The organism is Cryptosporangium aurantiacum (genome assembly GCF_900143005.1).
Taxonomy (GTDB): domain Bacteria; phylum Actinomycetota; class Actinomycetes; order Mycobacteriales; family Cryptosporangiaceae; genus Cryptosporangium; species Cryptosporangium aurantiacum.
This window is the reverse complement of sequence record NZ_FRCS01000027.1, coordinates 1-55,425: the sequence shown is the minus strand read 5'-3', so window position 1 is coordinate 55,425 and position 55,425 is coordinate 1. Positions and strand designations below refer to the sequence as shown.

Annotated in this window: 55 protein-coding genes and 1 pseudogene; 31 read left to right on the top strand and 25 right to left on the bottom strand. The window is 72.5% G+C overall.

The window, feature by feature from the left end; all coding sequences use genetic code 11:
* Window position 1 precedes the first annotated feature (1 nt).
* The 4 genes from BUB75_RS41465 to BUB75_RS47455 form a co-directional block, all read right to left on the bottom strand.
* Window positions 2-478 (bottom strand): hypothetical protein, encoded by a 477-nt coding sequence (locus BUB75_RS41465; RefSeq protein WP_084742424.1) that lies wholly within the window; start codon window positions 476-478, stop codon window positions 2-4.
* Between the two features lie 111 nt (window positions 479-589).
* The gene (locus BUB75_RS46855; RefSeq protein ID WP_073265908.1) at window positions 590-1,063 is read right to left on the bottom strand and encodes a hypothetical protein; all 474 of its coding nucleotides are present in this window, start codon (window positions 1,061-1,063) and stop codon (window positions 590-592) included.
* A gap of 296 nt (window positions 1,064-1,359) precedes the next feature.
* Window positions 1,360-1,719 carry a hypothetical protein gene (locus BUB75_RS41455; RefSeq protein WP_073265906.1) on the bottom strand — a complete coding sequence of 120 codons (360 nt, stop codon included), beginning with the start codon at window positions 1,717-1,719 and terminating at the stop codon, window positions 1,360-1,362.
* Window positions 1,716-2,390: a hypothetical protein gene (locus tag BUB75_RS47455; RefSeq protein WP_073265903.1), complete on the bottom strand. Its 675-nt coding sequence runs from the start codon at window positions 2,388-2,390 to the stop codon at window positions 1,716-1,718. The genes BUB75_RS41455 and BUB75_RS47455 overlap by 4 nt, the downstream gene beginning before the upstream one ends.
* 80 nt (window positions 2,391-2,470) lie before the next feature.
* On the opposite strand from BUB75_RS47455, the gene BUB75_RS47450 reads away from it, so the two are divergent.
* The 3 genes from BUB75_RS47450 (at window position 2,471) to BUB75_RS41435 (ending at window position 4,905) form a co-directional block, all read left to right on the top strand.
* Window positions 2,471-2,881 (top strand): hypothetical protein, encoded by a 411-nt coding sequence (locus tag BUB75_RS47450; protein WP_073265901.1) that lies wholly within the window; start codon window positions 2,471-2,473, stop codon window positions 2,879-2,881.
* Between the two features lie 834 nt (window positions 2,882-3,715).
* Complete coding sequence (locus BUB75_RS41440; protein ID WP_073265899.1) at window positions 3,716-4,330, top strand: TetR/AcrR family transcriptional regulator; 615 nt, start codon at window positions 3,716-3,718, stop codon at window positions 4,328-4,330.
* Window positions 4,327-4,905: a TIGR03086 family metal-binding protein gene (locus BUB75_RS41435; protein WP_073265897.1), complete on the top strand. Its 579-nt coding sequence runs from the start codon at window positions 4,327-4,329 to the stop codon at window positions 4,903-4,905. The genes BUB75_RS41440 and BUB75_RS41435 overlap by 4 nt, the downstream gene beginning before the upstream one ends.
* A gap of 3 nt (window positions 4,906-4,908) precedes the next feature.
* On the opposite strand, the gene BUB75_RS41430 is transcribed toward BUB75_RS41435, so the two are convergent.
* Window positions 4,909-5,322 carry a PPOX class F420-dependent oxidoreductase gene (locus tag BUB75_RS41430; RefSeq protein WP_073265895.1) on the bottom strand — a complete coding sequence of 138 codons (414 nt, stop codon included), beginning with the start codon at window positions 5,320-5,322 and terminating at the stop codon, window positions 4,909-4,911.
* A gap of 59 nt (window positions 5,323-5,381) precedes the next feature.
* Between BUB75_RS41430 and BUB75_RS41425 the strand changes: the two genes are divergently transcribed.
* Window positions 5,382-5,954 (top strand): DUF4232 domain-containing protein, encoded by a 573-nt coding sequence (locus BUB75_RS41425; RefSeq protein WP_073265893.1) that lies wholly within the window; start codon window positions 5,382-5,384, stop codon window positions 5,952-5,954.
* Between the two features lie 85 nt (window positions 5,955-6,039).
* On the top strand, window positions 6,040-7,422 hold the full coding sequence (locus BUB75_RS41420; RefSeq protein WP_073265891.1) for a GH1 family beta-glucosidase: 1,383 nt from the start codon (window positions 6,040-6,042) through the stop codon (window positions 7,420-7,422).
* Window positions 7,423-7,465: 43 nt separating this feature from the next.
* Here the strand turns inward: BUB75_RS41420 and BUB75_RS41415 are convergent, their stop codons facing one another.
* Window positions 7,466-8,557 carry a substrate-binding domain-containing protein gene (locus BUB75_RS41415; RefSeq protein ID WP_073265953.1) on the bottom strand — a complete coding sequence of 364 codons (1,092 nt, stop codon included), beginning with the start codon at window positions 8,555-8,557 and terminating at the stop codon, window positions 7,466-7,468.
* Window positions 8,558-8,738: 181 nt separating this feature from the next.
* Here BUB75_RS41415 and BUB75_RS41410 point away from each other — a divergent pair, with 181 nt between their 5' ends.
* Window positions 8,739-10,715 (top strand): transglycosylase domain-containing protein, encoded by a 1,977-nt coding sequence (locus BUB75_RS41410; RefSeq protein ID WP_143175751.1) that lies wholly within the window; start codon window positions 8,739-8,741, stop codon window positions 10,713-10,715.
* Window positions 10,716-10,720: 5 nt separating this feature from the next.
* Here the strand turns inward: BUB75_RS41410 and paaK are convergent, their stop codons facing one another.
* On the bottom strand, window positions 10,721-12,028 hold the full coding sequence (gene paaK, locus BUB75_RS41405) for a phenylacetate--CoA ligase PaaK (RefSeq protein WP_073265887.1): 1,308 nt from the start codon (window positions 12,026-12,028) through the stop codon (window positions 10,721-10,723).
* Window positions 12,029-12,144: 116 nt separating this feature from the next.
* On the opposite strand from paaK, the gene BUB75_RS41400 reads away from it, so the two are divergent.
* A complete protein-coding gene (locus BUB75_RS41400; protein ID WP_073265885.1) occupies window positions 12,145-13,107 on the top strand; it encodes an AraC-like ligand-binding domain-containing protein in 963 nt (320 codons plus the stop codon).
* A 42-nt stretch (window positions 13,108-13,149) separates the two neighbouring features.
* Here BUB75_RS41400 and BUB75_RS41395 read toward each other — a convergent pair whose 3' ends face one another.
* Both BUB75_RS41395 and paaZ read right to left on the bottom strand, forming a co-directional pair.
* Window positions 13,150-13,923 (bottom strand): enoyl-CoA hydratase/isomerase family protein, encoded by a 774-nt coding sequence (locus BUB75_RS41395; protein ID WP_073265951.1) that lies wholly within the window; start codon window positions 13,921-13,923, stop codon window positions 13,150-13,152.
* Window positions 13,920-15,953 carry a phenylacetic acid degradation bifunctional protein PaaZ gene (gene paaZ, locus BUB75_RS41390; protein ID WP_073265883.1) on the bottom strand — a complete coding sequence of 678 codons (2,034 nt, stop codon included), beginning with the start codon at window positions 15,951-15,953 and terminating at the stop codon, window positions 13,920-13,922. Before paaZ ends, BUB75_RS41395 begins: the two co-directional genes overlap by 4 nt.
* A gap of 101 nt (window positions 15,954-16,054) precedes the next feature.
* Here paaZ and paaA point away from each other — a divergent pair, with 101 nt between their 5' ends.
* The 6 genes from paaA to paaI are packed head-to-tail and all read left to right on the top strand — an operon-like array spanning window position 16,055 to window position 20,303.
* Window positions 16,055-17,116, top strand: coding sequence for a 1,2-phenylacetyl-CoA epoxidase subunit PaaA (paaA, locus tag BUB75_RS41385; protein ID WP_084742420.1), 1,062 nt, complete (start codon window positions 16,055-16,057; stop codon window positions 17,114-17,116).
* Window positions 17,113-17,406 (top strand): 1,2-phenylacetyl-CoA epoxidase subunit PaaB, encoded by a 294-nt coding sequence (gene paaB, locus BUB75_RS41380; RefSeq protein ID WP_073265881.1) that lies wholly within the window; start codon window positions 17,113-17,115, stop codon window positions 17,404-17,406. Before paaA ends, paaB begins: the two co-directional genes overlap by 4 nt.
* Before the next feature lie 11 nt (window positions 17,407-17,417).
* Window positions 17,418-18,284: a 1,2-phenylacetyl-CoA epoxidase subunit PaaC gene (paaC, locus tag BUB75_RS41375; RefSeq protein ID WP_073265879.1), complete on the top strand. Its 867-nt coding sequence runs from the start codon at window positions 17,418-17,420 to the stop codon at window positions 18,282-18,284.
* 2 nt (window positions 18,285-18,286) lie between these two features.
* A complete protein-coding gene (gene paaD, locus BUB75_RS41370; RefSeq protein ID WP_218618090.1) occupies window positions 18,287-18,784 on the top strand; it encodes a 1,2-phenylacetyl-CoA epoxidase subunit PaaD in 498 nt (165 codons plus the stop codon).
* A gap of 3 nt (window positions 18,785-18,787) precedes the next feature.
* The gene (paaE, locus tag BUB75_RS41365; protein WP_073265875.1) at window positions 18,788-19,867 is read left to right on the top strand and encodes a 1,2-phenylacetyl-CoA epoxidase subunit PaaE; all 1,080 of its coding nucleotides are present in this window, start codon (window positions 18,788-18,790) and stop codon (window positions 19,865-19,867) included.
* Window positions 19,860-20,303 carry a hydroxyphenylacetyl-CoA thioesterase PaaI gene (paaI, locus tag BUB75_RS41360; protein WP_073265873.1) on the top strand — a complete coding sequence of 148 codons (444 nt, stop codon included), beginning with the start codon at window positions 19,860-19,862 and terminating at the stop codon, window positions 20,301-20,303. Before paaE ends, paaI begins: the two co-directional genes overlap by 8 nt.
* Here the strand turns inward: paaI and BUB75_RS41355 are convergent, their stop codons facing one another.
* Window positions 20,304-20,915 (bottom strand): TetR/AcrR family transcriptional regulator, encoded by a 612-nt coding sequence (locus BUB75_RS41355; RefSeq protein ID WP_073265871.1) that lies wholly within the window; start codon window positions 20,913-20,915, stop codon window positions 20,304-20,306.
* A 136-nt stretch (window positions 20,916-21,051) separates the two neighbouring features.
* On the opposite strand from BUB75_RS41355, the gene BUB75_RS41350 reads away from it, so the two are divergent.
* The gene (locus BUB75_RS41350; protein WP_073265869.1) at window positions 21,052-22,173 is read left to right on the top strand and encodes an NDMA-dependent alcohol dehydrogenase; all 1,122 of its coding nucleotides are present in this window, start codon (window positions 21,052-21,054) and stop codon (window positions 22,171-22,173) included.
* A gap of 66 nt (window positions 22,174-22,239) precedes the next feature.
* On the opposite strand, the gene BUB75_RS41345 is transcribed toward BUB75_RS41350, so the two are convergent.
* Genes BUB75_RS41345 through BUB75_RS41335 form a run of 3 tightly spaced genes read right to left on the bottom strand, consistent with a single transcriptional unit; the run spans window position 22,240 to window position 25,927 of the window.
* On the bottom strand, window positions 22,240-23,868 hold the full coding sequence (locus tag BUB75_RS41345) for a dihydrolipoamide acetyltransferase family protein (protein WP_218618089.1): 1,629 nt from the start codon (window positions 23,866-23,868) through the stop codon (window positions 22,240-22,242).
* Entirely contained in the window at window positions 23,865-24,848 is a 984-nt protein-coding gene (locus BUB75_RS41340; protein WP_073265865.1) for an alpha-ketoacid dehydrogenase subunit beta, read from the bottom strand. Before BUB75_RS41340 ends, BUB75_RS41345 begins: the two co-directional genes overlap by 4 nt.
* Window positions 24,848-25,927 (bottom strand): thiamine pyrophosphate-dependent dehydrogenase E1 component subunit alpha, encoded by a 1,080-nt coding sequence (locus tag BUB75_RS41335; protein ID WP_073265863.1) that lies wholly within the window; start codon window positions 25,925-25,927, stop codon window positions 24,848-24,850. Before BUB75_RS41335 ends, BUB75_RS41340 begins: the two co-directional genes overlap by 1 nt.
* Before the next feature lie 131 nt (window positions 25,928-26,058).
* On the opposite strand from BUB75_RS41335, the gene BUB75_RS41330 reads away from it, so the two are divergent.
* The gene (locus BUB75_RS41330; RefSeq protein WP_073265861.1) at window positions 26,059-26,505 is read left to right on the top strand and encodes an Lrp/AsnC family transcriptional regulator; all 447 of its coding nucleotides are present in this window, start codon (window positions 26,059-26,061) and stop codon (window positions 26,503-26,505) included.
* Window positions 26,502-27,281 (top strand): class I SAM-dependent methyltransferase, encoded by a 780-nt coding sequence (locus tag BUB75_RS41325; protein ID WP_073265859.1) that lies wholly within the window; start codon window positions 26,502-26,504, stop codon window positions 27,279-27,281. Before BUB75_RS41330 ends, BUB75_RS41325 begins: the two co-directional genes overlap by 4 nt.
* A 63-nt stretch (window positions 27,282-27,344) precedes the next feature.
* Here the strand turns inward: BUB75_RS41325 and BUB75_RS41320 are convergent, their stop codons facing one another.
* Window positions 27,345-28,823, bottom strand: coding sequence for a hypothetical protein (locus BUB75_RS41320; RefSeq protein ID WP_073265857.1), 1,479 nt, complete (start codon window positions 28,821-28,823; stop codon window positions 27,345-27,347).
* Window positions 28,824-28,966: 143 nt separating this feature from the next.
* Here BUB75_RS41320 and BUB75_RS41315 point away from each other — a divergent pair, with 143 nt between their 5' ends.
* Window positions 28,967-30,220, top strand: coding sequence for a DUF418 domain-containing protein (locus tag BUB75_RS41315; RefSeq protein WP_218618088.1), 1,254 nt, complete (start codon window positions 28,967-28,969; stop codon window positions 30,218-30,220).
* The gene (locus BUB75_RS41310) at window positions 30,184-30,426 is read left to right on the top strand and encodes a hypothetical protein (RefSeq protein WP_073265853.1); all 243 of its coding nucleotides are present in this window, start codon (window positions 30,184-30,186) and stop codon (window positions 30,424-30,426) included. The genes BUB75_RS41315 and BUB75_RS41310 overlap by 37 nt, the downstream gene beginning before the upstream one ends.
* Here BUB75_RS41310 and BUB75_RS41305 read toward each other — a convergent pair.
* A complete protein-coding gene (locus tag BUB75_RS41305; protein ID WP_073265851.1) occupies window positions 30,423-32,576 on the bottom strand; it encodes an alpha-galactosidase in 2,154 nt (717 codons plus the stop codon). The two genes, BUB75_RS41310 and BUB75_RS41305, sit on opposite strands and share 4 nt — an antisense overlap.
* A gap of 182 nt (window positions 32,577-32,758) precedes the next feature.
* On the opposite strand from BUB75_RS41305, the gene BUB75_RS41300 reads away from it, so the two are divergent.
* From BUB75_RS41300 to BUB75_RS41285, 4 genes are read left to right on the top strand one after another with little or no spacing between them, the layout of a single operon-like run.
* On the top strand, window positions 32,759-33,274 hold the full coding sequence (locus BUB75_RS41300; RefSeq protein ID WP_073265849.1) for a SigE family RNA polymerase sigma factor: 516 nt from the start codon (window positions 32,759-32,761) through the stop codon (window positions 33,272-33,274).
* A complete protein-coding gene (locus BUB75_RS41295; protein ID WP_073265847.1) occupies window positions 33,271-34,413 on the top strand; it encodes a hypothetical protein in 1,143 nt (380 codons plus the stop codon). Before BUB75_RS41300 ends, BUB75_RS41295 begins: the two co-directional genes overlap by 4 nt.
* A 23-nt stretch (window positions 34,414-34,436) precedes the next feature.
* Entirely contained in the window at window positions 34,437-34,844 is a 408-nt protein-coding gene (locus BUB75_RS41290; RefSeq protein WP_084742418.1) for a TetR/AcrR family transcriptional regulator, read from the top strand.
* 41 nt (window positions 34,845-34,885) lie between these two features.
* Window positions 34,886-35,464, top strand: coding sequence for a dihydrofolate reductase family protein (locus BUB75_RS41285; protein WP_073265845.1), 579 nt, complete (start codon window positions 34,886-34,888; stop codon window positions 35,462-35,464).
* Between the two features lie 6 nt (window positions 35,465-35,470).
* Here BUB75_RS41285 and BUB75_RS41280 read toward each other — a convergent pair whose 3' ends face one another.
* Window positions 35,471-36,673, bottom strand: a complete 1,203-nt coding sequence (locus BUB75_RS41280; RefSeq protein WP_073265843.1) for an oxygenase MpaB family protein — start codon at window positions 36,671-36,673, stop codon at window positions 35,471-35,473.
* A gap of 71 nt (window positions 36,674-36,744) precedes the next feature.
* Between BUB75_RS41280 and BUB75_RS41275 the strand changes: the two genes are divergently transcribed.
* On the top strand, window positions 36,745-37,347 hold the full coding sequence (locus BUB75_RS41275) for a TetR/AcrR family transcriptional regulator (protein WP_178380113.1): 603 nt from the start codon (window positions 36,745-36,747) through the stop codon (window positions 37,345-37,347).
* A gap of 70 nt (window positions 37,348-37,417) precedes the next feature.
* On the opposite strand, the gene BUB75_RS41270 is transcribed toward BUB75_RS41275, so the two are convergent.
* The gene (locus BUB75_RS41270; RefSeq protein ID WP_073265840.1) at window positions 37,418-38,050 is read right to left on the bottom strand and encodes a TetR/AcrR family transcriptional regulator; all 633 of its coding nucleotides are present in this window, start codon (window positions 38,048-38,050) and stop codon (window positions 37,418-37,420) included.
* 51 nt (window positions 38,051-38,101) lie between these two features.
* Here BUB75_RS41270 and BUB75_RS47445 point away from each other — a divergent pair, with 51 nt between their 5' ends.
* Window positions 38,102-39,556: an NAD-dependent epimerase/dehydratase family protein gene (locus BUB75_RS47445; RefSeq protein ID WP_073265838.1), complete on the top strand. Its 1,455-nt coding sequence runs from the start codon at window positions 38,102-38,104 to the stop codon at window positions 39,554-39,556.
* Window positions 39,557-39,688: 132 nt separating this feature from the next.
* On the opposite strand, the pseudogene BUB75_RS41260 reads toward BUB75_RS47445, so the two are convergent.
* Window positions 39,689-40,371: pseudogene (locus BUB75_RS41260) on the bottom strand (ArsR/SmtB family transcription factor); the annotation flags it as partial.
* A 64-nt stretch (window positions 40,372-40,435) separates the two neighbouring features.
* Here BUB75_RS41260 and BUB75_RS41255 point away from each other — a divergent pair.
* Together BUB75_RS41255 and BUB75_RS41250 are read left to right on the top strand one after the other, a co-directional pair.
* Window positions 40,436-41,092, top strand: coding sequence for a hypothetical protein (locus tag BUB75_RS41255; RefSeq protein WP_073265836.1), 657 nt, complete (start codon window positions 40,436-40,438; stop codon window positions 41,090-41,092).
* A 70-nt stretch (window positions 41,093-41,162) separates the two neighbouring features.
* Complete coding sequence (locus tag BUB75_RS41250; protein ID WP_084742414.1) at window positions 41,163-42,479, top strand: ATP-dependent 6-phosphofructokinase; 1,317 nt, start codon at window positions 41,163-41,165, stop codon at window positions 42,477-42,479.
* A gap of 7 nt (window positions 42,480-42,486) precedes the next feature.
* Here the strand turns inward: BUB75_RS41250 and BUB75_RS46840 are convergent, their stop codons facing one another.
* Complete coding sequence (locus BUB75_RS46840) at window positions 42,487-43,635, bottom strand: aggregation-promoting factor C-terminal-like domain-containing protein (protein WP_178380112.1); 1,149 nt, start codon at window positions 43,633-43,635, stop codon at window positions 42,487-42,489.
* A 104-nt stretch (window positions 43,636-43,739) separates the two neighbouring features.
* Window positions 43,740-45,209: an amidase gene (locus BUB75_RS41240; protein ID WP_073265834.1), complete on the bottom strand. Its 1,470-nt coding sequence runs from the start codon at window positions 45,207-45,209 to the stop codon at window positions 43,740-43,742.
* Between the two features lie 155 nt (window positions 45,210-45,364).
* Between BUB75_RS41240 and BUB75_RS41235 the strand changes: the two genes are divergently transcribed.
* A complete protein-coding gene (locus BUB75_RS41235; RefSeq protein ID WP_143175750.1) occupies window positions 45,365-46,114 on the top strand; it encodes an LPXTG cell wall anchor domain-containing protein in 750 nt (249 codons plus the stop codon).
* A gap of 16 nt (window positions 46,115-46,130) precedes the next feature.
* Here BUB75_RS41235 and BUB75_RS41230 read toward each other — a convergent pair whose 3' ends face one another.
* From BUB75_RS41230 to BUB75_RS41220, 3 genes are all read right to left on the bottom strand, one after another.
* A complete protein-coding gene (locus tag BUB75_RS41230; RefSeq protein WP_073265830.1) occupies window positions 46,131-46,775 on the bottom strand; it encodes an NUDIX hydrolase in 645 nt (214 codons plus the stop codon).
* Between the two features lie 66 nt (window positions 46,776-46,841).
* On the bottom strand, window positions 46,842-48,437 hold the full coding sequence (locus BUB75_RS41225; RefSeq protein WP_218618086.1) for a methyl-accepting chemotaxis protein: 1,596 nt from the start codon (window positions 48,435-48,437) through the stop codon (window positions 46,842-46,844).
* Window positions 48,438-48,528: 91 nt separating this feature from the next.
* On the bottom strand, window positions 48,529-48,936 hold the full coding sequence (locus BUB75_RS41220; RefSeq protein WP_218618085.1) for an acyl-CoA thioesterase: 408 nt from the start codon (window positions 48,934-48,936) through the stop codon (window positions 48,529-48,531).
* Window positions 48,937-48,996: 60 nt separating this feature from the next.
* Here BUB75_RS41220 and BUB75_RS41215 point away from each other — a divergent pair, with 60 nt between their 5' ends.
* Window positions 48,997-49,353 carry an MmcQ/YjbR family DNA-binding protein gene (locus BUB75_RS41215; protein ID WP_073265826.1) on the top strand — a complete coding sequence of 119 codons (357 nt, stop codon included), beginning with the start codon at window positions 48,997-48,999 and terminating at the stop codon, window positions 49,351-49,353.
* Between the two features lie 76 nt (window positions 49,354-49,429).
* Here BUB75_RS41215 and BUB75_RS41210 read toward each other — a convergent pair whose 3' ends face one another.
* Together BUB75_RS41210 and BUB75_RS46835 are read right to left on the bottom strand one after the other, a co-directional pair.
* Window positions 49,430-50,536, bottom strand: coding sequence for a hypothetical protein (locus tag BUB75_RS41210; protein ID WP_143175749.1), 1,107 nt, complete (start codon window positions 50,534-50,536; stop codon window positions 49,430-49,432).
* 32 nt (window positions 50,537-50,568) lie between these two features.
* Window positions 50,569-51,246, bottom strand: coding sequence for a TetR/AcrR family transcriptional regulator C-terminal domain-containing protein (locus tag BUB75_RS46835; protein ID WP_073265822.1), 678 nt, complete (start codon window positions 51,244-51,246; stop codon window positions 50,569-50,571).
* A 150-nt stretch (window positions 51,247-51,396) separates the two neighbouring features.
* Between BUB75_RS46835 and BUB75_RS44695 the strand changes: the two genes are divergently transcribed.
* The 3 genes from BUB75_RS44695 to BUB75_RS41190 all read left to right on the top strand — a co-directional run.
* Window positions 51,397-52,788, top strand: coding sequence for an MFS transporter (locus BUB75_RS44695; protein WP_178380111.1), 1,392 nt, complete (start codon window positions 51,397-51,399; stop codon window positions 52,786-52,788).
* Window positions 52,789-52,799: 11 nt separating this feature from the next.
* On the top strand, window positions 52,800-54,785 hold the full coding sequence (locus tag BUB75_RS41195) for a glycoside hydrolase family 3 protein (RefSeq protein ID WP_073265820.1): 1,986 nt from the start codon (window positions 52,800-52,802) through the stop codon (window positions 54,783-54,785).
* A gap of 139 nt (window positions 54,786-54,924) precedes the next feature.
* On the top strand, window positions 54,925-55,425 hold a 501-nt coding region (locus BUB75_RS41190; protein WP_143175748.1), incomplete at its 3' end, for a DUF222 domain-containing protein.

Here is a 55,425-nt window from a genome sequence, read left to right as displayed (position 1 = left end):
ACTAGACACCGGCCGGCCGCGAATCGGCCGCTGGCGCGCGCAGGACGGCAAGCGCGGTCGCGCGGCATCCGCCGGCCAGCAGCAGGCCGAGTCCGATCCCCAGAACCGGGAGACCCAGACCGAACGGCAGGTTCGCCACCGGGTTCAGCGCGTCCTTCTCCGGCACCATGGCAAAGCTGACCGCCACCACCGCACTCGACATGACCAGCGTCCCGGCCGTCGCGACCAGACCGGTCATCGCCGCGGCCGCGGAACCTCCGGCCCACAGCGCGGCGCCGAGTGCCACCGCGAGCCAGACGAATGTGAAGAGCGTCCACCCGCCGCCGCTGCTCAGACCCGCGTACGACCAGCCGGAGAACCACCATTCGTAGTCATCGCCGAGCTTGAACCAGGGCATCAGGTATCCGGCGAGCGCGAACAGAGCTCCGAGGACCATGGCGATGTCGGGTTTGGGGCGCAGGCTCGCAACGTCGTCCACGCCCGCGACCGTAGCCAACGCCGAGCCCGCCGAGGCTCGATTCCCTCGGGCCGTGAAGCGGATTGCATTTGGGAGGGCCCCGCGTCTTCCAAACGCAATCTGCCTGGGCGGTCAGAAGCGCCGCAGCTCGAGGTAGGAGTTGATGATCCAGCCTTCGTCGCCGCCGTGTCTGACAAAACGCCAGTCCACGATCTCGCCGCTGGGCGCCGGTCCGGGTTGGAGCACCGGGCGGCCGTCCTCCGCTGCGTCATAGATGTCGCAGGTTCCTTGCACCAGGCGCGCGACTTGGGTGTTGCTGGTACCAGGTTCGGTGCGCATGCGGGCGGCCGTGGCGAGGATGCAGTACTCGGTGGGGCTCGGCGCCGCCTCTTCGGTGGGTACGTCGGTGACCGTTGGCTCCTCGGCCGTGTCCGTCGGCGCACTGGTCGGCGGCGGAGGCTCGACCACCGCCTCCGACGTCGGCACCGCCTCCGATGGGGGCACCGCCTCCGATGGGGCGGTGAGCGTCGTCCCGTCGCGGTCGCTCTGCACGACGAACGCGGCGGCAGCGCCGAGACCGGCCACCAGCAGCGCGGCGAGGACCACGACCGCCGCGAAGGGCGGAGGTCGTCGCTGCCTGCTGGGGCCATCGGCGCTGGCCGCTGGTGGCGCGACCAGACCGGACCATCGCCACTCCCCTGCCGGATCAGAAAACGACGACGCCGCCGAATCAGCGGACGACGGCGGCTCGACGGGCGGTGGCGCGTCGACGGGCGGCGGCGCCTCGACGGGCGGCGGCGCCGCGCCGGTGCCACGGTGCCACGGTGAGTCCCCGCGAGGCGGCGCCTCGTCCGACGCCCGTGACCAGGGCGACCGGGGCGGAACGCCCGGCCGATCGGGGCTCATCCCGTGCCGCCGGTAATCGTGGAGGCGACCGTGACGAGGTCGGCCACCGGCGAAGCAACCACCCCGGCTGCCCCGAGCGCCGCACCGATCCGCTGGAGCAGCGTCCGAACCCGTCTGCCGTCCGGCTCCGCGCGGTGCAGTTCCGCGAGCGCGGTCTCGAGATCGGCGAGCAGGTCGTCGGTCTGGTCGAGACGCTCGCGGTTGCGCTGCAGCGCCGCACGAATTTCCACGGCGAGCTCGTCGATCCGAGTGTCCACCGGCCGCACGACGGTGTTGTCGCGCCCCAGAACGGAATTGGTGATCGAGACGTCGCCCGAGCCGCTGCTGGACACGCCGTAGTTGACGGAGTCGTTCATCGCGATCCCTCCCTGGTCACGTTGCCCTGCCCCATCACCGAGTTGCTGACCGTCGTGCTGCCGGATCCGAGGTTCTGGACGCCGTAGTTCGCGTTGGAAATCGACGTGTTGAGCACGTTGACGATTCGTTCGCCGAGTTCGGACACGTCGACTCCGGCGTCGACGAGGTATTCCTTCAGGTCCGCGAGCAGACGGCGTTCGACCAGCTTCAGAAAGCGGAAGGCGTCGCTGCGTTGGAAATAGTTCTCCGGCTTGACCGCGCCGATCTCGCGGATGCTGACGACCGCCCCCCGATCTCCCCACGGCTGGCTGTCGAAAACCAGCGCCGATTCGGCGAGCCGACCCCGGAGCCGCTCGCCGAGCGCGGTTACCACGCGCACCGGCGAGGTCAGGATGACGCCCGGCATCTCCCGGATCCCGCGCCAGCCGGCTCTGCTTCGCGCGGGTTGCCCCACGCCACCGATCTGGTGAACCTGGTGGAAGTGGGCCGGCGTCGGCGGCAACAGCAGCGACGTGAACTCGACGTGGAGCATCCCGGCCTGAAGCGTGACCAGCACGTACGTCGTCGTGACGATTTCGCCGCCCCACCCGCTGGCCTGGGCGACGAGTTCGTAGCGGGCGGGTCCGTCCGGGTCGCGGATGACCTCGTCCCGTTCGGCGCGTGTGGGCACCTCACCGGCGAACGGAGAGCGGTAGCGGCCGGCAGAAACATCTGTTCGCCGGCGACGGCCGTGTCGAGCCTCTGGGTGGGGTGTCGCTCGGTGGCGCGGAGTTCGTCGAACCGGCGGCGCAAATGCTCGATCAGGTCCACGGCGTCGAACGGGGCCGGGTGCTGTTCCACCTCCTCGCCCGTCCACGGACGCTCGCCCGGTTGCACGGCCGGCATCAGGCGGAGAGCGAAAGACCAGTCCCGCAGGACCCAGCCCGCGCCCACGAACGGCTCGAACCCCGCATACCGAACGACCGCCGGATACTGCTGGCGTCCGATCGTGCGCATGCGCTCGGTGAGGTGGGCGCGCCAGTCCTGATCGTGGGTGGCCAGCCCGTCGATCGCGCGCTGCGCCGCGCTCCGGTATCCGACGGTCGCAATGGGAATAAGCAGGGCGACGAGGACCGCGAGCCAGGTTCGCGGTTCGACACCGTCGGCCCCGCCCGGACCTGACGAACCGCCGACCGCGAGGTCGAACAGGTAGGTGATCAGAGATTCGAGGTTCGACAGTCCCAAGGCAGCGCCCACGACGACCACGACCACCCAGAGCGCCGACAACCGCAGAGCCCGGGCGAACAGCTCGCCGACCGTCACGTCGCTTTCTCGCCCGTATTTGATCAGGAGTAGGGCGCGCCGGACGAGCGTGCCGAAGTCCCCGATCACGTAGATCACCAGCGCGATGCCGAGTACCGCGGCCCCGACGGTCCCCGAGAGCAGGAACGTCGTGAACAGCGAGAGCAGAACCACCGCGTCACGGGCGAATTCCCACCGCCACGCCTGCCAGCAATGGAACAGCACGAGCGTGGCGTCAAAGCCATGGGAGGGCGCGACAGCTCGCGCCGGCTGAAAATAGACCTGGTTGATCGCGGCCCGGCGGAAATCCCGGTCGACGTAGGCACCGGTCGCGAGATGTGTCGTGGCGTCCGAACGGGACAGGTCGGCCCGTTTCCGCGACCGGCCGGTTTTGGACGCCGTTCGTTGGTCAACCATCGTGGTCCCCCCCACCATGCACTGCGACGCGCAGCGGGATCTGATGCTGCCGGGCAGCACGCGAGCCCGCTAGACACCATCCGGCGGGCATTCGCCCGGCCCGGCGGAGGCGCCTGCGTCGAAGCATCCACAATGCGGAGTGCGGCCCGGCGGTGATATCAGCCGTACAGCGTCAACAGCGTCGCCGGATCGGCCCGGGGAAGGACAGCCGCTGACCCTGCTCACGGGCGGCCCGCGCGGCCGACTGACCGCATCGCGTAGAGTTCTAGAGGAATCCTCTAGAACGCTCGGGGTGCGATGGCCAGGGACGGACGAACACGACTGCTCACGGCGGCGTTGACGCTGCTGGACGAGCGCGGCGTCGTCGCCGTGTCCGCCGAGGACATCCGGGTGGCCGCCGGGGCCAGCGTCGGAAGCCTCTACCACCACTTCCCGACCGGGAAGCCGGCGCTGGTCAGCGCCGTCCTCGACGAGTGGCTCGGCCGCTACCGCGCCGAATCGCTCGCTGCCCTGACCAGCGCGAGCGGGCACGAAGCCGGGATCCGCGCGGTAGTCGGACATTTCCTGCAGTGGGCCGAGGACCATCCCGCGGCCGCACGCGTCCTGCTGCGTTTCGAAGTCGACCCGCCTCCGGAGCGGCCGCTGCCGGCCACTCCGGAGCCGGATCGAGGTGAGGGGCCGACGTTTCTGGAGTCGGTGACTACCTGGCTCACCACCCACGGCCATCCCGACGCCACGCCTACGCCGATCGCCGTCCTCCTCGCGCTCTGGGTGGGCCCGGCGAAGGAGTACACGCGTGGCTGGCTGGCCGGTCGCAGCCCGCACCCGCCCCACGAGGTTGCGGCGCCCGTCGCCGACGCCGCGTGGCAGAACGTCCACCGTCTCCGACCGGCCGAGGGAGGCCCCCGATGACCACTGGCGCCGATCGCCTGACCCACGCGTTGACCCTGTTCGACCGGGCGGTACGCGACGTCCCGGACGGCCGGTGGGACGCTCCGTCCCCCTGTGCGGACTGGACCGCCGCCGCGGTCGTCGGCCACGTGATCGGTGGCCTCGCGATGATCCGGACGATGGTGGCAACCGGGCGGCGTCCCGAACCGCCGTCCGGTGATCCGGCAGTACTCGCGGGCGACCGGCCCGCCGAGACGTGGGAGACCGCCCGTTCCGACCTGCTCGCGACGCTCGCGGCCGCCGACCCCGACGGCACGATCAGCACCCCCGGCGGCGACTTGCCGATCGACGTCGGGCTGGGACAGGCCAGCCTCGAACTGCTCGTGCACGGCTGGGACCTCGCGACCGCGGTCGGACACCCGTTCGCGATCCCGGACGCGCTCGCCGAGCCGCTGCTCGCCGAACTCGAACCCCTCGACGCGGCGCTGCGCCCGACCGGCATGTACGGCGTCCGCGTTCCGGTGGCCGCCGACGCCACCCCGCAGGAACGGCTCCTCGCGTTCCTCGGCCGCACGCCGACCCTGGAACGCGCCTAGCGCTCAGCCCGCGACGACGTCGCGGATGTTCGCGCCGGGGCCGTCGATGTTCCAGGCCACCACCCGCCGCGGCCGGATCCGCAGCACCTCCGGGCTGAAGCCCGGGAGCAGCGCCTCGGCCCGCGACAGCAGCACCGCGGTGCCGCGGATCTCCAGGCCGCGCCCCCGCTGCCCGCCCGGGCCCACCGGCGTCGCCGACTCGTCGTCGACCACAAAACTCACCCGCGGGTCCGCCTCGACGTTCCGGGACTTCTGCGAGCGGGACAGCTCCGGTCCCCCGATGTCGATCGTCTCCGCGTCGGCGTCCCAGAAGTACGCGACGGGCTTGACCTGTGGCGTTCCGTCCGGGCCGATCGTGCCCAGGTGACCGCGCCGCTGGGCGGCGAGGTACTGACGCTCGTCCGAAGTGAAAGTCATGACCTCACCGTGCGCCCTCAACCCGACTTCAGGTCAAGCCCGATGACATCATCGGGCCGGTGAGAGCGCGCGGACTTCTGCTGGTGGTGCTTCTGCTCGGAGCCTGCGGCTCCGGTCCCGATGAGCCGGACGTCTTACGCCCGGCGATGAACAGCCCGTCACCGAACATCACCGCGACGACGCCCGGCGCGGCACCGAGCGGACCCCAGTGCCTCGCACCGGGCGTCGAGGTGTCGATCGGCGAGACCAACGGCGCGATGGGCCTCCGTATGGTCGGCCTCACTCTCCGTAACTGCGGGACGGACGTCTACCGCGTCGAGGGGTACCCCGTGATCACGGTCCTCGACGAAGAGCGGAACCCCCTCGATGTCGCGGTCCTCCACGGCACCGAGCACGTCCACCGGATGGAGCACTTCGCCGGGCCGCCGGAAGTCCTCGACGTCCCGCCGGGCGGCACGGTCGGCGCGGCGCTGGTCTGGCGCAACCTGACCACCGACGCCGCGACGGTCGCACGCGGCGCCTACCTGCGCGTCGCTCCGGCCACCGGGCAGCCCGCCCACACGCTGGAGTTCCCCGTCGACCCGGGCAACACCGGCCGGCTCGCGGTGAGCCCGTGGACCCGCCTGCGCTGACTCGATTCTGACCCCAGCAGTGCGCGAATCCGACCTGGATGCGAAGCTGTGAAAGCGCTATCACACCAGGAAAGCGAGGACCCGCATGTCCTTCCCCGCTGATTTTGTATTCGGCTCCGCCACTGCCTCGTACCAGATCGAAGGGGCGGTGAACGAGGACGGCCGCGGCCCGTCGATCTGGGACACGTTCAGCCACACACCGGGCAAAGTGCTCAACGGCGACACCGGTGACGTCGCCGACGACCACTACCACCGGCTCGACGCCGACCTCGACCTGATGGCCGAGCTGGGCCTGGAGGCGTACCGGTTCTCGATCGCCTGGCCCCGGGTGATCCCGGCCGGCCGCGGCGCGGTCAACCAGGCCGGCCTGCACTTCTACTCCCGCCTGGTCGACGGGCTGCTGGCGCGGAACATCCGCCCGGTCGCCACGCTCTACCACTGGGACCTCCCCCAGGCCCTGGAGGACGAGGGCGGCTGGACGGTTCGCAGCACGGCCGAGGCGTTCGCCACCTACGCGCGCGTCGTCGGTGAGGCCCTCGGCGACCGGGTGCACACCTGGACGACGCTGAACGAGCCCTGGTGCTCGGCCTACCTCGGCTACAGCTCCGGCGTCCACGCGCCGGGGCGGACCGAGCCGAAGGCCGCGCTCGAGGCCGTGCACCACCTGAACCTGGCCCACGGCCTGGCGCTCCGGGAGCTCCGGCAGGTCGTCCGGCCCGACGCGCAGTTCTCGGTGACGCTCAACCTGCACGTCTTCCGGCCGGTCGGCGAGTCCGGCGAGGCCGCACGCCGCACGCTGGACGCGCTGGCCAACGGCGTCTTCCTCGGCCCGATGCTGGAGGGTGCCTACCCGGAGCACGTGCGGGAGGTGACCCGCGAGATCACCGACTGGTCGTTCGTCCTGGACGGCGACCTCGACCTGATCCGGCAGCCGATCGACGTCCTCGGCGTGAACTACTACAGCACCACGCGGGTCCAGGTCTGGGACGGTACCGGCGAGTTCCAGCGCGCCGACGGCCACGGAGCGTCCGCGGCGACCGCCTGGCCCGGCGCGGACGACATCGAGTTCCTGCCGACCGACCCGCCGCACACCGACATGGGCTGGAACATCGACCCGCTGGGGCTCGAGGAGTTGCTCGTCGAGCTGCACGAGCGGTACCCCGGTCAGCCGCTGATGGTCACCGAGAACGGTGCCGCGTTCCCGGACGTCGTCGTGGACGGTCAGGTGCACGACGCCGACCGGACCGACTACGTGCGCCGGCACCTGCAGGCCGTGCTCAACGTCCGGGAGAAGGGCGTCGACGTGCGCGGCTACTTCCTCTGGTCGCTGCTCGACAACTTCGAGTGGTCGTACGGCTACTCGAAGCGATTCGGCATCGTCCGCGTCGACTACGACACGCTCGAGCGCACGCCGAAGGACAGCGCCCGCTGGTACGCGGGCGTGGTGGCGAGCCGCACGCTCGACTGACGCGAGGCCCCGGCCGCGGCGGCTGCGCCGCGGCCGGGGACGATCAGCTCCCCACCTGGTCCGCGCTGTAGTAACCGCTGCCGACGAGAACCGACTCGTAGTTCGACTTGTCGACGCTCACCGGCTGCAGCAGGTACGTGGGGACGACCTTCACCCCGTTGTTGAACTGCGCGGTGTCGTTGATCTGCGGCTCCCCGCCGGTGAGCGCCGCGTCGGTCATCTGCGACGCGGCCTGGGCCAGCTTGCGGGTGTCCTTGAACACCGTGTGCCCCTGCTCGCCGGCCGCGATCAGCCGCACCGACTCCAGCTCGGCGTCCTGGCCGGTGAGCTTCGGCAGCGTGGCACCGCGGTACCCGGCGGCCTTGACCGCGGTGAGGATGCCCCGCGTCAGGTCGTCGTTGGGCGAGAGCACCGCGTTGAGGCGGGCGGACCCGTAGTACTCGTCCAGGATCCGCGTCATCCGCTGCCGGGCGACGGCCGAGCTCCAGCCTGCGGTGGTGACTTCTTCGAACGACGTCTGCCCGCTCCGGACCACGAGCGTGCCGTCGGAGATATAGGGCCGCAGCACGCTCATCGCGCCGTCGAAGAACATCTGCGAGTTGTTGTCGTCGGCCGAGCCCGCGAACAGCTCGATCGTGTACGGCCCGCCGCCGGCTTTGAGCCCGAGCGCCTCCGCGAGGTACGTGCCCTGGAGCACCCCGACCCGGGTGTTGTCGAACGTCGCGTAGTAGTCGACGTCGGCCGTCTCCCGGATCAGCCGGTCGTAGGCGATCACGGTCATCTTCGCGGCGGCGGCCTTCGCCAGGACCGCGGTGAGGCCGGTCGAGCTGACCGCGCCGACGATCAGCGCCCGCGCGCCGCTGGAGATCATCGCCTCGAGCTGGGCGATCTGCTTGGCCTGATCGTCGTCCGCGTACTCCAGGTCCGTGGTGTAGCCCATCTTGCCGAACTCGTACACCAGATTGTCGCCGTCGATGAGCCACCGCGCGGAGACGGTGGTCGGCAGCGCGATCCCGATCCGGCCCTTGTCCGTGGCGGCGTCGTCGCCGTCGCCGGACGAGTCGGAGCACCCGACCGCCACGAGCACGACCGCGACGATCAACGCCGACAGCCGAACGAACCGTGGATACCGCATCTGCGTCTCCCGGAGCAAAGGGCTCTTCCCAGTCCCGTCGGTCACCCGCCGCCGGATCTGAGACGACTTGACCCACAGACACGCGTGTGAACAGCGTTAATTGCGTGGCTTCCGGGGGTTGCCCCAGAATGTGGCCTCGGCGCTGCCGTCCGGTGCGCCGCTCATTGACCCGGGGACGTACATGCCGATCGAGCAGACCGAGATCGCCGAACCGACGCCGACCTCGGGTGGGGCGCCGACGCCACCGGACGACACGGACGCCGCGACGAACGCGGCCGGACCACCACGGCGCCGGAAGTACCTGATCGCGCTCGGCGTCGTCGTCATTCTGCTGTTAGGCGTTGTCGGCAGTTGGACCGCGTACTCCTCCACCGGCCTGACGGCGTTCCCCGCCCCCAGCACGGCCAGCCGGATCCAGTACGCGGACGGCAACACGTTCGCCACATTCGCCACCGAGAACCGGACGATGCTCCGGCGCGAGGATCTGCCCGCCCCGGTGCGGGACGCGGTGCTCGCCGCCGAGGACCCCGACTACTACTCCTCCGGCAGCTCCGCGATCGGCGCCACCACTGGGGCGATCCGCAGCCTGATCACCGGCAGCGGAGGCGACGACTCGATCGCCGAGAAATACGTCCGGCTCGTCGACGCCCAGGACGGCCGCACCGCACGCGCGAAGACCGTGATCCGCGCGCAGAAGCTCGAACGGTCCTGGAGCAAGGACGAGATCCTGATCGCCTACCTGAACACGCTGTACTTCGGACGCGGCGTGTGGGGCCTGCGCGAGGCGGCGACCGCCTACTTCGGAAAGGACGTCGGCAAGCTCACGGTCGCGGAAGGCGCGGTACTCGCCGCGTTGATCGGCGACCCGACGCGGACGGATCCGCAGAAGGACCCCGGGGCGGCCGAGGACCGCTGGAACGACATTGTGGACGCGATGGTGCGCGCCGGCACGCTGAGCGCCGACGACCGCCGCGCACTGACGTACCCGAAGGTCCTGGCGCAATCGCGCTCGGCCACCGCGTGGCGCAACGGGGCGACCGGGGTGCTCGGCGACCGGATCGAGAACGAACTGCTCAAACTCGGCTTCAGCGCCGCGCAGATCAACACCGGCGGCCTGACCGTCCGGACCACGATCGACCCGGCCGCCCAGCGGGCCGCGACGCGCGCCGCGGAGGCCCACGTCAATCCGCGGAGCGGAGACCCCGCGCTGGAGACCGCGATGGTGTCGATCGTCCCGACGACCGGCGCGGTCACCGCGTACTACGGCGGTGACCGGGGCTACGGCAACGCCGACCTGGCCTCGCGCGTCGCGCCCCACCCGGCAGGCGCGGTGTTCGCACCGTTCGCGCTGGCGACCGCGCTGACCGACGGCTACGGCATCGACTCACTGTGGAACGGCACCTCCGGCCAGAGCTTCAAGGACGCCCCCGCGCCGGTCACCAATCCCGGCGGCGACAGCTCCTGCGGGCCGCGCTGCTCGCTGACCTCGGCCACCGTGAAGTCGGTCTCCACCGTCTACTGGGCGCTGACCCAGACGGTGGGCGCCCGGAAGGTCGCCGGGACCGCGGACGCCGCCGGAATTCGCCAGTTGGACGGGCAGACGGGTGCGCAGAACGTCGACTCGTCGCTCGGTCTCGGCCGGACCAGCGTGACCGTGCTCGACCTGGCCTCCGCGTACGCGACGATCGCGAACAACGGCCTCTACCGCGAGCCGTACTTCGTGACCCAGGTGCTCGACGGGGACGGGACGACCGTGCTCTGGGACCGCGCGTCGCACACCTCCGCCGCGAAGAAGGCCTGGTCCGCCGAGGTCGGCCGGGACCTGTCCTACGTCCTGCAGCAGGCGTACGCCGCCGACCCGTCGGTCGCGATCGGCCGGCCGGCCGCGATCAAGTCCGGCGGTCAGCGGTACGGGGACTCCTCGGACGCCTGGCTCGCCGGGTACACGCCCCAGCTCGCGACCACGGTCTGGACGGGGAAGGCCAAGAGCACCCCGATCCCGAGGCGCCAGGCCACGGACGGCCGGATCGACGTCACCGGCTCCGGGGTTCCGGGCGCGATCTGGCGGGACTACATGAAGACGGCGGTGGCCTCGCAGCCGGTCGTGAAGTTCGCACCGCCGGTGCGCGGCGGGACGAAGAAGGGCAACGCCGGTTAGGTAGGTCAGCGCTTGGGGCGCCGGTCGACGATCCGGCGCATCTTGCCGACCGACCGCTCGATCCTGCCCGGCTCGACGACCTCGACCGACACCGAGACGCCGATCCGGTTCTTGACCAGCCGCTGCAGCTCCAGACCGGCCTCGGCGGCGTCCGTGGCCGGTGCGGACTCCCGCCGCTCGACCCGCACGGTCATCGCGTCGAGGTGGCCCTCGCGATCCAGGACGCACTGGAAGTGCGGGCTGAGCGGGGCCGTGCCGAGGATCAGCTCCTCGACCTGCGTCGGGAACAGGTTCACGCCGCGCAGGATGATCATGTCGTCGGTCCGCCCGGTGATCTTCTCGATCCGGCGCATCGTCCGCGCGGTGCCGGGCAGCAGCCGGGTCAGGTCCCGCGTGCGATAGCGGATCACCGGCATCGCCTGCTTGGTCAGCGACGTGAGGACGAGTTCGCCCTCCTCGCCGTCCGGTAACACCTCGCCGCTGATCGGGTCGACGATCTCCGGGTAGAAGTGGTCCTCCCAGACGTGCAGGCCGTCCTTGGTCTCGACGCACTCGTTCGCCACGCCGGGGCCGATGATCTCGGACAGCCCGTAGATGTCGACGGCGTGCATGTCCAGGCGCTGCTCGATCTCGCGCCGCATGTCGTTGGTCCACGGCTCGGCGCCGAAGATGCCGACCCTGAGGCTGGTCGCGCGGGGATCGTCGCCCTGACGCTCCATCTCGTCGACGAGCGCGAGCATGTAGGACGGCGTCACCGTGATGACGTCCGGGCGGAAGTCCCGGATGAGCTGGACCTGCCGCTCGGTCATACCGCCGGAGACCGGCACCACCGTACAGCCGAGTTTCTCCGCACCGGCGTGGGCGCCGAGGCCACCGGTGAACAGCCCGTAACCGTAGGCGTTGTGCAGGATCATGCCCGCGCGGCCTCCGGCCGCACGGATGCTGCGGGCGACGACCGTCGCCCACACGTCAAGGTCCTCCTGGGTGTAGCCGACGACGGTCGGCCGCCCGGTCGTTCCGGACGACGCGTGAATGCGGACGACACGCTCGCGCGGTACCGCGAACATGCCGAACGGGTAGTTGCGCCGCAGGTCCTCTTTGGTGGTGAACGGCAGCGTGGCCAGCGCGTCGAGCGTTGTGACGTCGTCCGGGTGCACGCCGGCGGCGTCGAACGCCGCGCGGTAGTGGGCGACGTTGTCGTAGGCGTGCCGGAGCGTCCACCGCAGGCGCCGCAGCTGCAGCGCGCGGAGCTCGTCGACCGACGCGGTCTCGATCGGCTCCAGATCGCCGGGGCGAGGGCTCAGATCGTCCATCCCCCGAGCCTGTCACCTGCGGTGACGACCGACTTGACCGTTCGCGCAAGGCTCTTGACCGGACGCCCACACCTGGCATCGTGTGACGGGAGGCACCGGAACAAGGGAGTTCCACGATGACCGTTGAGCTGCACGAGGGCCCGGGTGCCGAATTCGAGGAGTGGGAAGACGCGATCAGCCGGACGTTCGTGCCGCTCCGGGCGTGCCGTCCGGCCGCGTCGGTCACGGGCTTCCGCGGTGACGTGACGGCCACTTCGTTCGGTTCGGTGGTGCTCGCCGAGGTGCGGACGGCGTCCGCGACCGACGTCGAGCGCACGCCGCGCCTGATCCGGCAGACCGACCCCGAGCTGTACAAGTTCGGGCTGCAGCTGTCCGGCTCGTGCGTGCTCGAACAGGACGACCGGCAGGCCCGCCTCGACCCCGGCGACCTCGCGATCTACGACACGTCCCGCCCGTACCGGATCGCGTGCAGCGACGGGTTCGCGATGATCGTCGCGATGTTCCCGCGCCATCTCGTCCACTTACCGGAGCAGCGGATGGCGGAGCTGACCGCGGTCCGGCTGTGCGGCGACACCGGTCTCGGGCGGCTGGTCGCGCCGCTGCTGCGCGGGTTGACGTCCGAACTCGACGGCGACCGGACCGGGATCACCACCCACCTCGGCGACGCGATCGTCGACCTGGTCACCGCGGCGCTGGCCGAGCGGATGGCGCTGCCCTCGACGGCCGGCGCGCGGGACCCGCACCGGGCGCTCGTCACGCAGGTCCGCGCGTACATCGACCAGCATCTGCCGGAGAGCACGCTGTGCACGCAGAGCATCGCCGAGGCGCACTTCGTCTCCGCGCGGCTGCTGCAGAAGGCGTTCGAGGCCGAGGGGACGTCGGTCTCGGCGCTGATCCGCAGCCGCCGCCTGGAGCGGTGCCGCCGGGATCTCGTCGACCCGTTCCTCGCGGACGTGCCGCTCGCGGTGATCGGCCACCGCTGGGGGTTCCCCGACGCGGCGCACTTCTCGCGGCTGTTCCGCGGCGTGTTCGGCGCGTCGCCCCGCGCCTACCGCAAGGCCCACGTCCGTCTGCGCTGAGCGGCCCCGGCGGCCGCGACCGGCTCAGCGGCCGCGACCGGCTCAGCGGCCGCTGAACGTGGGCTTCTGCTTGGACAGGAACGCCTCGACGGCCCCGGCGTGGTCGGCGGTGAGGCCGAGGGCGGCCTGTTCCCGGGACTCGGCGGCCAGGGCGGCGTCGAGCGCACCGGCGAACAGGCGCTTGGTCGCCGCGTAGGCGGCGGTCGGGCCCCCGGCGAGCTCGGCGACCAGCGCCCTTCCGGCCGCGTCGACGTCGGCCCTGGCCACGACCGTGCCCGACACGCCCCAGGTCAGCGCGTCCGCGGGGGTGAACGACGTGCCGCGCAGCACCAGCTCCCGTGCCCGCGACACCCCGACTGCTGCGGCCAGCGTCGCCGAGAGTCCGGAGTCGCAGGTCAGCCCGATCGCGGTGAACGCGGTTGCGAGCACCGCGTCCTCGGCGAACACCCGCAGGTCACAGGCGAGCGCCAGGGCCAGCCCCGCCCCCACGCAGGTCCCGTTGACCGCGGCGACGACCGGTTTGTCCATCGTGGCCAGCAGCCGGACGATCGGCGCGTAGTCGCGCTCGACGGTGTCGAACGCGTGCGCCGGGTCGGCGCGCAGGGCCTCGGCGTGCTCGGCGAGGTCCTGGCCGACGCAGAACGCGTCGCCGGCGCCGGTGAGCAGCACCGCCCGGACGCCCTCGTCGGCCGCGGCCTGCGCCAGCGTGGTGTGCAGCTGCGCCTTCGCGGCGGCGTCCAGCGCGTTGCGTCGGCGTGGGCGGTTCAGCGTGACGACGACGGCAGCACCCACCCGCTCGGCCAGGACTTCGCTCACGGCCACTCCTTCGCGACCAGCGTCAGGACGTCGTAGGTCGCCACCGGTTTGTCGTCCTGGTTGGTGACGAGCGCGTCCCAGCGGACCTCGCCGTAGTCGGCGGTGTTGCGCGGGGTGATCTGCGTGACGGTGAGCGTCACCGCGATGCTGTCGCCCGCTTTCACCGGCGTCAGGAAGCGCAGGTTGTCGACGCCGAAGTTGGCCAGGACCGGGCCCGGCGACGGTTCGACGAACAACCCGGCGGCCAGCGACACGACCAGGTAGCCGTGGGCGACGATGCCGCCGAACAGCGGGTTGCGCGCCGCGGCTTCGGCGTCGGTGTGCGCGTAGAACGTGTCGCCGGTGAACTCGGCGAAGTGCTCGATGTCGCCGAGGCTGATCGTCCGCCGCGCAGACCGGATCGCGTCGCCGATCCGCAGGTCGGCGAGGCTCTTCCGGAACGGGTGGACGTCACTCTCGCGCCGCGCGGCGCCGGTGGTCCAGCGTCCGGTGATCGCGGTGAGCAGGTCCGGGGACGCCTGGACCGCGGTGCGTTGCAGGTGGCCGAGGACCGCGCGGATGCCGCCCAGTTCCTCGCCGCCGCCGGCGCGCCCGGGGCCACCGTGGACGAGCGTCGGCAGCGGTGAGCCGTGCCCGGTGGACTCCGCGGCGTCGTCCCGGTCGAGGACCAGCACCCGGCCGTGCCAGGGCGCGAGCCCGAGCACGACCGACCGGGCGACGTCCGGATCGTGGGTGACCACCGACGCGACGAGGCTGCCCCGGCCGCGGGCGGCCAGCGTGACCGCCTCGTCCACGTCCGCGTACGCCAGCACGGTGCTGACCGGCCCGAACGGTTCGATGTCGTGCGGCTCGGGGGCGCCGGAAGCCGCGCGCAACACCAGCGGGGTGACGAACGCGCCGCGCTCGGGGTCCCCGTCGAGAACCGTCCCGCCGTCCGGGTCACCGAACACCACGTCGGCGCCCGCCCGCAGCGCCTCGACGGCCTTCCGTACCTCGTCGCGCTGGCCGAGGCTCGCCAGCGGGCCCATCCGGACGTCGGGGTTGCGCGGGTCGCCGACCGTGATCCTCGACAGCCGCGCGCCGAGCGCCTCGATCACCGCGTCCCGCAGACCCGAGGGAACCAGCACCCGGCGGATCGCCGTGCACTTCTGCCCGGCCTTGACGGTCATCTCGGTGACGACGCCCTTGACGAACAGGTCGAACTCCGGGTCGTCCGGCCGGACGTCCGGGCCGAGGATCGAGCAGTTCAGCGAGTCGGCCTCGACGCCGAGTCGCACGCCGCCGTCGACGACGTTCGGGTGACGCCGCAGGATGCCCGCGGTGTGCGCGGAGCCGGTGAACGCGATCGAGTCCTGCACGGTCAGCTCGTCCAGGAGGTTCCCCGCGCTGCCGGAGATCAGCTGCAGCGCCCCGGCGGGCAGCAGCCCGGACCCGAGGATGTGCCGGACGGTCAGCTCGGTGAGGTACGCGGTCTGGCTGGCGGGTTTGACGATCGTGGGCAGCCCGGCGAGGAACGCCGGGGCGAGCTTCTCCAGCATTCCCCAGACCGGGAAGTTGAACGCGTTGATCTGGACGGCGACGCCCGGCCGCGAGGTGTAGACGTGCCGGCCGACGAACGTCCCGCCCTTGCCGAGCTGTTCGACGCCGCCGTCCAGGACGATCGTGTCGTTGGGCAGTTCGCGGGTGCCGCGGCTGGCGTAGCTGAACAGCGTCCCGATGCCGCCGTCGACGTCCACCGCGGTGTCCCTGGCGGTGGCGCCTGTGTGCGCCGATAGTGTCGTGAGCTCGTCTTTCACGCCGGTCAGGTGCTTGGCGACGGCCTTGAGCAGCGCCGCCCGCTGGTGGAACGTCAACGCGCGGATCGCGGGGCCGCCCACGTCGCGCGCGTGGCGCACCATCGCCGCGACGTCCAGGCCGCGGCTGGAGATGCGGGCGACCTCCTCACCGGTGGCCGCGTCGAGCAGCGGTTCGCCCTCGTCCTCGGCGCGGATCCAACGTCCGGCTGCGTAACTCTCGAGCAACGTGGCCACGGTGCCTCCTCGATCGCCGGTTGCGCAGGGTGGCAGGCGCGTGCCACGGTATTACAGACCGATCGTTAAGTAAATGCTCCCGCAGCCTTCTCGGAGGAGCCATGACGACGACCGTCGAGGAGCTCCAACACACCTTCGACGCGGTGATCGCGCACCACGACCGGATCGAACCGCGCGACTGGATGCCCGACGCCTACCGCAAGACGCTGGTGCGGCAGATCGCCCAGCACGCGCACTCCGAGATCATCGGCATGCAGCCGGAGGGCAACTGGATCGGCCGGGCGCCGTCGCTGCGGCGCAAAGCGATCCTGCTCGCGAAGGTGCAGGACGAGGCCGGGCACGGCCTGTACCTCTACGCGGCGTGCGAGACGCTCGGAGTGTCCCGCGAGGAGCTGGTCGAGGCGCTCCTGACCGGCAAGCAGAAGTACTCGTCGATCTTCAACTACCCGACGCTGTCCTACGCGGACGTCGGGACGATCGGCTGGCTGGTCGACGGCGCCGCGATCTGCAACCAGGTCCCGCTGTGCCGCACCTCGTACGGGCCGTACGGGCGGGCGATGATCCGGATCTGCAAGGAGGAGTCGTTCCACCAGCGGCAGGGTTACGAGCTGCTGATGACGATGGTGCGCGGCACCGACGCGCAGCGGGCGATGGTGCAGGAGTCCGTCGACCGGTTCTGGTGGCCGTCGCTGATGATGTTCGGGCCGCCGGACGCCGACTCCCCGAACACCGAGCGGTCGATGGCCTGGGGCATCAAGCGCAACACCAACGACGAGCTGCGGCAGAAGTTCGTCGACATGACCGTGCCGCAGGCCGACGCGCTCGGCGTCACGCTGCCCGACCCGGGACTGGGCTGGAACGCCGACCGCGGGCACTACGACTTCGGGCAGCCGGACTGGGACGAGTTCGCCGCGGTGGTTCGCGGCAACGGCCCGTGCAACGCCCAGCGGCTGGCCCACCGCCGCGCCGCCCACGACGAGGGCGAGTGGGTCCGCGAGGCCGCGACCGCGTTCGCGGCGCGCCCGGCCACTGCCACAGCCGGGCCGGAGGCCGCCGCCGGGCCGGGGGCAGCCACAGCCGGGCCGGGGGCAGCCACAGCCGGGCCGGGGGCAGCCACAGCCGGGCCGGGGGCAGCCACAGCCGGGCCGGGGGCGGGGCGATGAGCACGGACCGCCGGGACTGGCCGCTCTACGAGGTGTTCGTCCGCGGCAAGCGCGGCCTCAACCACGTCCACGTCGGCTCGCTGCACGCGCCCGACGACACGATGGCCCTGCGCCATGCCCGGGACGTCTACACCCGCCGCAACGAGGGCGTGAGCCTGTGGGTGGTCCGCGCCGACGCGATCACCGCGTCCAGCCCGGACGAGAGGGACCCGCTGTTCGCCCCGAACGGCGACAAGGTCTACCGCCACCCCACGTTCTACGAGATCCCGGCGGACGTGCCGCACATGTGAGGAGGGATCCGATGGACAACGCGTACGACGGGCTGCTCGACGAGGGCGACTCCTCCCAGTGGGCGTTCGGCACCTCGTTCGAGGACCCGCTCGCCGGCGTGGACACGTCGGTCCCGGACGGTGTGGACGCGGGTGAGCTGGCCACGTACTGCCTGGCGCTCGGCGACGACGCGCTGGTGCTCTCCCACCGGCTCGCCGAGTGGTGCAGCCGCGCGCCGGAGCTCGAGGAGGACATCGCGCTGGCGAACACCGCGCTCGACCTGCTCGGCCAGGCCCGGCTGCTGCTGGCTCGGGCCGCGGCGGCGGATCCCGCCCTGGTCCCGGCGCTGCCCGACGGTTCGCCGGTCCCGGCCGAGGACGCGCTCGCGTTCTTCCGCGACGCCGGGCAGTTTCGCAACGTGCGGCTCGCCGAGGTGCCCAACGGCGACTTCGCACACGTCGTCGTCCGCATTCTGCTGTTCTCCACCGCGCGCCTCGCGCTGTTCGACCGGCTGCGCAGCAGCCCTGACCAGGTGCTGGCGGCGGTGGCCGCGAAGGGCGTGAAGGAGCTGACCTACCACCGCGACTGGTCGGCGCGCTGGTTCCGCACGCTCGCGCTGGGCACCGCGGAGTCCCGGCGGCGGCTGGTCACCGCGCTCGACGCGCTCTGGCCGCTCTACCCCGAGCTGCTCACCGGACACCCCAGCGACCTCGACGCCGAGGTCGACGCGGTCCTGGATCACGTCTTCACGGTGAGCGAGGTCGAGCGTCCGCAGCGGCCCGCGCTGGCCGGAGTCGGGGGCCGCGCCGGCCGCGACGGCCTGCACACCGAGGCGCTGAGCCGGATGCTCGCCGAGATGCAGGTGGTCGCGCGCGCCCACCCGATGGGGCGGTGGTGAGGGTGTCCGACCGCGACCGGGCCGCCGCGATCGCGGCGGAGGTGCGGGACCCGGAGATGCCGATGCTCACGCTCGCGGACCTCGGGGTGCTGCGCGCGGTCGAGCTCGACGGTGACACGGTGATCGCGTCGATCACCCCGACGTACTCCGGCTGCCCCGCGATGGCGACGATGCGCGACGACCTGGTCCACCGGCTGACATACGCCGGGTTTCCGCGCGTCGAGGTGCGGGTCGCGCTGGATCCGGCCTGGTCCAGCGACTGGATCTCCGAACGCGGACGCGCGGCGCTGCGTGACGCCGGCCTGTCACCGCCCGGCCCGGCCCGCACGCCCGGCGGCCCGATCCCGCTGACGCTCGGCCCGACCCGCGCCGCCCCGGCGTGCCCGCGCTGCGGCGCCCGGCAGACCCGGCTGATCTCGGAGTTCGGCGCCACCGCCTGTAAGGCCCTCTACCGCTGCACGGCCTGCCAGGAGCCGTTCGAACACGTCAAGGAGCTGTGAGCGATGACCGCGCCCGCGACCCTTCCGGCCCGGTCGGCGGTGTTCCACACGCTGACGGTCGCCGCGGTCGAACACCTCTGCGACGACGCGGCCGCGGTGACGTTCGCGGTCCCCGACGAGCTCCGCGCGGCCTACGCGTTCCGCGCCGGGCAGTCGCTCACGCTGCGCCGGATCCTCGACGGACGGGAGGAGCGCCGCTCGTACTCGATCTGCGCCCCGGTCGGTGCGGCGCCGCGGATCGGTGTCCGCGAGATCCCGGGCGGGCTGATCTCGTCCTGGCTGGTCCACGACGTCCGGCCCGGCACGACGATCGACGTGCAGACGCCGTCCGGCGCGTGGGACGCCGACCCGGCGCTCGGTGAGCGTCACCTGTGCATCGCCGCCGGATCCGGCATCACGCCGCTGCTCTCGATCGCCGCCACCGTCCTCACCCACCCCGGCGCGCACGTGTCGCTGCTCTACGGCAACCGCACCAGCCGCTCGGTGATGTTCGCCGACGAGCTCGGCGACCTGAAGAACCGCTACGGGCCCCGCCTGCAGGTCGCCCACGTGCTCTCCCGCGAGCCCCGCGACGTCGAGCTGTTCTCCGGGCGCCTGGACCGCGACCGGCTCCGGCGGTTGCTGACCGACGTGGTGCCGACCGAGACGTTCGACCACGTCTGGCTATGCGGACCGCACCCGATGATCGAGGACGCCCGCGCGGTGCTCACCGAGTGCGGTGTGCCGCCGCACAGCGTCCACGTGGAGCTTTTCTATGTGGATGAGCCACCGCCCCAGCCGCGGCGGACCACCGCCGCACCAGGAGTGACCACCGCACTCACGACCGTGCTGGACGGGCGGCGCGCGACCGCGCCGGTGCCCCGCGACACCACGATCCTCGACGGCGCCCAGGCCACCCGCGGTGATCTGCCGTTCGCGTGCAAGGGCGGGGTCTGCGGGACGTGTCGCGCGCTGGTGCGGGACGGAGCGGCCGACATGCGGCGCAACTACGCGCTGGAGCCGGCCGAGGTCGCCGCCGGTTTTGTGCTGACCTGCCAGTCGTTCCCGGTCGGTGACGCGCTGACCGTGGATTACGATGCCTGACGCCGAGGATGTCGCGCGGCGCAGCGCGAAGCTGATGCTCGCCGGGGACGACGCGAGCCGCGCGCTCGGGATCACGCTGGAGGCGGTCGGGCCGGGCACCGCCGAGGTCTCGATGACGGTGCGGCCGGACATGACGAACGGCTGGGACCTCTGCCACGGTGGGCTGATCGCGACGCTCGCCGACACCGCGTTCGCGGTCGCGTGCAACTCGCACGGCGAGGTCACGGTGGCCGCCGGGTTCGACGTGACGTTCCTGGAGTCCGGCCGGGCCGGGGATCGGTTGCTGGCACGCGCCGTGGAACGGGCCAGCCGCGGGCGGTCCGGGCTCTACGACGTCACGGTGTTCCGGCTGTTTCCGGACGGGACGCCCGGGGACGTCCTCGCCGAGTTCCGCGGCCGGAGCCGGTCGCTCGGGCGGCCCATCCCGGGGTTGTAGTCAGGCCTGCCCGCGGGCCAGGCCGTCGAAAGCGATCGCGACCAGCGCGTCCGCGACCGACGCGGCGTCGTACGTCCCCTCCGGCCGGTACCACTCGACCAGCGAGTTCACCATGCCGAACAGCAACCTGCTGACGAGATCCGGCGGCACGTCGTCCCGCAGCGCACCGTCGGCGACCGCGTCGCGGACCAGCTCGGCCAGGCGGTCGTCGAGCCAGCGGCGGCGTTCCAGCGCGCCCTGCTCCACAGCGGTGTTGCCGCGGATCCGCAGCAGCAGCGTGACCGAGGGCTGGTGGGCGACGAGCACCTCCACCGAGCGGTGGATGACGTCACGCAACCGGGCGTAGGCGGTGCCGCTGCCCGCCGACGCGTTCGACACCACCGTGGTCAGCTCGTCGAGCGCGTCGTCCAGCGCGAGCCGGAGCAGGTCTTCCTTGCTGTCGAAGTGGTGGTAGATCGCGGGTTTGGTGACGCCGAGCTCCTTCGCGAGGTCGCCGATGCTCGTTGCGTCGTAGCCCTTGCGGTTGAACAGGTCCACGGCCGCACGCAGGACCGCGGCCTGGTCGTTGCCGGGCCGGCCACGTCCACGGCGGGGCGGCGAGGTCGCTGTCACCGGGGAAGCCTCTCACGCTGTTGCCGGTGGACCACGGCGGTGGCGCACCGGTTCCGTGCGCCGACGGTCAAGTCCGGGCTGCGTCCCGGCCGCAAACTCGGGGCTCAGCCGACTTGCACGACCGGGGAGGATACCCATGCCCATCACGACGCGCGTCGCCCTTGTCCGTAGCGCCCCCGGTACGTACGAGACCGCCGAGGTCGAGCTGGACGACCCCCGGCAGGGCGAGGTCACGGTCAAGCTCGCGGCGTCCGGGCTGTGCCACTCCGACGACCACGTCGCCACCGGGGACGTGCCGGTCGGCGTGTACCCGTTCGTCGGTGGCCACGAGGGCTCCGGCGTGATCACCGCGGTCGGGCCGGACACCCCCGGTTACGCGGTCGGCGACCACGTCGTGTTCTCGTTCCTGCCCGCCTGCGGTCAGTGCGAGTTCTGCGCCCGCGGGCTGTCGAACCTGTGCAACCTCGGTGCGTCACTGCTCACCGGTGCTCGCGCGGACGACCCGACCAGCTATCGGATGCACCTGGACGGGCAGCCGGTCGGCCAGCAGTGCGGCATCTCGACGTTCAGCGAGTACACGACCGCGTCGGTGGACTCGGTGGTCACGATCGACCGGGACATCCCGCTGAAGTCCGCGGCGCTGGTCGGCTGCGGGGTGCCGACCGGGTGGGGTTCGGCGGTGCGGTCGGCGAACGTGCGGCCCGGGGACGTCGTGATCGTGATGGGCATCGGCGGCATCGGCGCGAACGCGCTACAGGGTGCCCGGTTCGCCGGGGCGCGCGCGGTGATCGCCGTCGACCCGGCGCCGTTCAAGCAGAAGGTCGCCGCGGAGTTCGGCGCGTCCCACGCGTTCACGACGATCGAGGAGGCGGCGGACTACGCGCGGTCGATCACCGACGGTCAGGGCGCCGACGCCACGATCGTGACGATCGGCGTCGTCAACGGGGACCACGTCGGGGAGGCGCTGGCGTCGATCCGGAAGGCGGGCACGGTCGTGCTCACCGGGCTCGGCGACATCACCGCGGTCGGCGCGCCGATCGCGCTCGGCGACCTGACGCTGCTGCAGAAGCGGCTGCAGGGGTCGCTGTTCGGGGAGTCCAACCCGCGGTTCGACATCCCGAACCTGCTGCGCCTCTACCAGACCGGCGACCTGAAGCTCGACGAGCTGATCACCCGCGAGTACACCCTCGACGAGGTCGCGCAGGCCTATGAGGACATGCACGCGGGCAAAAACATCCGCGGCGTCGTGGTGTTCTGAGCTTCTCTTCCCGCGCTGACGCGAAACCGGCTCCTAAGCTCGGCTTAGGGGCCGGTTTCGCGTGAATCAGAGGTGAGCGATCGCGGCGGCGGGGTTCTCGATCGCGTCGGCGATCCGGCGGAGGAAGCGGGCGGCGGTCTCGCCGTCGCAGACCCGGTGGTCGAAGACGAGCGACAGCTGGGCGACCTTGCGCACGGTGACCGCGCCGCCGACGACCCAGGGCCGGTCGATGATCCGTCCGATGCCGAGCATCGCCACCTGCGGTGGGACGAGAATCGCGGCGCTGCCGTCGACGTCGAACACGCCGTAGTTGTTCAGCGTGAACGTGCCCGCCGGGGTGGCGGCGCCGGCCCGGGCGGCGTCGACGACGCGGCGGATCTCGGCGTCGAGCGCGGACGTGGTGAGCGTCCCGGCGTCGGCGATCGCGGGCACCACCAGGCCACGGTCGCCCTGGACGGCGAGGCCGAGGTCGATCCGGTCGAGGTGGACGATCTCCTGCCGGTCGGCGTCGAAGCGGCTGTTGAACACCGGGAACTCGTGCAGCGCGGCCACCGTGAAGCGAGCCAGGTACGCCAGCAGGCCGGGGCCGGCCGGGGTGGCTTCGCGGGCGGCGACCAGCGGGGTGGCGTCCACGTCGACCCAGATCGTCGCCTCGGGGATCTCGCGGCGGCTGCGGGTGAAGGTCGCCGCCGCGGCCTTCCGGAACGGCGACAGCGCCGTGCGCTCCTCACCCGGGCCCGCGGCCACGGCCCGCGAGGCCGCGCCGGTCAAGCCGGCCGCCGCGGCCCGCGAGCCCGCTTCGGGCACGCCCGCGGCCGGCAGACCCGCGGTAGGCAGGCCCGCCGCAGGCAGACCCGCCGCAGGCAGACCCGCCGCAGGCAGACCCGCCGCAGGCAGACCCGCGGCGGGCCGCGTCTCGGTGGGCGGTGCGGGTGCGGCCAGTCGCGCCTCGGCCGCGGCGCGTTCGACGTCTCGGCGGAGGATCAAGCCCGCGTGGCCGGTGCCGCGCACGGTCCGCACGTCGACGCCCCACTCCCGCGCGAGCCGCCGCACCAGCGGCGACACCACCCGAGGCCGCTCCGCCGCCGCCGTCCCGCCGGCCATGGCCGAAGCTGCGGCGGGAGCCGCCGCGGCCGAGGCCGCTGGGGCGGCCGAGGCGGCCGAGGCCGCTGGGGCGGCCGAGGCCGCTGGGGCGGCTGAGGCCGCTGGGGCGGCTGAGGCCGCTGGGGCGGCTGAGGCCGCTGTGGCGGCTGAGGCCGCTGTGGCGGCTGAGGCCGCTGTGGCGGGTGAGGCCGCTGGGGCGGCTGAGGCCGCTGGGATGGCGGCCGGGGCGCCGCCTGCGCCGCGGGGGCGGCGGGATCGGGGGCGGTGGTGCCGCCGGGGGCCGGACGTCGCGCCGGTGCCGTACCCCACGAGCACGCTGCCGGACCCCTCCCCCTCCTCGCCCGACGAACGAGCCACCGACAGCAGCGGCTCCCCCACCCGCACGGTCCGCGCCACCGCCGCGTGCAGCACGGTCACGGTCCCGGCGTACGGCGTCGGCACCTCCACCACGGCCTTCGCGGTCTCCACCTCCACCACCGGCTGGTCGACCCGCACCCGGTCCCCCTCGGCGACCAGCCAGCGCACGATCTCCGCCTCGGTCAGCCCCTCACCGAGGTCGGGCAGCCGGAACTCGGACACCGTCGAACTCACAGCTCGTCCTCCCACTGCAGGTCGTCGACGACATCGAGGATCCGGTCGGCGCTCGGCAGGTGGAACGCCTCGTACGCCGGGGGCGGGTACGGGATGTCCAGTCCGGTCACCCGGCGCACCGGCGCGGCCAGTGCCGAGAAACACCGCTCGGACACCCGGACCGCGATCTCCGACGCGACGCTCGCGAACCCCGGCGCCTCGGCGACCACCACCGCGCGGCCGGTCCGCTCCACCGATGCGCAGACGGTGAGATCGTCGAACGGCACCAGCGTCCGCACGTCGACGACCTCGATGCTGCGCCCCTCGGTGGCGGCGACCTCGGCGGCGTCCAGCGCCACCGGCACCGACGGCCCGTACGCGACGAGCGTGACGTCGGTCCCGGACCGCCGCACGACCGCGCGCCCCGGCGGTGGTGCCGAGACCGACGGATCGAGCTCCTCTTTCGTCCAATAGAGCTTTTTGGGTTCGAGGAACACGACCGGGTCGGACCCGGCGATCGCCGATCGCAGCAGGCCGTAGGCGTCGGCCGCGGTCGCGGGCGTGAACACGTGCAGGCCCGGCGTGTGCGCGTAGTACGCCTCGGACGAGTCGCAGTGGTGCTCGACCGCGCCGATCCCGCCGCCGTACGGGACCCGGATGACGATCGGCAGCGTCACCGCGCCCGCCGTCCGGTTCCGCATCTTCGCGACGTGGCTGACGATCTGCTCGAACGCGGGGTACGCGAACGCGTCGAACTGCATCTCGACGACCGGCCGGAAGCCGTTCATCGCCATGCCGACCGCCATGCCGACGATGCCGGACTCGGCCAGCGGCGTGTCGAAACACCGCTCGGGCCCGAACGTGGCGCTCAGGCCGTCGGTGACCCGGAAGACGCCGCCGAGCGGACCGACGTCCTCGCCGAAGACGACCACCGTGTCGTCCTCGGTCATCGCGTCGCGCAGTGCCCGGTTGATCGCGCCGGCCATCGTGCTCTTCTCCATCAGACCTCCACCTCCCGGCTGACCTCGTCGAGCACCAGCGCGGACTGTTCGGCCAGCTGCGGGGTCGGCGCGGCGTAGACGTGGGCGAACAGGCGCGCGGGGTCCGGTGCGGACGCCTCCGACGACGCGGTGCGCAGCGCGGTCGCGACGCGCTCGGCCTCGGTGTCGAAGCGGACCTGGGCCTCGTCGTCCAGCAGCCCCGCCGCGCGCAGGTAGGTCGCCAGCCGGGTGAGCGGATCCCGCGCGGCCCAGGTCTCGACCTCGGCGGCCGATCGGTAGCGGCCGGGGTCGTCCGCGTTCGTGTGCGGCGCCACCCGGTACGTGTGCGCTTCGACGAGTTGCGGCCCGTTGCCGTCCCGGGCCCGGCGCACCGCCGCACCCAGCACCGTCAGCAGCGCCGCGACGTCGTTGCCGTCGACGCGCTCGGACGGGATCCCGTAGCCGACGCCCTTGTGGGCCAGCGACGGCGCGGCCGACTGCCGGTCCAGCGGCACCGAGATCGCGTACTGGTTGTTCTGCACGAAGAACACGACCGGGGCGCCGAACACCGCGGCGAAGTTCAGCGCCTCGGCGAAGTCACCCTCGCTGGTCGCGCCGTCGCCGCAGAGCGCGAGGACGACGGTCGGCTCCCCCCGCAGCCGCGCGGCGTGGCCGACGCCGACCGCGTGCACCAGCTGGGTGGCCAGCGGCGTCGTCTGCGGGGCGACGCGGTGCCGGTGGGGGTCGTAGCCGCTGTGCCAGTCGCCGCGGAACAGCGTCAGCGTCGCCATCGGATCGACGCCGCGGACGACCATCGCGACCGCGTCCCGGTAGGTGGGGAACAGCCAGTCGTCGGGGCCGAGCACCTGCGCGGCCACGACCTGGCAGGCCTCCTGCCCGTGCGAGGACGGATAGACGGCCAGGCGGCCCTGGCGGGCCAGCGCGTGGGCCTGCTCGTTGAACCGGCGTCCGAGGACGAGCCCGGCGTAGGCACGGAGGAGATCGGCGGCCGGGGGCAGCCCTCCGGTCGCGTGTCCCCGCGGGTCGATCAGCGCAACCGGCTCCGCCGACGGCAACAAGTGAGCAGGATCACGTGTCATGAATAGATGCTCCTCCTCGCACCAATCGCTGGGGTGGACGCGGAGCAGGACGAGAAAATGGCACTCGCGGACGCCGCTCCGGAGGCCATTCGTCCAACCGGGGCAACGATCCGAGGAGGCCTGCGAGACACATGGCAGCAACCGACCTGGACGACATCGACCAGCGGATCGTCGCGGCACTGCGCGCGGACGGCCGGCTGTCGATGCGGACGCTCGCCGAACGCGTCCACATCTCCCGCGCGAACGCCTACGCCCGGGTGGAGCGGCTGCAGGAGACCGGCGTGATCCGCGGCTTCCACGCGGACATCGACCCGGTCGCGGTCGGGCTCGGCACGACCGCCTATGTCACGCTGAACCTGAGCCAGCACGAGTGGCGGACGCTGCGCCGCCGGCTCCAGGCCTTGCCCGGCGTCATTCACATCGGCCTGGTCGGCGGTGAGTTCGACGTGGTGCTGCTGGTGCGGACCCGCGACAACGCCGAGCTGCGGCGGCTGGTGCTGGATGAGATCCAATCCATCGAGGGCGTCCTGAGCACCCGGACGTGGCTGGTGTTCGAGGAGGTGGAACCGACGCCATGACAGCATCGGACAGCTGGCGGGTCGGCGCGGCCTACGAGGCCTACATCGGCCGGTGGAGCCGCCCGGTCGCGGAGGCGTTCCTCGGCCTGCTCGGGCACGGACCGGGGTGGCGCTGGCTCGACGTCGGCTGCGGTACCGGAGCGCTGACGTCTCGGGTCGTCGGGCAGGACCCGGTCGCGGTGGTCGGCGTTGATCCGTCGCTCGGGTTCGTGGGGGCGGCCCGGGCCTCGGTCCCCGCGGCCCGCTTCGCGGTCGGTGACGCGTGTGCCCTTCCGGTCGCTGCGAACGCGGTGGACGCCGTGGTCAGCGGCCTCGCGCTGAACTTCGTCCCGGATCCGGGGCGCGCGCTGGTGGAGTTCGTCCGGGTGACCGTGCCCGGCGGCACGGTCGGGGCGTACGTCTGGGACTACGCCGGCCGCATGGCGATGCTGCGGACGTTCTGGGACGCCGCGGTCGCGCTCGACCCGGGCGCCGCCGCCCGGGACGAGGGCGTCCGGTTTCCGCTCTGCCGCCCCGGTCCGCTGGAGTCGGCGTGGACGGACGCGGGGCTGACCGGCGTGACGGTGACCTCGATCGACGTCCCCATGGTCTTCGAGTCGTTCGAGGCGTTCTGGACACCGTTCCTCGGCGGGCAGGGCCCGGCGCCCGGATACGTTCAAACGCTCTCCGCGGAGCGCCGCCAGGCGCTCCGCGAGAAGCTCCGGGAACACCTCGGCGACAGCGCGTTCACGCTCAACGGCGGCGCCTGGGCCGTCCAGGGACGGGTACCCGGCTAGCGTCGCCACAGAACGCTGTTTCAGGTGCCCCGGAACAGCAGTGTGTGACCCGGGCGCGGCGGGTCAGCGCCGACGGGTGACGAGGGTCTTCGGGCCGCCGATCACGGCCGCGACCGACAGCGCGCTGCGGGGTTCGAACGGCTGCCGCCACAACCCGCCGTGGGCGGCGTCGCAGAACACGCTCTCCGGGTGCGCGTCCGCGGACGCGAGCGGCCGCACCGTGTCGGCGACCAGCTTGGCCGCGGTGAGCGCGCGTGCGGTCTCCGGGCGGAAGATCTCCACGCCGAACGCCGACGCCCCGGCGTACGCGGCGGCGAGGACGCGGTTCTTGGTGACCGACCGGGTCCAGGACGCGGGCGCCACCGTGCTCGAGACCCGATGCCCGGCGTGGTGCCGCAGCACCGCGCGCCACCGCTGGAGGCGCTTGGCCAGCGCGTAGTTCGGGCCCTGCACGTCGACCAGCGTGTCCGAGAGCCCCCACGTCCGGCCGGTGTCGTCGACGTAGGTCTCCTCGTACGCGGGCCGGAACAGGCGGCGCCCGGTGGTGAGCGCCGCGAGGCGGTGCACCGGCCCGTTCCAGCGGGTGGACCCCGCCCGCTCCCGGGCCTCGGCCACCGCGTCGGCCGGGACCAGGAAGCTGTCGGTCGGCGTGTGGAGGTAGGCGAGTACCGCGTCCTGGCGGGCCGTCGTCAGCGTGTGCGCCAGGACGTCGGCGGCCAGGTTGATCTCGACGTGCGTCGCCCCGTCGGCGTAGGCGTGGCTGCCGAGGACGGGAACCGCGGTCCCGCCCCAGCGGGCGGTGAGCCAGCCCGACAGTTCGGCGAGCCGCGATCCGACGTCGATGCCCGGTTCGCCGCTCGTGGCGTCGACCGGGATCGTGAGCGTTCCGGCCGACGCCAGCCCGCGGATGCGGTCCCAGACCCGGGCGCCGGGGACGTCGACCGCGACCACCCGCGCACCCCACCGCAGCAGGCATTCCAGCGGCCCCATCTCGGCACCCGCACCGAGCAGGACGACCTCGTGGTCAGGCAGCGAGAGTAACTCCGGCGACTCGACGACCAGCTGCACCGCGTCGGCGAACCCCGGCTCGACGATGCCGCGCCGCACCCACTCCTGGAGCTGCCGCTCGAGCGCGACGCCGTGCAGGACCTCCCCGCGGTAGGGCACCTCCAGGCGGGTCAGCGCCGTGTCGGTGCCGTCGATCCGCTCGGTGCCCGGCGCCGGGGCTCCCGAATTCGCGCGGACCCAGCTCGACACCGGCGTCTCGACACCGTCCGCGGCGCGGAACACCATCCGGTCCCAGGCCGACTGCAGCCCGTGCTCGGCGATCGACACCGAGTCCTTGGCCAACGCGCTCACCCGGGTGGAGGCCGCGAACACGCCCACGTAGCGGTGACGCCAGTCGGTGGCTTCGCGTGCCTGCGACGCGAGGCTGCCGTCGACGCGGACGAGCGAGTCGGCGAGGATGTCCGCTCCCGTGCGCGACGAGCTCCGCCGTCCGTCGATCTTCGGGAACCGGACTCCGTAGCGCTCGTCGGCCATCGAACCTCCTTCGTCGAATGCTAAAAGTCAGTGTCGTTGTCATCATGTCCGGACGCACGGCCGGGGTCACGATCGACTTCGGTCGATCCCGCACCGACCGACGGCCGCCGCGCGCGGGGACCCCGGTCCGCTGCACTGAGGCGGTGACCGGACCTCTCCCGACCGCGGACCGCGCCCTCGGCCCGGACCTCGCCCGCGGCGCCATGCTGCTGTTCATCGCGCTGGCCAACTCGCACTACTTCGTGGACGCCCCCGCGGTGCTCGGCGGCTACCCACGCGACGTCGCGGGCCTCGACGCCGCCGTCGCCTGGGTGATCTCGACGTTCGTCGACGGCCGGGCGTTCCCGCTGTTCGGGCTGCTCTTCGGCTACGGGGTGGCGCGGATCGCGGCCCGCCAGGAACGACGCGGCCCGCGGGGCGTCCGCCGGCTGCTGTGGCGGCGCGCCGCCGCGCTCATCATCATCGGGTTCCTGCACGCGGTGCTGCTCTACGTCGGTGACATCCTCGCGGCGTACGGCGTCCTGCTGCTGCTCGGCGCGTGGATGGTGCGGTGGCCCGACCGGCGCCTGCTGATCTTCGCCGCGGTGTTCTTCACGATCACCGCGCTGCCCAGCGGGGACTCGCTGACGATCGACGCCGAACCGCCCGGCGACCCGATGCTGCCGCCGGACCTGCTCACGATGCTCACCGCACGGCCCCCGATCTCGGCGTTCATCGCGCTGCTCGGCCCGATCGGTTTCGCGTGCCCGTTCGCGCTCGGGCTGTGGGCGGGGCGCCGGCGGATCCTGGAGGAGCCGGAGCGGCACCGGACGCTGCTGCGCGTCACCGCGTGCGTCGGCCTCGGGGTCGCGGTGCTCGGTGCCCAGCCGATCGCGCTGATCCACGCCGGCGTGGTGCCGGTACCGGACCGGTCGACGCTGGAGTTGCTGGGCCCGCTGCACGACGCGTCCGGCGTGCCGGGCGGCTGCGGCTACGCCGCGCTGCTCTGCCTGCTCGCGCTGCGCCTGCGTGCCCGGCCGGGGCACCGGCCGGTGGTGGACGCGATCGCGGCCACCGGCCAGCGGTCGATGACGTGTTACCTGGCGCAGTCGGTGGTGTGGGCGGTCACGTTCACGCCGTTCCTGCTCGACCTGTCCGGCACGCTGAGCATCGCCGGAACCGCGCTGCTGGCGACGACGACCTGGCTGGCTACCGTGCTCCTCGCCGACGCGCTGCGCCGCACCGGCCGCCGCGGACCGTTCGAGACGCTGCTCCGCCGGGTCACGTACGGACCGGTCCGGAATCCGACTCCAGGGCAGCCGCCCTTGCCCGGCGCCGCCACCATGAACGCGGTGACAGCGCCGGACAGGAGTGGAGAACGATGCGCGGGGCAGCCAAAACCGCCGGAATCTGGGTAGCGATCATCGTCGTCCTGGAGGGACTGACCGCCTACTTCGGGCACCGGATGACGCTCTGGGGCGCGGCGACCGTCGCCACGATCATCCTCGTCGTCTACGCACTGCTGGAGTTCGACTTCCAGTTCCTGCAGCCATGGCTGTGGCACACGGTCGGCGGCCTGCTCGGCGTCGCGATGCTCGTCGGCGTTGTGGCTGCTGTCCTCTAGACGGCCCGCACCTCCAGCACCATCGCCTGCTGCGGCGCGAGCGTCGGCATCGGCAGCCCGACCGCCCCCAGCACCGATCCGGAGATCGTCAGCGGCGCGGTCGTCCACGCCGGCGCCACCCGGGCGGTGAACTCCGGCTCGCCGAGTTCGGACACCACCCGCACCGAGTACGTCCGGTCCTCGGCGAGGCCGGGCAGCGGCACCCGCCCGGCCTGCGTCGTCGCCGACGTGCCGGTCCGGGTCCAGACGAAGACCGCCTGGTCACGCTCGGGCGACACCACGCCGGCCAGCGTCGTCTGCGGGTCGGCGAGGTCGCCGTGGACCACGGTCCCGGACGCGATCAGCGGCCGGATGCTCTTGTGGTAGCCGATCCAGGACCGCAGGATCGCCAGCTCCTCCGGGCTGCGCTCGTTGAGGTTCCACTCGACGCCGACGTGGCCGATCAGCGCGGTCGCCAGCCGGAACGGCAGGTCGGTGACGCGCGCGGTGGTGTGCGAGCGCGGCGCGCCGACGTGCGCGCCGACCAGCTCCGGCGGGAGCAGCTGCATCGTCCAGCGGTCGATCATCACGCGCTCGACCGGGTCGATGCAGTCCGACGCCCAGACCCGGTCGGTGCGCTCGAGGATCCCCAGGTCGACCCGGGCGCCACCGGACGAGCAGGACTCGATCTCCAGGCCGGGGTGCCGGTCCCGCAGCCGGTCGAACAGTGCGTAGACCGCGTGGGTCTGCGCGGAGACGCCGGGACGGCCGTCGACCCGGGAGACCGCCTCGTGCAGCTCCCGGTTGTGGTCCCACTTCAGGTACGCGATGTCGTACTCGGAGACCAGCGCGCTGATCGACGTCAGCAGGTACTCGAACGCCTCCGGGTGGGCGACGTTGACCACGTACTGGTTCCGGGACGCGGGGCCGACGCCCGGCGCCGGGGCCAGCAGCCACTCCGGGTGCGTGCGGGCGAGCTCGGAGTCGAGGTTGACCATCTCCGGCTCGACCCACAGGCCGAACTCCAGGCCGCGCGCCCGCACGTGGTCGGCGAGCGGACCCAGGCCCTCCGTCCACACGGTCCGGTCGACGCTCCAGTCGCCGAGGCCCGCGGTGTCGTCCCGGCGGCCGAGGAACCAGCCGTCGTCGAGCACGAACCTCTCGACGCCGATCTCCGCCGCGCGGTCGACGAGCTGCAGCAGCGGCTCGAGCCGGTGGTCGAAGTACACCGCTTCCCAGGTGTTGACGATGACCGGCCGCGGTCGCGCCGGGTGCCCGGAGCGGGCCCGGAGGTGCTGGTGGAACCGGTCGGCGATCCCGTCGGTGCCGCGGTCGGACCAGGCGAAGTAGGCGGTCGGCGTCCGGTACTCCTGGCCCGGGAGCAGCCGGACCTCACCGGCGCGCAGCAGCTCGCCGCCGCCGAGCACGGAGCGGTGCGTGCCCGCGGGCTCCGGCAGCCGCTCGACCAGCCAGGACGTGTCGCCGCTCCAGGCCACGTGCAGGCCCCAGACCTCGCCGGTCCGGCTTCCGAACGCGGGGGTCCCCACCATCGCCAGGTGCGGGGAGTCCGGTCCCGGCTTGCCGCGCCGGACGTCACGCCGGTGGGCGCCGTCGACCACCGGCAACCGCTGGGGCTGCCGTTCGCGCGCCCACCGCCCGGTGAAGTCGAGGATCTCGGTGGCCCTGGCGGGCAACGGCAGCACCGCGAGGACGCCTGCGACGTCGAACGGCTGCTCCGGGTCGGCGTCCCCTGCCGGACGTCGCACCGTGTGGGAGACCTGCACCAGGCCCTCCGGGCTCAGCGCCACGACCAGGTCGATCTCCAGGCCGGTCACCGGGTCGACGAGGTCGGCCGCCACCGTGCGGCCGGTCACCCGGACCGCCGCGCGCAGCTCCGGCCGCGGCGTCGTCCGCGTGCCCGCGAGGTGCCCGGCGAAGCCGGGCGTACCCGACCACATGTCGTGCTCGGTCGGGAGCAGCGTCAGCCGCCGCGGGTCGTCGGGCTGGTTGTGCGGCACCTCGAGGACGTCGGTGGCGCGCAGGGCGTCGAGGTCGGCAGTGTCCAATTCGCCCAGATCGGCACCCCAGTGCAGCACCGACGGCACGGGGCCGGTCACGTCCAGTACGAGCGAGACGCCTGCGGCACGGAGATGCACGGGGGTCGGTGACATCGAAACTCTGTCCTCTCGAGGATCAGCCGGAGGTCAATCCGACTCCGAGCCCTAAACGGGCACGTACCGTACCCCACCTCGGCGGGACCACCGAGGCCGGATCCGAACATCTACGAAATCGTGTCAACCGGGAGTGGCATCCGGCGCGTCCCATGATCCAGACACACGGGGAAGGGAGCTGGATGGACGCGCTGGCTCAGGCGGCGTTCCGGGACTTCGTCTCGGACCGAACGTCCGCACTGCTGCGCACGGCCTATCTGTTGACCGGCGACCGCGGACAGGCCGAGGACCTGCTGCAGACCGCGCTGGTCAAGACGTACGTGTCCTGGAACCACATCCGGGACAAGGCGGCGCTGGACTCCTACGTGCGGCGGGTGATGGCGACGACCGCGGTGTCCTGGTGGCGCCGCCGGTGGCACGCCGAGCGACCCAGCGGGGACCTGCCGGAACCGCGGCAGGACGACGATCCGGCGTCCGACCACGCCGAACGGGACGCGATGTGGCGGCTGCTCCGGCGGCTGTCGCCGAAGCAGCGCGCAGTCCTCGTGCTGCGGTTCTACGAGGACTGGAGCGAGGCGCAGATCGCCGAGGCGCTGGGGATGTCGGCCGGCTCGGTGAAGAGCCACGCGTCCCGGGGGCTGGCCGCGATGCGGGCGCAGTTGGACGTATCCGAACCCACGCGGGAGGGGCGGCGGTGAACGACCGGACGGAAGAGTTGGTGCGCGCGATGCTGGAGACCCGATCGGTGGAGGCCGGGGAGCGGTCGTTGGACGTCGACGCTCTGGTTCGCCGGGGTGAGTGGGTGCGGCGGCGACGTCAGCTCGGCGCGATCACCACGACCGCGGTGGCCGCCGTCGTCGTGATCCTGACCGCGACGCTGCTGGTCAAGTGGAACACCGGCACGGAGGCGATCCGGCCGGTGAAGGGGCACGGCGCACCGGTCGACCTCACCGTGGTCGACGGCGAGCAGCTGCGCACGAAGGACGGCGAGGTCACGGTGCCGATGGATCTGACCGCACTCGGTGCGCGGGTCACCGAGGTCCGGGACGGCTGGATGAGCCTGTCGCGGACGTCCGAGCTGAGCTTTATCAACGCGTCGGGCGCGGTGACGCCGATCGCTGACAACATCGACAGTTATCTGATCGACGGCACCGGCACCCGGATCGCGTTCACCAGGAAGGGCGGGCTCGCGGTCGGCGTCCTGCGCGACGGTCGGGTGACCGGCCTCGTCCCGACGCCCTCGGCCCACGAGGCGTACCCAGTGGCCTTCGTCGGCGAGCGTGTGGTGATGATGCAGGCCGGTTCCTGCTGCGGCGGCGACAACCAGCAGTACGTGGAGCCCCGGTTCGCGGTGTGGGACCCTCCGGCCGGGGGGTTCACGCCCCGCTGGACGACCGGCGTCACCGCGGTCCACGGGCCGGTGCTGGACGGAACCCGGCTGCTCGCCACGGTGCGGCAGGGGTCGGTGAACGAGGACACCGGGTGCCTGGCGCTGCTGCGCCCTTCAGACCTGTCGGTCCTGGCGAAGCAGTGCGACCTGGGACTGTCGGCGGCGAGCACGTACGGGACGCTGTCGCCGAGCGGGCGGTACTTCTTCGACCTGGTCGTCACCAGCGGGCGGGAGTACGGCGTGCTGATGACGATCGGCGCCGACCTCGGCAACCTGACCCGCACGGACTTCCCGACGCCGGACGAGCCGCCGACCTGGGATGACGACACCGCGCTGGCCACCGTCAACCGGCACCTCTACCTCTGGCGGTCCGGCCAGGAGCCCGAGCGGATCCAGCGCTTCGCGAACCAGACCGACCTCGCGCCCCGCCCGTTCGTGCGGGACTGACCCCGCCGGTGTAGTACTTCACCGTGCCGCAGAATCCGGAGCGGCGTACCGCGCTGCTCGACGCGGCCATCGAGGTCCTCGCCCGGGAAGGGTCCCGTGGCCTGACGCTCCGGGCCATCGACAAGGAGGCGGCGGTGCCGATCGGCACCGCCACCAACTACTTCGCGAACCGGGACGAGTTGCTCGCGCAGGTCATGCGGCGTACGCGCGAGCGCCTCGCCCCGGATCCGGAGGCCCTGGCCGCAACGATGACCCCGGCGCCGTCCCACGAGCTCGTCGCCGAGCTGATGCGGCAGTTGCTCGCCCGCATGCGCGCCGACCGGGCGAGCAACCTCGCGATGCTGGAGCTGCGCCTGGAGGCCACCCGGCGGCCCGCCCTGCGCACGGAGCTGAGCAGCTTCCTCACCGCGGAGCTCCAGGACAACGTCTAATTTCCTGACCACTGCAGTTGAAGTGGTCAGGAGGACATCGCATGCGCAAGCTCGTGTATTACGTCGGGGTCACGATCGACGGCTACCTCGCCGGCCCGGAGGGGCAGACCGACTTCTTCCCGGTCGGCCCCGAGATGGCCGCCTGGATCGGGCGCACGTATCCGGAAACCCTGCCCACGCACGTCCGGTCGCACTTCGGCGTCGCGGACGCGCCGAACCAGCGGTTCGACACGGTGGTGATGGGCCTGGGCACCTACCGGCCCGGGCTCGACGCCGGTATCCCCAGCCCGTACGCCCACCTGCGGCAGTACGTCATCTCGACCACGCTCGGCGCGATCGACGACCCCGCGGTCGAGCTGGTGGACACCGATCCGGTCGCCCTGATCCGCAGGCTCAAGGCCGAGGACACCAAAAAGGACGTCTGGCTGGCGGGCGGTGGCCGGCTCGCGGCTTCGGTACTGCCGGAGATCGACGCGCTGGTCGTCAAGAGCTACCCGATCGCCGCCGGGGACGGCATCCCGGCGTTCCGGGGCGCGTTCTCCCCCACCGCGTTCCGCCCTACCAGCCGCGAGTCGATCGGCGACGGCACGTCGATCACCTGGTTCGACCGGGCGGACTGACCGCGGTCATGCCCCGGGCCGGGCAGGATGCGCGCGGCCGCCCGCCGGCGACGCGTCCACCAGGTCGTGGCGCACGTCGTACTTGGCGCGCAGCCGCGCGTCCTGCTGTTCGCCGTACCGCTCACCGGCGCGTGTCCGCGGGCCGAGCGTCCACGGCAGACGGTCGAGGACACCGTTGACCGCACCGAGGACCGGGCCTACGGCCCGGATCACCGCGGTCATCCGCGTCCGGGGGATCCCGAGCTCGTCGGCGATCCCGTCACCCACAAAAATCCGTTCCAAGCCGTGGACGACGCTCGGCGCGGCGCCGCGCGCCCGAGCCGGCAGTAACCCCTCGATCTCCGGCACCAGGAAGTCGCGGTTGATGCTGCCGACCAGCGTGCGGCAGTACTCGTCGACCGGCGGGCGGGTGAGCAGGTAGATGGCTTCGAGGCGCTCCTGCTCGGCGCGGTCGCGCGGCAGCATCTGTTCGTGGATGCCGAGCAGGTGACCCAGGTAGCGCCACCGGGCGTAGGCGGCGCGCTCCTCGTACGGCAGTTGCGGGGCGCCGATCGCCCGCATCGCGCGGATCGGGATCATGCAGAACTCGACCAGCGTGTACGCCAGATAGGCCTGGCAGATCGGGACGCCCCAGGCGTCGAGGTCCCAGTCGGGGCGGCCGGAGAGCGCGCGGCGGACCAGCGCGTGGATGATCCGGACCCGGACCGTCAGTTCGAAGCCGCGCGAGAACCGGTCGACGCCGCCGGGCTTGGCGACCTCGGAGAGCCAGGACCCGACCTCGATCGTGCGAGCGCCGGCGTTGTCGAGGTACCGGCCGGTCATCTCCAGCGGACGTGACGCGGCAGCGTTCGCGTAGCCGCTGACCAGCGACGCCGCCCCGAGCGCCAGGCCGGACTGCCGGACGTACCGGGCGGCGTGGACGGTGGCGGCGTCGGTGCCCGGCAGGTCGGCCCAGTCCGGGACCGCGTCAAGCTGGGCGAACAGCGCGTGCAGCGACGGCGGAGCGTCCGGAACCGCCGCTACGCCGTCGCGGCACGCGCGCCGGAGCATCTTCATCCCGGCGGCGTGGCCGATCGTGTCGAAGTCGGCCACGAACGCGTCCGCGAGCGGATCGCCGATCCACATCGCCCGGACGTACTCGTCGGCGAACGGGCCGAACCGCCGTTCCGCCTCGTCGCGGTTGCGCATCGAACTCGGGATCCGCTCCATGCGGTGAGAGTAAAGTGAAAATTTCTCACCTTCTATTCACTTCTCGGCCGCCCGGGATGCGGAGGCGCCGCATGGTACGTAAGCAGCGGATCCAGCCGGTTCAGGAGCGCGCGCGGCGGATGCGGCGGGACCTGCTCGATGCGACCGTTCACCTTCTGGAGTCCGCTGGCGCCGCGCAGCTCACGACGACGGCGATCGCGGCGCACGCGCACGTGAGCACCGGGACGTTCTACCGCTACTTCTCCGACAAGAACGACGTGCTCACGGCGCTGCGCGAGGAGGCCGTGCGGGCGATCAGCGTCGATCTGATGGCGGGGGTCGCGGCGGCGCTCGACCTCGCCGTGGAGGATGGGGTGCGGCTGATCGTCGAGACGCTGGTGGCGGCGTTCGAGCGGCACCGGGCGGTGATCCTCGCGATGGCCGAGGCCAACCCCGGCGGCACCACCGCGAACCTGCTGCCGTCGATCGAGGCCGACCTGTATCCACTGGCGACCGTGCTCCCCCGCAGGCACCGCCCGGACGCCACCCCGGAGCAGCTGGACGCGATCGTGTTCCTGTCGATGGGCGTCCTGGTGTCGACGTGTCTGCGGATCGCGCTGCAACGTCCGTCGCACGTCTCCCGGGACACGCTGGTGGACCTAGCCGCGTCGATGGTCCTCGCGGGTTTCCGCTGACTGGTGGCTGCGGGCCGCTCGAGGCGGATTGCATTCGGAAGGGCTAGAGCCCTTCCGAATGCAATCTGCCTCAGGTCGCCATCGATCGGGCCAGGTGGCCGAGGGTCGTGGAGAGTTCCTCGACGGTCCGGCCGTCGCGCTGGGTCCACTGCTGCAGTTGCTCGGCGGAGAGCACGGCCAGCAGCGCCTCCGCGCGGGTGCGGGGGTCGGGCGCGCCGGCGTCCCGCAGTAGCACCTCCACGTGCAGACGCCAGAACCCGTAGACCGGCTTGGCGAGCCGTCCGCCGGGCGTACCGGTCTCGGAGAGCAGCACCAGGTCCAGCGACCGGACCGAGTGCTCGATGTATGCCGCGACGAACGCGACCAGCCGCTCCTCCCCCGGTGCGCCCGGGCCGAGCGGCGGCGGGCCGTACAGCAGCCGCTCGTGCAGCTGGCGCCCCCGGTCGTCGAGCAACGCACCCGCGAGGCCCGACTTGTCCACGAACCGCCGGTAGACCGTGCCCTTGCCGACGCCGGCCGCCGCGGCCACGTCGTCCATGTTCAGGCCCGCGACGCCGTGCTCGGCGTGCAGGCGAGCCGCGGCGTCGAGCACGCGCCGGCGGTTACGGGCGGCGTCCGCGCGTTCGGGCGGAGCCGCACCGAGCACCGGAAGGTCACGCCGCCCCGTTGCCGAACCGGACTTGAGTCCGCTAACGTCGTCCATAGGCGGACTCTAGTCCGCTTATGGATACACCCGCTACCTGGGGAGCACCTCATGCACGTCCTCGTTCTCGGCGCTACCGGCTACCTCGGCTCCGCCGCCGTCGACCGGCTGGTGGACGCCGGTCACCGCGTCACCGCCGTATCCCGCTCGGGTGGGGGCGCCGGGCCCGTCCCCGCGGCCGACCGAGTCCCCACGACCGCCGCTGAGCTCGCCGGCCCAGGCGCGGCCGGCCGCGTCACCGCGCTCCCCACCGACCGGGTCACCGCCGACCGGGTCACCGCGGACGCCGCGGACCGGGCCGCCGCGGTCGCCGCCGACCCGGGCACCGCTGCCGCCGCGGACCCAGGCACCGCTGCCGCCGCGGACCCAGGCACCGCGGTCGCCGCCGACCCGGGCACCGCGGACGCCGCGGACCGGGCCGCCGCGGTCGCCGCCGACCCAGGCACCGCTGCCGCCGCGGACCCAGGCACCGCTGCCGCCGCGGACCGGGTCACCGCTGCCGCCGCGGACCGGGTCACCGCCGTCGCCACCGGCCGCGCCGCGGCGGCCGCCGCCGATCGGGTGACCGCGGTCGCCGCGGACCTCACCGATCCGGGGGCGATCGCCGCGCTCGTCACCGAGGACGTCGACGCGGTGCTGCACACCGCGGCGCCGCTCGGCGACGCCGACCTGCCGCTGGTCGACGCGCTGGTCGACGCGCTCGCGGGCAGCGGGCGCCCGCTGGTGTGGACCAGCGGCATCTGGGTCCTGGGGCGCACCGGTGACACGCCTGCCGACGAGTCGACACCGGTGGCGCCGATCGTCATCACCGGGCCGCGGGCGCAGGTCGAGGAGCGGGTCCTCGCCGCGGCCTCGCGGAACATCCGGACCGTCGTGCTGCGGCCGGGCGTCGTCCACGGCCGGGGCACCGGCATCCCGGCGATGCTCGTCAGCTGGGCGCGCGAGCTGGGCCACGGCCGCTGGGTCGCCCCGGCCGACGCCCCGGCCACGGGCGGCGTTGCCGCGGACGGCCTTGCCAGCGCGGCCGACGCGGACGGCCTTGCCGCCGCGGACGGCCTTGCCGGCGCGGCCAGCGCGAACGGCGTTGCCGGCGCGGACGGCGCGGCCAGCGCGGACGGCGCGCGCGGGGTGAGCGGCGGGCGCGGCACCGCGGCGGGGCCGCGGTGGCCGTTGGTGCATGTCGACGACCTCGCCGACCTGTACCTGCGGGCGCTGACCGGGGCGGACGCCCAGGGGCTCCTGCACGCCGTGGCCGAGCCGGGGGTTCCGGCTGCCGAGCTGGCGCGGGCGGCCGCCGTCGGCGCGGGCGTCGAGCCGACCGCGGTGCCGTGGCCCGAGGAGAAGGCAGCCGTCGAACTCGGCGCGCCGTTCGCCGAGGCCCTGGCCCTGGACCAGGTGATCACCGCCGAACGCGCCCGCGCACTCGGCTGGACCCCCACCCGCCCGTCCGCCGTCAAGGACCTGGCAACCGGCTCCTACGCCGCCACCCCGGAGCGGACCCGATAAAGCGGGCTATAACGCCCCCGAGCGGGTCCACTTCGACGCCCCCGCTGAGACGCCCCCGCTGAGACGCGGACTCGTTCGAGCGCGCCGGAGCCCGCCCGGACGGGTCCGCTACGGGTGGGCGTCGAGGTCGGGGACGTCGAGGAGGTCGGTGAGGGCGGCTCTGCCGGTCGGGGTGGTGCGCACCGCCCGCCCGGAGCCGACCCGCTCCCCCATCCACGGCCGCGGAACGTCTCGCAGAGCGCCACGCCGACCCGGCCCGCGACGTGCTCGCGCCGCTCGGTCCAGTCCAGGCATCCGCGCGTCAGCGGACGGCGGCCCGGCGCCAGCTCCGCCGGGTCCACCCCGAGCGTCCCGGTCAGCCACGTCTTGCCGGCCGGCGTGAGCGCGAGGCCACCGGCGCGGTCGAGCAGGCCCGCGTCGGCCATCGCGTCGGTCACCGCCACGCCGAGACGTCCGGCCAGGTGGTCGTAGCAGGTGCGACCGCGGCGCAGCGCGGCGTCCGCGGTCACCGCCCGCAGCCCACGGGGCGGGGCCGGACGCGGCACGGCCCTGGCCGCGAGGTCTTCGAGCAGGTACGCCACCGACGGATCGGCGAGCTGCACGTACCGGTGGCGCCCCTGACGCCGCTCGACGAGCAGGCCGCCCTCGACCAGCCGGTGCAGCTGCTCGGACGCGGTGGAGCGCGCCACCGTCGCGTGAGCCGCCAACTCCCCCGCGGTCCAGGCCCGGCCGTCGAGCAGCGCCAGACACATGGCCGCCCGAGTCTCGTCGGCGAGGAGCGTCGCGAACGAGGCGAGGCCGCGGGCGGTGGTCACCCACCCATTCTCGGCCCCGGATCGTTCGGGCCGCACCGAACGGTCACGGCCCTACCGTCGCGGCATGCAGCAGATCCCGAGCGGCGAGGCCGCTTCCGTGCTCACCGATCCGGCGTTCGTCGTCCCGCCGGTCCCGCCCGCGACCGGCGGCGTCGCCTGGCTGCGGGCGACCGTGGCCCGCTTCAGCACCGGAGAGGACCACGCGCGGCGGCGGGCGCTCGCCGTCGGGATGCTGGCGGCGGTTCCCCCGGACTCGCTGCGCGGGGCGTACCGTGGCCACCCGGTGGATGTGCTGGCGCGGGCGCTCGGCATCGCCGCGCCGGTCGTCGAGCTGGTGGACTACGTCGCGCAGGCCTACCAGCCGGGCACCGGCGACGAGACGCGCGCCGACGCCGCTCTTCCCCGCCTGGTGGAGGCGTGCGGCGGCGCGTACGACGAGACCACCGCGGCCCGTATCGGATTGCTCGTCCAGGCGTGCCGGGCGACCGCCGACCTGATCGACCGATCCCGGACCGCACCGGTCGAGGAGGTCCTACAGAACCGGCCGCCGGTGCCGATGACCAAGCGGCAGGCACTCGTCGGGGGTGACCTCGTAAGCGTGCCGCTCGCCGGTGACCTGGCGTTCGGCGCGGGCCCGCACCGCTGTCCCGGGCGTGCGCACGCGCTCGCGCTGGTCGACGGAGCTCTGCGGGGGCCGAACCGGACGAGACCGGCCTCTTGATCGATTCCCGTACCGAATTCCGTGCGCTACCGTTCTTCACGGCGATTGCGTTCCGGGTGAGGAAGAAACCGTGCGACTGAGTGACTTGCAGGCGATCACGCATGAAGACCTGTTGATCACCCGGTTGGGTCAACGCACCGTGGATACGCCGTTACAAGAGCTCCTCGGCAACCGTCAGGAATCGGTGCATTACGTCACCGAGACCGACCGGGTTCTCGTCGACGACACGCTGGGAATGGCCAAGAACCGGGGCGTGGAGGCGGCCGACCTCCCGGCGTTCAACCCCGGCGGGCCGCGGCGAAAGCTGTTCTTCGACCCGTCCGAGGTCACCGCCGCGATCGTCACCTGCGGTGGGCTCTGCCCCGGCCTGAACAACGTGATCCGCGCGCTGGTGCTGCACCTGCGGCACGCGTACGGCTGCCGTGACGTCCTCGGTTTCCGCAACGGCTACCAGGGGCTCGCCGACGGCTCGGAGCCGCTCCGGCTCACCCCGGAACTGGTGCGCGACATCCACACCCGCGGCGGCACGATCCTCGGCACGTCCCGGGGCAACCAGGACCCGGCGACGATGATCGAGACGCTGGTCCGGCACAACGTCAACATGCTGTTCGTCGTCGGTGGCGACGGGACGCTGCGCGGCGCACAGACGCTCGCCACCGAGGCGGCCCGGCGCGATCTGCCGATCGCCGTCGTCGGCGTGCCGAAGACGATCGACAACGACATCCCGTGGATCGACCACAGCTTCGGGTTCCAGACCGCGTACGCCCGGGCCGCGGAGTCGATCCAGGCCGCGCACGTCGAGGCCAGCTCCGGCGTGAACGGCATCGGCCTGGTCAAGCTGATGGGACGCCACTCGGGGTTCATCGCCGCCCACGCCGCGCTCGTCGCGCAGGGCGTGGACTTCACGCTGATCCCCGAGGTGCCGTTCACGCTCGACGGGCTGCTCGACGGCGTCCGGAAGAAGCTGGCGAACCAGGGACACGCGGTCGTCGTGGTCGCCGAGGGCGCCGGGCAGGACCTGCTGCCGCCGTCCACCGCCACCGACCCGTCCGGCAACCGCAAGCTGGTTGACATCGGCGCGTTCCTGAAGCAGCAGCTCACCGAGGGTCTGAGCGACCTGCCGCTGTCGCTGCGCTACATCGATCCCGGTTACGCGATCCGGTCGGTGCCGGCGAACGCGTTCGACGCGGTGTACTGCACCCGGCTCGCGCAGGCGGCCACCCACGCGGCGATGGCCGGCTTCACGTCGGTGATGGTCGGCAGCCGCCGCGGGCGGTTCATCAACCTGCCGATAGCGCTGGCGACGAAGACGAGCAACCACGTCGACCCGCACGGCGACCTGTGGATGGCCGTGCTGGAGACCACCGGGCAGCCGCTCTCGCTCTGACGCGGCGTCAGTAGTGCCCGTTGTTCTGGAAGTAGGTCCAGGCGCCGCACGGGGTGTCGTAGCGCTGCTTGATGTAGCCGAGGCCCCAGCGGATCTGGGTGGCCGGGTTGGTGCGCCAGTCGTCGGCCACCGAGGCCATCTTGCTCCCGGGTAACGCCTGCGGGATGCCGTAGGCGCCGGACGACGGGTTCTCCGCCTCGGTCCGCCAGCCGCTCTCCTTCGTCCAGAGCTGCTCCAGACAGGTCATCTCGCTGCTGGGGAAGCCGTACTCGGACAGCAGCGCGCAGCCGGTGTTCTTGTTGCCGGAGTACGTGTTGCAGTCGACCGGCGCGGTGGGCACCGGAGCGCCGGTCGTTCCCTCCTCGGCGCGTTCCTCTCGGGCCTCGGCGGCGCGTTCGGCGGTCTCGGACGCGGCTTCCTGGGCCGCGACGGCCTTGTCCGCGGCCCGGGACTGCGCCTCGTCCAGCACCGCCTGCCGCTGCCGGGCCAGCGCGGCCTCGTCGGCGGCGTCCTGCTGGTCCCCGCCGGGCGGGCCGGGCGTCGCGTCCTGCGCCGGGTCGTCGGCCTGCACCTCGTTCGTCACCGTGACGCTGTCCGGGGCGGTGTTGCGGATGAGCGTCACGGTGACACCGAGGATCACCGCGCTCACCACGACCACGACCGCGGCGATGCGCAGCGGCAGGTACGGGGTCGGCCGAACGTGCTTGCCACGCCCCGCCCGCCGCGGCCCCTCCGCCGGCACCGCCGGATCGGCCGGATCGGCCGAGGAGGCGGCGAACGCCCCGGGGATCCCGTCCCCGCCGGGCGGCGGCACTGCTCCGGGCGGCACGGGGGCTCCGGGCGGCACAGCGGCCCCCGGCATCGGGCCCGCCCCAGGCATCGGGCCCGCCCCGGGCACCGGCGGCGCCCCCGGCATCGGGCCCGCCCCGGACATCGGCGCCGCTGCGGGCGGCGCCTCGTCGGCGCGCCAGGCCGCACCGGAGACCGGCGCGGTCACGACCGTCGGCGCCTCGGCCGGGGGCCGCTGGCCCGGCACCGTGTACGCGTGCGGCGGCGGTGGGGGGCCGGCCGCGGCTGGTGCGCTGCTCACCGGCGCCAGCTGGGCGGTCGCGTCCCCGGCGCTCGGGGGTAAGGAGCCCTGCTCTGTACCCGGCATGCGCACCTCTCACCTCGGGAGCCTCGGGAGCGCTGCCCGGCACTCCGGTCCCACGACTCGTCCGTGTCCCCACGCGCGCTCGGCGCGACCGTACCGAACCCCGGTCAGCCGACGAGCGCGGGCCGCCGATCCGCCCACGGCGCAGCGGTTTCGAGTTGCGCGGCCAGCCGCAGCAGCGTCGGCTCCGCCCCGAGCCGACCCACGAACTGCACGCCGATCGGCAGCCCGTCCGGCGTGGAATGCAGCGGCACGGTCATCGCCGGGCGTCCGGTGAGGTTGGCCAGCTGCGTGTACGGCACCCAGCCCAGGTTCTCCCGGATCAGCCGGTCCACGATCCCGGTGTGGCGCAGCAGCCCGGCGGTGCGCGTGGCCAGGAACGCCTTCTGCCCGGCCCGCAGCGGCGCCGGGATGTCGAAGAAGCCGATCCGGGGCGGCGGCATCGCGGTGGTCGGCGTCAGCAGGAGGTCGGTGGACGCGTGGAACGCGGCGAGCCGCCGGGTGTGCTCGTGCCGCCGCTCGATCGCGCGCGCGAACACGACCGGGGACGTCGCCCGGCCGATCGCTGCCATCAGCAGCGTGTCCGGCTCGAACCCGGCGTCACCCGCGCCGGTGGCGCGCTTGACGTCCTCGACGGCCTGCGCGCACGCGACGAACCACGTGGTGAGGAAGTCGGCGGCCAGCGCGGCGTCGTCCACCGGCTGTTGTTCGAGTTCGACGACGTCGTGGCCCAGCTCCGCCAGGAGCGTCGCGGCGTTCTGCGCGGCAGCGACCGCTTCGGGGTGCGGGTCGGGGTTGATCGCGCTGGCCGTGCAGACCGCGACGCGTAACCGGCCCGGCTCGCGTCCGATCTCGTCGAGGAACCGGCCGGCGGGCTGCGCCGCGAGGTAAGGCGCGTCGTCGGTGGGTCCGACCAGCACGTCGAGCAGCGCCGCCGTGTCTCGGACCGAGCGGGAGATGACACCGTCGGTGGCCGTACCGCCGAGCCCTTCGGCCCGCTCCGGACCGGCCGGGATCAGGCCGCGCGACGGCTTGAGGCCGAACAACCCGCAGGCGGACGCCGGAATCCGGATCGAACCACCGCCGTCGCTGGCACCGGCGGCGGGCACGATCCCGGCGGCGACCGCGGCCGCCGCTCCCCCGGACGACCCACCGGGGGTGTGGTCGGTGTTCCAGGGGTTGCGGGCCGGGCCGTACAGGTCCGACTCGGTGATGCCCTTGGCGCCGAACTCCGGCGTGTTGGTCTTCCCGAAGACGACCAGGCCGGCGTCGATCCACCGCTGCACGACGGTCGACGTCGTCGTCGCGGGTGTGTTCGCCAGCGCGCGGCAGCCGCCGGGCGTGGGGTAGCCGGCGAGGTCCTGGTGCAGGTCCTTGATCAGGAACGGGACGCCGCGGAACGGCTGGTTCTCGGCCGCGGAGGACGGTGGTTCGACGTCGGCGACGATCGCGTTGAGCTGCGGGTTGACCTTCTCGGCGCGGAGCAGGGCGGCGTCCAGCAGTTCGGCCGGGGAGACCTGGTCGGTGCGCACCAGCTCGGCCAGTCCGACCGCGTCGTACGACGTGTACTCGTCCACCGAGCCGCCTTTCGAAGAGGGGGCCGCCAGACTAACCGGACCGGTACTGCCAAGTACCAGAATCCCGGCGAATGAACGCGCGAGTGCCGCATACCTCGTTTAACGGACTTTCATGATGTGAATACTTGAAACGGGACCTGGCGAGGAGGCGGCACATGGCGGATCACCCGGATCCTGCGCCGAGACATTCGGCTCAGGAGCGGACCGAGCACGTGACCCCGCCCGCGCTGTCGCTCCTGGCAGGCACCAGCCGCGACACCGCGGTCATCCTGCTGGCAGGCGCCACCGCGGTGTTCCTCGCGCTGGCCGTCGCGCTGAGCCTGCTGCTCTGGCGCGCGCACACGAACGCCGACACGCTCGCGGCCCGGAACGCAGCCGCCACCCCGTCTACCCCCGACGCGTCCGCTGTCGCCCAGCCGGTGGCACCGGCACCGACGGCCGAAGTGGTCCCCGGCGAGACCGCGGCGTCGGCAGCGCAGGACGCGGAGGAGACCGCGCACGCGGAGGAGACGACGGCCGAGGAGACCGCCGCCGCCGAGGAGACCGCGGAGGCGACCGCGACCGCGACGGCGGAGGCCTCCGCGACCGCGCACGCCACGGACACGACGGCGGCCGACCCGGACCTCGCGACCCACCACTACCTGCCGGTGACCGGCACGAACGTCTCGTGGCTGCTGGGCAGCGGGCTCGGGCTGACGCTCGCGGGGGTCACGCTGGCGAGCTACTACCGGCGCCGGACGCCGATCGTCTGCACGCTGGTGGACGCCACCGCCGTCGAGGCGCTGCGCTACGTGCTCACCCACCCCGCGCGGCGGGAGAGCGACCCCGAACCGCAGGCGCGACGCGTCACCCCGGCCGACCAGACCGGCCGCCTGCAGCGGGTCGCGGACCGCGCGAGCCGCTGACGGGTTGTTGCGCCAGTCAGTCGAAGTCGGCGGGCACGGAGCGATCCCGCGCGTGGACGCGCATGCGCTCCAGTTGCTCCGCGGTCGTCCGAGCGGTCGACAGCGGCGGCAGCGCGTCCAGCGCGAAGAACTCGACGTCGCTGGTCTCGCCGTCCAGGCCGGCCGTCGGAACGCCGTCGTCGAGCCGCTCCATCACAAAGAACAGCTTGTAGACGTGCCACGGCGCGACCGGCGAGTGCCCGTTGTGCGCGCTGCCGTCGTGCACGGCGGCCAGCTTCACCGCCCGCACGGCGAGCCCGGCCTCCTCGGCGAACTCGCGTTCGGCCGCCCGCGCCGGCCGGTCGAGCGCGTCCGCCCAGCCGCCGGGCAGCGTCCAGCGCCCGTCCCTGGCCTCCCGGACCAGCAGCACCCGGTCGTCCTCGAACAGCGCACCGCGGACGTCCACTTTGGGGGTGGCGTGGCCCGCCTCGAGCGCGAGTACGGCCTCCACCTCGGCCGGAGCACCGTCGGAGATCAGCCCCATCAGCTCCGCGGCCAGCGCGCGAATGCGCGTGTAGCGGTCGAGATCGTAGTGATCGGTGCCGTAGGTGAGCCCGTTCTGGGCCATCGCGGCCAGCTCGATGGCCATCCGGTGCAGCGTCGGGGTCAAGGGGGTGCCCATGCCTGAATCGTTCCACGGGGCCGCCCGGCGACAGCCGGACGGCCCCGCGACAGCGAGAGCGAATGCTCAGTACGTGAAGCGCGCCACCAGACCCTGAAGCTCGGCCGACATCGTGGCGAGCTCGTCGGCGGCCGCCCGGGTGTCGCCGACGGTCGCGGTGGTGCGCCGGGTGGCGTCGGAGACCCCGGCGATCGTCGCGGCGATGTTGCCCGCGCCGTCCGCCGCGTCGGTCAGCGTCCGGTTCATCTCCTGCGTAGTGGCGGTCTGCTCCTCGACCGCGGACGCGATCGTCAGCTGGATGTCGTTGATCCGCTCGATGATCGAGGAGATCTGGTCGATCGCCTCGACCGCACCGGACGTGTCCGACTGGATCGTTTGCACCCGCTGCACGATGTCCTCGGTCGCCTTCGCGGTCTCCTGCGCGAGGTCCTTCACTTCGTTCGCGACCACCGCGAACCCCTTCCCTGCCTCACCGGCGCGGGCCGCCTCGATCGTCGCGTTCAGCGCGAGCAGGTTCGTCTGCTCCGCGATCGAAGTGATGACCTTGACCACGGTCGCGATCTCGGTCGACGACTCGCCGAGCCGGGCCACGGTCGCGTTGGTGGCGGCGGCGACCTGCACCGCCTGCGCGGCCACCTCACTGGCCTCGGCCGTCGACTGGCTGATGTCCCGGATCGCCGCGCCCATCTCCTGCGACCCCGACGAGACGACCTGCAGGTTCCCCGAGACGACGTCCGCCGCGGCGGCAACGGTGTCGGCCTGCGTGGACGCCTCCTCCGCCGCCGAGCCGACCGCGCCGGACACCGACGTCAGCCGCTCCGCCGCGCCCTGCAGCGTTGTCGCGTTGCCGGCCAGCGACACGATGTCCTGACGCAACCGGCTGATCCCCCGGTCCAGCGAGGAAGCCATCCGGCCCACCTCGTCCTGGACCGTGACGCCGGACGTGCGGGTCAGGTCGCCGACGGCGAGCCCGTCGGCGACGTGTGGGACACCGGCCACCGCCTTCCGGACCCGGTTGGCGACCCGCATGCCGAGGTACAGGCTGACGACGACGCCGATGACCAGCAGGATCAGGATCGTGCGGGTGGCGCTGGACGCGTTGTCCTTGGCCTTGGCCACCGCGCTGCGGGAGGCCGCGGTGGCCTGCTGCTGCACGGACGCCTGGTCGGCAATCAGCTCACCGTAGAGCTCGTTGTACTTGGCGGCGCCCGCGGCCACCTCGGCCGGCGTGGACGTGCCGCCGGTCTGGATCGTCGCCATGAAGTCGAGGAAAGCGCTCCAGTCACTGCGGGCCTTCTCGACCAGCTTCTGGCCCGCGGAGCCGGTGAGGTTCGCCCCGAGCGTGTCCAGCGCCGCGTCGATCTCCGACTCGTTGGTCGCCATGTTCGTCTTGATCGTCGACGCCAGCGTCGGGTACAGCCGCAAGGCCGACACGTTCCCGCCGTACGACTCGATGTTCTTGGCGAACTGCCCGGACGCGCTGAGCACCGCGATGCTCCGCGTCTGCGCGGCGGCCGCCTCGTCGTTAAGGTTGTTCACGGTATTGATCGCGAGGCCGCCGACCACCGCGCCGATCACGGTCGCGACCAGCACGGCCGACGCGATCTTCGTCCGCAGGGACCGGTCGTCGAAGACCGCCCACACACCGCCACGTCCGGCCACCACGGTTCCCCTTCGGTCGACAACACCTGCCTGTTCGGCCGGAAGCAGGCGCAGCCGAGGACTTCGCCGCCGCAATTCGGTGGTGCCGGGCTCAGCGCAGCGGCGCCGGCGGTCCGAGCGCCGTGGCGAGCATCGGCGGGATCTCCCGCTTGCCCGATCCGTCGGTGCCGATCACGACGTACACCGTACGCGCGGAGCAGGTGACCTCGTCGTCGCCGCGCCGGACCTCGAAGTCGATCGCGAAGCTGGTCCGCCCCTGGTGGGCGGTCGAGACCGCGACGACCGCGTCGTCCTGCCAGCGCAGCCCTGATCGCCAGTCGATCTCCGACCGCACGAGCTGGGTGTCGAACCCGGCGCCGACGAGATCGGGGTAGCGCAGGCCCCGGAACTCGAGGAACGCGGCGAACGCCTCGTCGAAGTACGCGAGGTACCAGGCGTTGAACACCACTCCCTGTGCGTCGACTTCCATGTACCGCACACGGGTGGGATAGACGAACACGCGGCGAGCCTAGCGGCGCCCCCTAACCTGTGCGCATGCAGAGTTGCCGGGGCGGCGTCGATGGCTGACGCCGACGACGTCCGCCGGATCGCGTCGGCTTTGCCTCACGTGGTCGAGATCGACAGCGACGGCTTCGACTTCCGGGTCGGTAACAAGGGTTTCGTGTGGTCGTATCCCGAGCCGGGCCGTCCCCGGCGGATCCGGACCGACGTCGCGGTGCTCTTCGTGGGCGACGAGGCCGAGAAACAGGCTCTCCTGCTCGGCGAGTCGGAGCGGTTCTTCACCACCGCCGCCTACGACGGCCTGCCGCTCGTCATGCTGCGGCTGGAGACCGTGGACGTGGAGCGGCTGACCGAGCTGGTCACCGACGCCTGGCGCATGCGCGCCCCGGAGGAACTCGTCAACGACCTCGCCTGATCGCGGCCCCGGCTGCGGCCCAGCAGCCGCGCCCCCGGCTTCCGCGCCCCGCCGACCGTCAGCGCCCCGCCGACCGTCAGCGCCCCGGCCATCCCGGTTGCTGCGCCGGCGCCTGGTAACCCGACCCCGGCTGCCCATACCCCGGCGGCCCGGCCGGGTAGCCCTGACCCGGCTGCACATACCCCGGCGGCGGGAACTGGCCCGCGAACGCGGGCACCCCCGGGCCGCCCGGCCCCGCCTTGCGCTTCACCCACGCCGTCCCGGACTGCGTACCGACCAGCGCCACCGCCGCCGAGAACACCACCAGCTGCACGAACCCGAGCGCGAGCATCCCCTGTCCCACCGCGTTCAGCGTCGCGTCGTCGTCGAGATAGAACTCCATGCCGTCGTAGTAGAAGAGCAGCGCGAGCCCGAACAGGGTCGACGCCGTCACGATCCCCCATCGTCCGAAGAAGAACACCAGCCGCCGCGCCCAGTTGAACCCGGGCAGCGCGAGCGCGGTCCCGCCGGCGAGGATCAGTCCGCCCACCGCGCCGATGGCCCCGAAGATCAGCAGCGTCGTCGCTTCGTCCTCGATGCCGCCGTAGTACCCGCTCGCGAGGTCCACCGTGCCCGACCGGTACACCTGCCACACCGCGATCTGCGCACCGGCGAGCAGGACGCCGACCGCGAACAGCACGATCGCGACGATGATCCACCGGCGCCCGGCCACGAGCGATGGCGCCGGACGCGCGGCGATCACCGCGTCCCGGTACCGGCGCACGCCCGGCAGTACCAGCACGACCATCGCGACGAACTGCGCGACGAGGTGGAGACCGAGAAACACGATGACCGGGGGCTCCATCGCGCGGATGACGGCTGTGTCACCGTCGTCGGTCACTGCCGCGGCCGCCGTGACGACGAGCACGAACTGCGCGAACGCCCAGGCCGACGCGAGCACCTTGGCCACCGTGTGGGCGGTCGGCCTGCTGTCGGCCGCGACGACGAGCAGCCGCCCGATCACCGCGGGCACCACCGCCAGCAACAGCAGCGGGTACACCACCGGGCTGAGCTCGTCATCGCCCCTGTTCTTCAGCAGGATCACGAGGAACGCCAGGTACGCGACGACGCCGGTGGCGGCGGACACGTAGGACGCGACAACGGCCAGTTTCACGGCGGACGGCCGCGGGGGTAATTCGGACACCCGCAAGTTCTACCGCATCAGCATCAGGAACCTCAGCGATCACGTGCCAGTCGCTGCTCCAGCCCGGCGAGCACAACCTCCAGATCGAACTCCAGCTGCGCGTCGCCTGCCTGGAGGCCGAGGTCCCGCAGACCCCGCAACCCCGGCATCGCGTCGGCGGGTGCGGCGTCCAGCACACGCCGCACCTCGACCAGCTGCGGATGCACCCCGTGCCGCTCGATCAGCACCGCGTCCCGGGCCGAGGACACCAGCAACTCCGCGAGCAGAGCAACGGTGCGCCCCGCCTCGTCCGCGGTGAAACCGGCCCGCACCAGCACCTGCAGCAGCCCTTCCACGGACGCCAGCGCGGCCTCGCCGCCGGACAGCGGCATCCGCACGTAGTCGAAGAGCGCGCCGATGCCGATCATCGCGTCCCGCATCGCCCGGGTGTAGACCCGCACGGCGTCCTGCCAGTCACCGTCGTGCGGGAGCTGAAGGCTCCCGAGCCGCGTCGCCAGGGCGTCGGACGCGACCAGCTCCAGCAGACGCTCACGGTCGTTGACGTGGTAGTTGAGCGCCTTCCGGTCGACGCCGAGCCGCTCGGCGACCGCCTGCATCGTCAGCGTCTCCGGATCCAGCTCACGTGCCGCGGCCACGATCCGTGCGCGGTCGATCCGCGGTGGCCGGCCACGTCGACGACCCGTCGCCGCACCGGTATCCGGCTGTGCCATCCCGCCTCCTCGTCCCGACGATCCCAGCATATTTCCCGGGCGGAAGAAAAGTGCGAACGGCCCCTTGACCATTCGCTGACGTCCACCTACTTTTCCCCCACCGGGAAATATTGCTTCGCCGCACCCGGTACCCCTTCCGAGAGGACTCCCGTGACGACGCAGTCACCGATCGGGCCCACCGACGCGGCCGCACCCGCCGACGCATTCGCCCATGCGGCGCCCGACGCCGCCGGCGCGGCCCAAGGCCCCGTCGCGCCCAACGCGGTCACAGCGCCCGACGCGGCAGACGCGGCCGAGAACCCCGACCTCGCCGCGACGGCCGACACCTCGAGGCGCTCACCCCGCCTCCGCCGCCTCCTGGTCACGTTCGCACCGGCGAACCTCGGCCTGTTCCTCCTCTGGGGCGCGGTCCCGGGGATCCTGCTCCCGCTCCAGATCGAGGGCCTCGACCCGTCGGACAAGGCCGCGAACCTCGCGGTCGTCACCACGATCGGCGCGTTCGTCGCGATGCTGGCGCAGCCACTGGCCGGGACACTCTCCGACCGCACCCGCAGCCGCTACGGGCCCCGCGCGTCCTGGATCGTCGGCGGCACACTCTGCGGCGGCCTGGCCCTGCTCGGCCTGGCGGCGGCGAACACGCTGGTGCAGATCGCGGTCGCGTGGACGATCGTCCAGATCGCCTACAACTTCGTACAGGGCCCGCTGAGCGCCGTCCTTCCCGACCGGGTGCCCACCGCGCGGCGGGGCACGTTCTCGGCCGTGGTCGGCTTCGCCGCGATGCTCGGCGCCCTCGGCGGCCAGGTCGCCGCCACCGGGTTCGCCGACCACGTCGGCGCCGGTTACGTCACGTTCGCCGGCATCGCGCTGGTCACGCTCGCGCTGTTCGTCGCGCTCAACCCCGACCGTGACAACCGGGCCGCGCCGCGCCGGCCGTTCTCGGCACGAGCGCTGCTGCGCAGCTACTACTTCGACCCGCGCCGCCACCCCGACTTCGCCTGGGCGTTCCTCGGCCGCTTACTGCTCTACCTGGGCTACTTCGTCGTGCTCAACTACCAGCTCTACGTCCTGCAGGACTATGTCGGGCTGGGCGATGACGCGGTGGACTTCATCCCCGTACTCGGCGCGGTCATGCTGGTCACGACGCTGATCGCGACCGCGATCGGCGGCCCGCTCTCGGACCGGATCGGCCGCCGCAAGCCGCTCATCTACCTCGCCGCGGTGATCTGCGCGCTGGGACTGATCGGGCCGTGGGTCACGCCGACCACCACCGGCATGCTGCTCTTCGCCGCGATCGGCGGGTTCGGGTTCGGCTTCTTCCAGTCCGTCGACACCGCGCTGGTCAGCGAGGTACTTCCGGCGCAGGAGGACTTCGCCAAGGACCTCGGCGTCGTCAACATCGCCGCGACCCTCCCGCAGGTGCTGGCCCCCGCAGCCGCCGGGGCGGTGGTCGTCGTACTCGGTTACGCGGCGCTGTTCCCCGTCGGCATCGTTCTGCTGTTGCTCGGCGGCCTGGCCGTCGCCCCGATCAAGTCCGTCCGCTGAGAGGCACACCGATGTACCCGTACCAGGACGCCACGCTCCCGATCGACCAGCGCGTCGAGGACCTACTCACCCGCCTTCCGCTCGAGGACAAGGCCGGGCTGATGTTCCAGCCGATGACCGGCGTCGGCAATCTCGACGCCCCGAACCTGTTCGGCTCCCCGTCCACCCGGGAGTTCCTGGACCGCCGGATCAACCACGCGAACATCCTGTTCGCCCGGTCCGCCCGCGAGATCGCGGAGTGGCACAACGCCGTCCAGGCCGAGGCGCTCCGGCACCCGCTCGGCATCCCGGTCACGATCTCCACCGACCCGCGGCACCACTTCACCGACAACCCCGCGACCGCGCTGGTCGCCGGTCCGTTCTCCCAGTGGCCGGAACCGCTCGGCTTCGCCGCGATCGGCGACGCTGACCTCGTGGCGCGCTTCGCCGACGTCGTCCGTCGTGAGTACCTCGCGGTCGGCATCCGGACCGCGCTGCACCCGCAGATCGACCTGGCCACCGAACCGCGATGGGCCCGCCAGAGCTCGACGTTCGGCGAGGACGCGGACCTCACCGCGCGGCTCGGCGTCGCCTACATCCGGGGTCTGCAGGGCGAGCAGGTCGGCCCGGAGTCGGTCTCCGCGATGGCCAAGCACTTCCCGGGCGGTGGTGCGCAGAAGGACGGTGAGGACCCGCACTTCCCGTACGGACGCGAGCAGGTCTACCCCGGCGGCCGCTTCGACTACCACCTCGAACCGTTCCGCGCCGCGATCGCCGCCGGCGTCTCTCAGCTCATGCCGTACTACGGCATGCCGATCGGCACCGAGCACGAGGAGGTCGGCTTCGGCTTCAACCGGTCGGTCCTCACCGATCTGCTCCGCGACCGGCTCGGCTTCGACGGCATCGTCTGCACCGACTGGGGCATCCTGTCCAACACCTGCTGGGGCGTCGAGCACCTCTCCTACGAGCAGCGCATGCTCAAAGCCCTGGACGCCGGCGTCGACCAGTTCGGCGGCGAGTGGCGGACCGACGTCCTCGTCGGGCTGGTGACGGCCGGAGCCGTCACCGAGGAGCGCCTGGACACTTCCGTCCGTCGTCTGCTGCGGGAAAAATTCCGGCTGGGCCTCTTCGACAAGCCCTATGTGGACGCCGACCGCGCCGACACCGTAGTAGGAACAGCCACCGCACGCGCCGACGGTCTCGCCGCCCAAGCCGCGGCGCACACCCTGCTGATCAACGCCGCCGACGGCCCCGCCCGCCTGCCGCTAGGCTCCGGCCTGCGCATCTACGCCGAGGGCTACACCGCCGCCGACCTCGGTGCCCGCGCGACGCTCGTCGAGTCCCCCGCCGAGGCCGACGTTGCCCTGCTGCGCCTCCACGCCCCCTACGAGCAGCGCGGCGAGGCCGGCTCGGTCGAGTCGTTCTTCCGCGCCGGTTCACTGGCGTTCCCCGCCGATGAGATTCTGCGGATCCGCGCGATCTGCGCCACCGTGCCCACAGTCGTCAGCGTCTACCTCGACCGGCCCGCGATCCTCGCCGAGATCGCCGACGCCGCCGCATCCCTCGTCGTCAACTTCGGCGCGGCGCCGGAGGCGTCCGTCCAGGTCCTGTTCGGCGAAGCCGAACCGCTGGGGACGCTCCCGTTCGACCTCCCGTCGTCGATGGCCGCGGTCGAGGCCAGCCGGCCCGACGTGCCGTTCGACACCGCCGATCCGACCTTCCGCTTCGGCGATGGTCTCCGTTACCTCAGTTGGACGCCGTCCGCGGCGCCACCGCCGGTAGCGGCAGCCGCGGCGGCGCCGACCGGGCGGTACGACCTGACCACCACCACGTTCGGGACGCTGCTCGACGACCCGGATGCCCGCGGGATCATCGTCCGCCACGTCCCCGAACTGCCCGAACACCCACTGATCGATCTGGCCCGCGGCCTCCCGTTCACCGCGGTACTCGACCTGGCCAGCGGTCAGCTCGACACGGGGACAGCCGCCGCACTGAAGGCGGACCTCGCGACGCTGTGAGCACCGGCCGCGCGGGAGGTCGGTGGAGGTCAGCGCGGCAACTCCGCCCAGGGGTCGGCGCAATCACCGAGACCGCACCACCGCACTCCCGGGCTGTGGACAGCGGTTTCTGTCGGTGGGCGGCTCTAGAATTTCGCACATGAGTTCGATGGTCGGGTGTGTGGCGGTGTTGCGGGAGCTGGCCGGGGAAGACCTCGGCGGGCTCCCTGATTCCGCGCAGCTGGGCCGGGTGGAGGACTGGGAAGAGATCGTGCGGGTGGCCCAGGCCGGCCTGGCCGAAGCGGTCGGTGCGGTGCACCGCCGGGGCGCGGTCGCCTACAACGGTGCCCCGTCGACGAAGGCCTGGCTCCAAGGCTCCTTGAGAATGACCTCCGGTGAGGCCAGCGCTCTGGTGGACACCGCGCGCCGGTTACCGGTTCTGCCGCGTTTCGCCGCCGCCCTGTCCGCCGGCACGGTGTCCTTCGGACACGTGAAAGTCGCCGCGTGGCTGGCCCGCAAGGTCGACGCCGTCGATCCGGATTTGGTGCCGGTCGCTGAGGAGATGTTGTTCGAGAACGCCCACCGGCTCAGCTGCTCAGAGCTGCGGCAGATCGCCAAACGCATCCTCGAGCACCTACTCCCGGCGAAAGACCACCCGCCG

Excerpts from the sequence above, each read along its gene's own strand:
- BUB75_RS41455 (WP_073265906.1), bottom strand. The coding sequence starts at position 1,719 with ATGAACGACTCCGTCAACTACGGCGTGTCCAGCAGCGGCTCGGGCGAC.
- BUB75_RS41440 (WP_073265899.1), top strand. The coding sequence starts at position 3,716 with ATGGCCAGGGACGGACGAACACGACTGCTCACGGCGGCGTTGACGCTG.
- BUB75_RS41435 (WP_073265897.1), top strand. The coding sequence starts at position 4,327 with ATGACCACTGGCGCCGATCGCCTGACCCACGCGTTGACCCTGTTCGAC.
- BUB75_RS41430 (WP_073265895.1), bottom strand. The coding sequence starts at position 5,322 with ATGACTTTCACTTCGGACGAGCGTCAGTACCTCGCCGCCCAGCGGCGC.
- BUB75_RS41420 (WP_073265891.1), top strand. The coding sequence starts at position 6,040 with ATGTCCTTCCCCGCTGATTTTGTATTCGGCTCCGCCACTGCCTCGTAC.
- BUB75_RS41415 (WP_073265953.1), bottom strand. The coding sequence starts at position 8,557 with ATGCGGTATCCACGGTTCGTTCGGCTGTCGGCGTTGATCGTCGCGGTC.
- BUB75_RS41410 (WP_143175751.1), top strand. The coding sequence starts at position 8,739 with ATGCCGATCGAGCAGACCGAGATCGCCGAACCGACGCCGACCTCGGGT.
- paaK (WP_073265887.1), bottom strand. The coding sequence starts at position 12,028 with ATGGACGATCTGAGCCCTCGCCCCGGCGATCTGGAGCCGATCGAGACC.
- BUB75_RS41400 (WP_073265885.1), top strand. The coding sequence starts at position 12,145 with ATGACCGTTGAGCTGCACGAGGGCCCGGGTGCCGAATTCGAGGAGTGG.
- paaA (WP_084742420.1), top strand. The coding sequence starts at position 16,055 with ATGACGACGACCGTCGAGGAGCTCCAACACACCTTCGACGCGGTGATC.
- paaB (WP_073265881.1), top strand. The coding sequence starts at position 17,113 with ATGAGCACGGACCGCCGGGACTGGCCGCTCTACGAGGTGTTCGTCCGC.
- paaC (WP_073265879.1), top strand. The coding sequence starts at position 17,418 with ATGGACAACGCGTACGACGGGCTGCTCGACGAGGGCGACTCCTCCCAG.
- paaE (WP_073265875.1), top strand. The coding sequence starts at position 18,788 with ATGACCGCGCCCGCGACCCTTCCGGCCCGGTCGGCGGTGTTCCACACG.
- paaI (WP_073265873.1), top strand. The coding sequence starts at position 19,860 with ATGCCTGACGCCGAGGATGTCGCGCGGCGCAGCGCGAAGCTGATGCTC.
- BUB75_RS41350 (WP_073265869.1), top strand. The coding sequence starts at position 21,052 with ATGCCCATCACGACGCGCGTCGCCCTTGTCCGTAGCGCCCCCGGTACG.
- BUB75_RS41340 (WP_073265865.1), bottom strand. The coding sequence starts at position 24,848 with ATGGAGAAGAGCACGATGGCCGGCGCGATCAACCGGGCACTGCGCGAC.
- BUB75_RS41335 (WP_073265863.1), bottom strand. The coding sequence starts at position 25,927 with ATGACACGTGATCCTGCTCACTTGTTGCCGTCGGCGGAGCCGGTTGCG.
- BUB75_RS41330 (WP_073265861.1), top strand. The coding sequence starts at position 26,059 with ATGGCAGCAACCGACCTGGACGACATCGACCAGCGGATCGTCGCGGCA.
- BUB75_RS41325 (WP_073265859.1), top strand. The coding sequence starts at position 26,502 with ATGACAGCATCGGACAGCTGGCGGGTCGGCGCGGCCTACGAGGCCTAC.
- BUB75_RS41320 (WP_073265857.1), bottom strand. The coding sequence starts at position 28,823 with ATGGCCGACGAGCGCTACGGAGTCCGGTTCCCGAAGATCGACGGACGG.
- BUB75_RS41310 (WP_073265853.1), top strand. The coding sequence starts at position 30,184 with ATGCGCGGGGCAGCCAAAACCGCCGGAATCTGGGTAGCGATCATCGTC.
- BUB75_RS41305 (WP_073265851.1), bottom strand. The coding sequence starts at position 32,576 with ATGTCACCGACCCCCGTGCATCTCCGTGCCGCAGGCGTCTCGCTCGTA.
- BUB75_RS41300 (WP_073265849.1), top strand. The coding sequence starts at position 32,759 with ATGGACGCGCTGGCTCAGGCGGCGTTCCGGGACTTCGTCTCGGACCGA.
- BUB75_RS41285 (WP_073265845.1), top strand. The coding sequence starts at position 34,886 with ATGCGCAAGCTCGTGTATTACGTCGGGGTCACGATCGACGGCTACCTC.
- BUB75_RS41280 (WP_073265843.1), bottom strand. The coding sequence starts at position 36,673 with ATGGAGCGGATCCCGAGTTCGATGCGCAACCGCGACGAGGCGGAACGG.
- BUB75_RS41275 (WP_178380113.1), top strand. The coding sequence starts at position 36,745 with ATGGTACGTAAGCAGCGGATCCAGCCGGTTCAGGAGCGCGCGCGGCGG.
- BUB75_RS41270 (WP_073265840.1), bottom strand. The coding sequence starts at position 38,050 with ATGGACGACGTTAGCGGACTCAAGTCCGGTTCGGCAACGGGGCGGCGT.
- BUB75_RS47445 (WP_073265838.1), top strand. The coding sequence starts at position 38,102 with ATGCACGTCCTCGTTCTCGGCGCTACCGGCTACCTCGGCTCCGCCGCC.
- BUB75_RS41255 (WP_073265836.1), top strand. The coding sequence starts at position 40,436 with ATGCAGCAGATCCCGAGCGGCGAGGCCGCTTCCGTGCTCACCGATCCG.
- BUB75_RS46840 (WP_178380112.1), bottom strand. The coding sequence starts at position 43,635 with ATGCCGGGTACAGAGCAGGGCTCCTTACCCCCGAGCGCCGGGGACGCG.
- BUB75_RS41235 (WP_143175750.1), top strand. The coding sequence starts at position 45,365 with ATGGCGGATCACCCGGATCCTGCGCCGAGACATTCGGCTCAGGAGCGG.
- BUB75_RS41230 (WP_073265830.1), bottom strand. The coding sequence starts at position 46,775 with ATGGGCACCCCCTTGACCCCGACGCTGCACCGGATGGCCATCGAGCTG.
- BUB75_RS41215 (WP_073265826.1), top strand. The coding sequence starts at position 48,997 with ATGGCTGACGCCGACGACGTCCGCCGGATCGCGTCGGCTTTGCCTCAC.
- BUB75_RS46835 (WP_073265822.1), bottom strand. The coding sequence starts at position 51,246 with ATGGCACAGCCGGATACCGGTGCGGCGACGGGTCGTCGACGTGGCCGG.
- BUB75_RS41195 (WP_073265820.1), top strand. The coding sequence starts at position 52,800 with ATGTACCCGTACCAGGACGCCACGCTCCCGATCGACCAGCGCGTCGAG.